The following is a 57671-nucleotide window of genomic DNA, read 5'->3' on the forward strand; positions in this document are numbered from 1 at the left end:
AACCCAAATGGGAGAAGAACTCGCTAAATTCAAAGTCAGTGAAATAAAATTCTCAAAAGGTATAACCTTGGTAGAGTAGTGAAATTGCTTCGTGAAGTATTATCCTTAAGTATTAAGGTATAATTTGATAGAAAATTTGATCTTCTTTATTTAAGTTTACTTAGATGAAATAAGATAGATTTTTTAGAATCCAATTTTTTGTTTCTTGCTTATTATTTCATCTACTATGTATTCGGGTCTACCTTTTATTTCGTCAAAGATGTTTGCTATATATTTACCTATTACTCCTAGGGTTAAGAGTTGAACACCACCTAAAAATATTATTGTTATCATAGTTGAAGCCCAGCCGGAAATTGTTTGGGATGGATTGATTAATTTTGAAAGTATTACGTATGTGCCTAAGAAGAGTCCTAGGATTGTTGTGATAAATCCCAAAGATGTTACCATTTTGAGAGGTTTGTCTGAGAAATAGAATATTCCAGTTAATGCGAATTTTATCATTTTTTTCAAAGGATATTTTGTTACACCTGCGAATCTTGGATTTCTGTCGTAATAGATAGGTACTTGTTTAAATCCCATCCAGCTTATCAGTCCTCTTATATATTTATCTCTTTCTTTGAGTTTTCTGAATTCTTCTATGACTTTTTTATCTATTAGCCTAAAGTCTCCTGTATCAAGAGGGAATTTTATATCTGACATTGTATTCAGCAAACGGTAGAAGAGTTTAGCTGTAAATTTCTTAAAAAATCCTTCACCTTTTCTTTCTTTTCTTACTCCATAAACTACATTTGCTTCTTGCTCTTTGTGTATTTTTATCATTTCAGGTATTAGTTGTGGAGGATCTTGTAAATCTGCATCGATTATTACTGCGACATCGCCTGATGAGTGTTTTATTCCAGCAGATACTGCAGGTTGGTGACCAAAATTTCTGGAGAATGATATAACAACAACTTTATCATCTTTGTCTGATATTGATCTTAAGATGTCTAAGGTTTTGTCTTTACTACCATCATTAACAAAGATTATTTCATAGTCGTACTTGTTGTCAATCATTACTTTTTTAATCTCTTCGTATGTTTTTTCTATTACTTCTTCTTCGTTATAACAGGGAACTATAACTGATACTTTCATAGTTGAATATTATTTAAATACCAAAATTTTTATTACAACTAAACCGAAAATCAGATTGTGAATTATCATACTTGTTATGCAAGAACGAGGTTGTAACAGTAATATTATTCAAACTCATGTTATTATAGATTGACTAGATTTAAAGATAAAGTTTTCTTGAATTTCAAGGAGAAAATTTTTATACTTTTTAAAAGCGACAAGAATAAAATATGAAGGCAAGTATTTCGTTTCCTAAGGGTATAGATCCTATTGTTTTGTCAGGTGTTAATGATGTTAACATTAAGATTATAGAAAGTAACTTCAAAGTCAAAGTATATTTAACTGACAATTCTTTCGTAGTTATTGGTGATGAAGAAAGTGTGAAAACAGTTAGGAAAGTTATAAACTCTATGATTGATATTGTTAGTAACGATAAGATTGTTTCCGACGATGATATGAATATAATAATAAGGCAATACAAGCATCAAGATCCATCAAAAGAAATAGACCTTGATAATTTGATGCTAAAAGGTATTATAGTCTCAAGAAAGCAAAGGGTTATAAGACCTAAGACTCAAGGCCAATCTGAGTACATAAGAGCAATAGAGCAAAACGATATAGTGTTTGGTATAGGTCCTGCTGGTACGGGTAAGACTTATTTGGCTACTGCTATGGCACTTAATTACTTGTATAGAAATCTAGTTTCAAGAATAATTTTGACAAGACCTGCGGTAGAAGCAGGTGAAAATTTAGGGTTTTTACCGGGTAATCTTGAAGAAAAAGTTAATCCTTACTTGAGACCTTTATATGATTCTCTATTTGATATGTTAGGCCCAGAAGAGTATTTTACACTTATGGAAAAGAATGTAGTTGAGATAGCACCGCTTGCATTTATGCGCGGTAGGACATTAAACAATTCGTTCATTATCCTTGATGAAGCACAAAATACTACTAAAGAACAAATGAAAATGTTTCTAACTAGATTGGGTTTCGGCTCAAAGATGGTTATAACGGGTGATATAACTCAGAGTGACTTACCAAAGAATAAACAATCTGGTTTGGTACATGCTAAGAAACTGTTTGATAAAGTAGAAGGTATAAAAATAGTATATCTTTCAAAAGAAGATGTAATAAGACATGATTTAGTTAAAATGATAATAGAGCTTTACGAAAATGATGAAGATGAGAATGAGAAATAGTATGCAGGATGTAATAACAATAGATGGTCCTGTGGGGGTTGGTAAAAGTACTGTTGCTAAAGCTTTAGCAAGAAAGTTGGGGTATACATACTTGGATACCGGAGCTATGTATAGAGCGTTTTCATTGAAATTATTAAGAAATGGTATTTCTACTGATGATATAGAAGGAATTCTACAGCTTATAAACTCAACTTTTATAGATTTTGATGGAGAAAAAGTGTTTTTAGATGGGGAAGATGTTTCTTCCTTGATAAGAAGTAAGGAAGTTGAAAAAATAGTTTCAAAAGTTGCATCAATTTCTCAAGTTAGGAAATTTATAGTCAGTCTTCAAAGAAATATGTCAAAAAAAGGTAAAGTGGTAATGGAAGGTAGAGATTGTGGAACAGTTGTAGCTCCAGATGCCAGATACAAATTTTACCTTGATGCATCTTTGGAAGAAAGAGCAAGTAGGAGGCTTAGAGATGAAAAGTATTCTAATAGAAATGTATCAATTGAAGATGTAAAGAGAGAAATAGAGTTAAGAGATAGAATTGATAGTACTAGAGAAGATTCACCTCTTAGAGTTCCTGATGGAGCGATTGTAATAAATACAGATAATATGTCTATTGAAGAAGTTGTTGCTGAGTTGGTAAAATACATAGATAAGTTTTAAATATCCACTAAATTTTTTGAATGTAGAATTTTATCAATCTTAAAGCCTTTTAAACGTAAGTAAGTTTGTTGTTAAATCTTAAGGTTTTACTATGCAAAATTGATATTTTGTTGAAGTTAATTTTCGAATCAAATATGGAGTTTTTTTGTGGTTTGAGCTTTGGATCTTGATTTAATCTTGCCTTTTATTTTGTTAATGGGCGTAGATTTTCGAATGAAGAATTGTAGCATTTTTTGAAAAAACTTAAGTCAAACATAGATGGTAAACACAGAGTTTAGTGAGTGTTATTTTTTGTTGGTATTATAATTGGCAATGATTTTGACATTTATGGGAATCCATCCATAGAATAAGAAACTATGGAAAAAAAGTTGAAGATATACACAAAAATTGGTGATAGTGGAGAAACATATACTCTTGGTGGAGTTAAGTTAGGCAAGGATCACATAAAAATAGATGTGTATGGTGATATTGATGAACTTACTTCTTGGATAGGTGTTATATTGTCGCATATTGATGTTATACAGCGTAATGATGAGAGAGTAAGAATATCGGAATTTCTGAGACTATTACAAAATAGATTGTTTGATACTGGAACGCTTGTGATGGGTGGTAATATTGAAGAACTTGACATTTGGACTGCCGAGCTTGAAAAAGAGATAGACTATATTGAAGACAAATTAAAACCTATAAAAAGTTTTATACTACCAGGTGGGTCAAAAGTTGCTTCTTTTGTTCATATAGCAAGGTGTGTTTGCAGAAGAGTAGAGAGAAAAGTTGTCTCTCTTTCAAAGAGCTACGAAATAGACAAAAATGCTATTAAGTACTTAAATAGACTGTCAGATTACTTTTTTGTTTTAGCAAGGTACCTGAATTACTTGTTAGGTGTTGAGGATATAAAGAGGGAAGAATCAATATACATAAAAAAGAAAATGAAAATAAAGCCAAAGCACTAGTATGTTTAAGAAAATTCCATAGATTTTGGTTAGATTATGGAAGATTTGTATTTTGGAAACGTAGTAGGAATTGATTTAGCGGGTAGTCCGAATAGAAGAACGGGTGTTGCTTATTTTGATAGTATTTTAAGAGTTTATGTTGTTTATTCTGATGAAGAGATATTGAATGTAACAAGAGATTTCGAGTTTGTTTTCGTAGATTCTCCGCTTTCCATACCTGCTGGTAGAGATAATCTGAATGAGAACAATGGTATTCATTTTAGGGAGTGTGATAGAAAATTGAGAGACTTAGGAATAAAGTTTTTCCCTGTTACTCTTGGTCCTATGAGGATACTTACGGAGAGGGGTATTGGTATAAAGAATAAACTTGAGAGTATGGGTAAAATGGTTTTTGAGACATTTCCTGGTGCAGTTTACGATAGATTTGGTGTTGGGAGAAAGAATAAAGTTGAGATAATTAAGTTTTATCAAAGGATTGGTTTTGATGTAGATGATAGTTGCTCACAAGATGAACTTGATGCAGTTGCTTGTCTTTTGGTTGGTATTTACTATCTTCAGGGTAAAGCGAAAATCTTGGAAGGGGTAGATGGATCAATAGTTATAATATGACTGAAGAACTAGACTTTCGGATTGGTTAGGTGTATTCTGCATTTATTTTTACATATTCGTAGGTTAGATCCGTTGTATATAGGGTAAACTCTTCTTTACCGCTGTTTAGGTTAACGGAAATGGTTATGTTTTTGCTTTTTAGGATGTCGTTATTTGGGTATCCTATGTAATTCCCTTTGTCGAATATTAGTTTGCCATTTACCGAGACTGAGAGTTTGTCAGGTACTATTTTAGTTTTTGCTGAGCCTATTGATGCTATTATTCTACCCCAATTAGGATTCTCACCGAAAAACATTGTCTTAACTAAAAGTGAATTTCCTATTTTTCTTGCTATTTCTTCGGCAGCAGATTTTTTTGATGCATTTAGTACTTCTATTTTTATTACCTTTGTTATTCCTTCGCCATCTTCTACTATCATTAGAGCGATACTATTCATGACCTCTTTTAGATATTCCAGGAAAATTTTGTATTTTTCGTCTTTTTGGGTTATTGAAAACTCAGAGAGACCACTGGCTAGTATAAAAACAGTGTCGTTTGTGCTCATATCTCCATCGACGGATATTCTGTTGAAAGTTTCTTCGGTTGTTGTTTCAAGTGCTTCTTGAAGTAATTCCTTTGATATTTTTACATCAGTGGTTATGAAACATAGCATAGTAGCCATGGAAGGGTTAATCATTCCACTCCCTTTACCTATTGCTCCTATTTTGAAGGTTTCCAATCCTGATATATGTTGTATTGCTATTTCTTTTACTCTTGTGTCTGTTGTCATAATGCCTTCTCCTGCCGATGTTGAAGAACTTTCTTGTTTTATTTTATCACAAGCTTTGTTTATACCGTATTCAACTATATCCATAGGTAAGGTTTTACCTATGATTCCAGTTGATGCTACTAATATCGAATTTTCTTTGAATCCCATTCTCATTTCCACGATTTCTGCCATTCTTTTGGCGTCTTGTAATCCTTTTTCACCAGTTAAGCAATTTGCGTTTCCGCTATTTGCTACGATTCCTCTTATTCCTGTGGGATTCTTCTTTAGGATTTCCATACTCAGAATTACGGGTGCTGCTTTGAATGTGTTTGTTGTAAATACTCCACCAGCAGTGCATTCAACGTCAGATAGAATTAATGATATATCTTTTTTACCAGATAACTTTATTCCACCTGCTATTCCAATTGCTCTGAAACCCTTTGGGGCTATTACTCCCCCTGATATTCTTTTCATAGACCACCTCCTATCTAAACAAGTATAAAATTACTTTTTGAAGTTATCAAATTGAAAATACCGACAGATAACTTCTAAAATTTTCAAAGTCTCGGAGGTAATATGAAGATTATTCTTGTTAAGGATGTTAAAGGTGTTGGTAAATTAGGAGAGATAAAGGAAGTAGCAGATGGGTATGCTAGAAATTATCTCATAAGAAATGGTTTTGCTCTTGAAGCTACGGATGGAAATGTAAACTTTGTAAAATCTCAGATTAAGTCCCTCGAGAAAAAAAACCAGAGGAAACTTGATACGGCAAAGGAGATCAAGGAAGCTTTAGAGAATATTAGAGTTAACATAAAAGCCAAAGCTGGAGAAAACGGTAGATTATTTGGTTCCATAACCTCTGAAGACATTGTTTCTGCTCTTAAGGAACAACATAACATTGAACTCGATAAGAAATTAATAGAGATTGAAGAACCTATAAAACTTATAGGTGATTATGTTGTAGATGTTAAATTAGGTATGAATATTATTGCTAAACTTAGAGTTTCTGTGGTAGAGGAGAAATGATGGAAAGGAAAATACCGCGTACAATGTCAACTCAACATCCTGATAATGCAAATATACCTTTTTTTTCAAACAATTCAGTTTTATATGGTGATGATGAAATAAAAGAAGCATACTATGCTTTTTCGTATTTAGGCGTAGATGAAGTAATGTGGGATGTTGAAGGTAAAGAAACGGATGAGTTTGTTATAAGGAAACTTCTTTCAGATTACTCAGATTTCTTCAAACAAAACGTTATAGGTAGAGATGTTTTCATAACCCTTAGAGTTCCAAACCCTAATTATGAAAAAGCAGAAGGGAAGTTATTAATAGAAACTCTTGAGAGTATACCTAGGTCTTACGATACGGCGCAAGTGTTCTATAAGCAACCTGAGTTTGTGCCTATATTTGAGGTTATAGTTCCAATGGCAGATATTGAAACGGTAAATAGAGTTTATTACTATTACAAGAACATAGTGGTAGGAAAAGAGGATAAACAATTTTGTGATACTTCTCCTGAACTTAGACTCAAGGATTGGATTGGTGAATTCTTGCCTAAGAGAATAAATGTTATACCTCTATTTGAGGATATAAATGAAATACTATTTTGTGATGTAACCGTTAAGAAATTCATTCAGGATAAAATTGATGATATAGAGTATCAGAGAGTTTTTATAGCTAGATCTGATCCTGCGATGAATGATTCTTCGTTGAGTGTTGTTATTGCTATAAAGCTTGCCCTAGAAAAACTGTATGAATTGCAACAAAGTATCAGAGTACCAATTTATCCTATACTTGGTTGTGGTACGGCACCTTTTAGAGGTAATTTTTCTCCTAAGACTTATAGATTCGTTATGGATAATTATCCTAGTGTTGCTACATTTACAATACAATCTGCTTTTAAGTATGACTACCCTATAAAGGATGTTCAAAGAGCTATCGAAAACATAAACCTAACTCCAACTAAATCTCCTGATTATTTGAGTAGTAAGGATAGACTTCTTAGTATAATGAAGAAAGTTTCAGAATCATATAAACGACAGTTAATTGAAGTAGCACCTATAGTTAATAATCTTGCTGTGTTTGTACCTAGAAGAAGAGCTAGAAAAATGCATGTTGGTTTATTTGGATATTCGAGACAGATTGATGAAGGTATAACTTTACCTAGAGTAATATCGTTTTGCGCTGTACTGTATTCCTTAGGACTTCCACCTGATATACTCGGATTGAGTGCTTTGACACAAGATGATATGAAGTACGTTGAAATGGTGTTTCCGAGGTTTAAAGAAAAAATGGCAGAAGTTTTGTCAATGTGGAATGAAGATGTTTTAGATATTCTACCTGCTTCTATAAGGTCTGAGATTAACGAAACTGTGAAAAGATTTTTCTCAAACAAGAATAAAGACCATGTTGAATTCTCAAGGGATTTGGTAAAGAGGATAAAAGAAAACAAGTTTGATACTAAGATAACAGATTTAATAGTTGCTTCAGCTAAGGTGAGAAGTTTCTTAGGTTAGAAGTTTTTCGTTTATTAATACTGTGGTAAGTTTTGAAGTTTTTGCATATTAACTTGTAGATTTGACTGTTTCATTTTTAGTGATAATATTGTTTTTGTTTAAGTTGTGGATTGATTTTTTTTCTATGTATTTTTAATATAGTTTTAGTTTATTTGAGATTTGCGGGGAGTTGAGTTTATCTCAAAATTGAGATTTAATTTGATTGTTTGTGTGTTGATAAAGTATATTTTTTGATTGAGGTTTTTGGTATCATGAATATACTTGCAAAAATTTTTGGCTCGAAGCACGAGAGAGATATTAAGAAGATAAAACCTATTGTTGAAGAAGTTTCTAAACTTGAGAAAGAATATGATCAGCTGTCAAATAAAGAGCTAATTAAAATAGCATCCAACTTGAGGGATAAGGTTAAGAAGCAAGGGAAGGTTGAAAACGAAGATTTTATAGTAGGAGCAGCACTTGTTAGGGAATCTGCTAAACGTACTCTTGGAATGAGGCATTTTGGTGTACAGGTAATAGGTGGAACGGTTTTGTTTCAAGGTAAAATAGCTGAGATGAAAACGGGAGAAGGTAAAACATTAGTTGCGACTATACCTTTGTTTGTTGAGTCTTTGACGGGTAATAATGTTCAGTTGGTTACAGTTAATGATTATCTTGCTAGAAGAGATGCTGAGTGGATGGGGCCTATATATCTATTTTTAGGTGCTACTGTTGGAGTTATAAATCCAAACGATAAAAGTTATGTTATTAATTGGTTGGATTCGGAAAAGGTTAGATATGCCATTGAAAATGATTTAAGGGCTTGGCCTAAAGGGTATTTTACAGATGATATAATACAAGAAGATAAATTAAACAAAGAGGCATTAGATTACTATAAAGTCAAATTAGTTGATGCTACCAAAAAAGAGGCTTATAGATGTGATATAACTTATGGTACTAACAATGAGTTTGGTTTTGATTATTTGAGAGATAATATGGTTTACAGACTTGAGGATAAAGTCCAGAGAGGGCATTATTATGCCATAGTTGATGAGGTAGATTCTATTCTTATAGATGAAGCCAGAACGCCGCTTATTATTTCTGGTCCTTCTTTTGAAAACACTGAAATATACCTAAAAGCAGATAACGTTGCTAGAAAACTTAGACCTGCTAAAGTTGATGAGAAAAACAAACCTATCCCTGATACGGGAGACTTTGTAATTGAAGAGAAGGAGAAAAACGCCTACTTAACCGAAGAAGGAATGAAAAAAGTTGAAGAGATATTGGGTATGCCCGGACTTTTTAGTGCTGTTGATACCAAAAGTTTGATGTTGATACATGCTATAAATCAAGCAATAAGAGCTCATTATCTTTTTAAACGAGATGTTGATTACTCTGTTGTTTCAGGTGAAATTGTGATAATAGATGAATTTACAGGGCGATATATGTACGGTAGAAGGTGGAGTGACGGATTACACCAGGCTATTGAGGCTAAAGAAAAAGTGCCTATAAAACAAGAGTTTAGAACTCTAGCAACAATTACATTCCAAAACTATTTCAGAATGTACAAGAAACTTGCTGGTATGACAGGAACTGCAGAAACTGAAGCTGAAGAGTTTTGGAAGATATATAACCTTGATGTCGTTGTTATTCCTACTCACAAACCAATGATAAGAGTAGATGCTAATGATAAAATATTTGCTACTGAGAAAGAAAAGTTTGAGGCAGTTGTTAAAGAAATAAAAGAATTGCATAGAAAAGGAGTACCTGTATTGGTTGGAACTATATCTGTTGAGAAATCTGAAATTCTTTCAAAAATGTTACATAAAGAAAGAATACCTCACAATGTTTTAAATGCTAAAAATCATGAAAAAGAAGCAAAGATAATTGCTGAAGCTGGCAAGAAATTTGCGGTTACAGTAGCAACTAATATGGCTGGTAGAGGAGTTGATATAAAATTAGGTGAAGGAGTTAGAGAACTAGGAGGATTACATGTTATTGGTACTGAAAGACATGAATCTAGAAGAATTGATAATCAGTTACGAGGTAGATCAGGAAGACAAGGTGATCCTGGTTTCTCAAGATTTTATGTATCTTTTGAAGATGAGCTTTTGAGGCTTTTTGGAACAGATAGATTGAAAAGACTTATGAGTATGATGAAGTGGGAGTACGGCCAGGAACTTGAACATCCATGGTTGACTTCTGCTATTGAAAACGCTCAGAAACGTGTTGAGAGATTTAATTTTGAAATAAGAAGATATCTCTTGGAATATGACAATGTCTTGAATGAACAGAGAAATCTAATCTATTCATTAAGAGATAAAATACTCTCCCTTAGTGATATTGAAAAAGTTGCAAAGAAAATGATATCGGACTTCTTCTTTGACAAAGAAGAGGAAGCTAAAGCAAGTGGTTTGTATTTTGGAATTGGAGATATGGTGTATATTATCCAAAATGTGTTTTTATTTGATGTTTCCGAGGAGGAGATAAATAAGGAGATAGGTAATTTGGTTAAGAATGAAGAAAAATACGATAGACTTGCTGAGATTTTGTATAATGCTATAAGTTTAAGATCAGGAGAGGGATTGCCTACGCAAGTTTTTCTTGAAGGTGTAAAGTTTATACTACTTAACATAATAGATTCAAAATGGTTAGATCATTTAAATAAAATAGAAGAGCTAAGAGAAGGTATATCTTTAAGGTCATATGGAGAAAGAAATCCTCTTGTTGAATTCAAATTAGATGCGTATGAGGTTTTTCACAATACGATGAAAGAGATAAGATCTGAATTTTGCAGATTACTGTCTAGGATGAGGATATCATCTAGGACTAGTGATGAGATGGGATTGATACAGCTTGATAAAATTAACCTTAAACACGAAGAAGTAGGACAGTTTGAGGCTAAAAGTCCATTTGCTTCTGCTTTGGGAATGGATAGACAATCCGAGAGTATAAAGTCAATTAAAAGACCTGGTCCAAATGATTTATGCTGGTGTGGAAGTGGTAAGAAATACAAAAAATGCCACATGGATGAAGATGTACGCAAAGATTTGGAAGCCTCAGGGATGATTTACATAAATAGACAAAAGTGAGATTAATGGAAGTATGTTTCTGTAATTGAGTTTGAAAATGAGAAATATAGATGTGTAATTATTAGAATTCTGAACAAAGAATCTATGATTGATTATATAAGGGGTGTTGTTGTTGAAATAGATGAAAGTAGAATAATACTTGAAGTTAATGGTATTGGTTATTCTATTTTTTTTCCTTTCAGAGAATTGTCTAGTATTCAAAAGAACGAAGAGTATAGAGTGTATGTTTATAAACATATTTGCGAAAATGGAGAAGAGTTGTATGGTTTTCTTGACAGAGATAGTAGGAAAGTTTTCTTAGCGCTTATGGATGTTAATAGTGTGGGACCTAGGCTTGCTTTTAGGATAATATCGAGTTTGTCTCCTCAAGATATTGTTAGGGCGGTTATTAGTGGTGGTGTTGATAGTTTAACTTCAATTAAAGGAGTAAGTGAAAAAACCGCAGAGAGAATTATAAGTGAACTTAAAAACGCTATTCATAAGTTAGGTATAAAGGTTGAAGGTGAAGAATCAAACTTTGATGATCTTGTGAAAGCATTAAGGAGTTTAGGATACAATCAGAATGAAATTCTGACGGCAATAAACAAAGCAAAACAAATCAACCCTAAATTGCTGTCACTTGATATTTCTTTGGCTTTGCAAATATGCCTACAAGTAATGCGAAAGTAAATTCTCTTTGTTATTCAGGTAATTTGAAATAGGATTTCTTTGAATTTATTATAGAGATTATGAAAAATAAGAGCATTCTTGAGGTTGTCTTTGAAGAGAAGGTAGTAGTTTATGCTATGTTACCATTTCTTATATCGTTTTCTTTTTTTGGTATTATAACTGAGGTCGTTAAGAAATTAAGTAGTTTTCAATCTCCTTTTTTTTATTGGTATCCTATTTATTTTGTGTTTATAATACCGTTTTCTATATACACTAACTCATCAATGTTTGCTGGTGGTAAATTTATAAGGAGTATATTTGAGACACTTTTTGAGATTTTGCTTCTACTGGTTTTTAACTTTATTTTTCTTAAGGGATTCAGTTTTGAGAGAAACATAGGAATGTTTTTGGATATAAATTTTGGGATTTCTGTTTTGTTTTGGATGATGTTAAGAATTTACAATGGACATATCGTTAGGATATTAAACTTTCCATATGAAGTTTTGACTATTACTGCAAACTCTTTGGCTATGAACTCAAATATTGAGGAAGTATTTGAGGAGAAATTTTTTGAAAAAAAAAGTGTAAAAAATGCTATTAAGTCTCTTTTTGCTACATTAATTATTTCAGTTTTCATTCTTTCAATAAGTCTTATACTATCCAAGAGTAATATTATAACAATTTCTTATGTTGTTGTTTTTGTTCTAGCATCAGCAGTTCTTATTATTAATATTTCAAAGGTATTTTTAGTTGAAGATGCTTTTGTAAAGAAGATCCAGATTAACAATATAGACTTCATGAATTTTATTACGAAATTTTCTTTTGTTTCAATTATAGTGGTTATTATTTCTTCTATAGTGTTATCGTTTAATGTTTACCTTGTTGTTAGTAATATTTCGGCCGTTATTAACAGTTTTGTAAGTAAAAGTTTGAGAGATGTAATTAATAACGAACAACACATAAACGAAGAGGAAATTAGAAAAATACGAGAGAGGCTTATGAGTGAGAGTATAACAAATGAATTGAGTGTCCAGACTAATGTAAGATCAGTGCAGACTGGTAGAAACATAGGTTGGGGGTTATTTCTGTTTCTATTACAAATTTTGTTTTTTGGATTGTCTTTGATTATTGTTATAGGATTTATACTCAAAAAGTTGTTTGGAGTTAAAGATATACCTATATTGAGTTTTTTCGTCAAGGTTTATGAGATTTTTGTATATTTTGTTGGTAAGATATTTGATGGAATTCGTAGACTTTTTTTACTTTTATTTTACAGAAAGAGAAAGTATTATATTCCAGAGCAGCTAGAGGAAGAGTTGCTTAAAGTTATGCAAGTTCAGAGAAATGAGATTTCAGAAGAAAAAGTAGAAGAGATAAAAACCATAGTGAGAATTTTTATAGATATGCTTTCGTATACTTCTTATGTATTACCATATCGCAGGTCTATGGGTGTTGAAGAATACTGTGATAGCCTAAAGAATTTTTTACCAGAATTTTCAAAGCATTTGGAGTTTATCTCTGAAATTGTAAATGAAAGTAGGTACAGTAATCATTTGTTACCCCCTTCTTCTGTTGAAGAGTTCAAGAAAAAAGTAGATGAGATTATATCAAAGATTAGGATTAGAATTAAGGTTGTTGAAGATTTTAGAGGTGCATGAGAATAGTTTAATTTCGCTTTAGTAAAGGTAGGTTTTTTGACAAACATGTACTATTCCTTTCATACTTTTGACAATAAGGTGAAATGTTGAAGAAAGTAGGTAATGTAAGGATAAAATCAATCCCTATTAGGATTGCTATAATACTTTCAATATTTATTTTGTTTTCAAATTTGTCTACGAATTATATAAATTTAACTCTAAACAATATTGAGATAGTAAGTCAGTCAAAAAAAATCTTAGCTAATGATCTTAGAAACATATACAATTATGCGAATAATCAATACGATTTGTACGAATACACTGGCAGTTTTGAGAAAGCATATTCTAATATAGTTTTAAGGAGTATGAATACATTTGAAAAGCAAAAATCTGTTTGTATAGGTATCTCTAATGGTGTGGTGTTGTTTGCTGCTTCAAAGTTTGAGATAACGAATATAAGAGGTATTAGTTTGAGTGGTAATGATGGTACTATAAGTTTTGAGATAAATGGTAATAGGTATTTTGGATTTTACAAATATAGTCCAAAATTTGATGCTTATATAATAAGGGCCGAAGATGAAAGTGAATTTTATGATGAGTCAAGGAGGATATTTCTAAATATATCTCTAATAGTGATAGCTTTAACAGTTATACTTTTCATATTTGGATTAGTTGTTGTGTTTTATGTGCTAAGCTATATAAGCAAGATAACCAATTCAATACTCGATATGCTCAAGAAGCAAGAACTTGGTATTATAGATGTTGGTAAATCTGATAATAATGATATAACATTCTTAGCGGTTGCTTTCAATTCATTATCATATTTGATAAATACCTTGCTTGAGATTTTTAAGAAGTTTGTTAATAGAGATGTAGTAATTAAAGTTTATCAAGAAAAGGAAGTTAGACTTGAAGGACACACAAAAGAGTTATCGATATTGTTTTCAGATATAAGAAATTTCACTTTTATGACAGAAACTTTAGGAAACAACATAATAAACCTTCTTAATCTACACTATAGTAGTACTATTTCAAGAATAGTACACAATAATGGATCTGTTATATCGATAATAGGAGATGCACTATTGGTTGCGTATGGTCTCATAAGTGAAAGAACGAAATCTTACGATGCTATAAAATCTGCGTATGATATCCAGAGAGCAGCGAAAGTAATTAGAGATGATATGGTTAGAATGAGAAATGATATCATATCAACCAAAGGTTATTTAACAGATGAAGAAGATAAGTTGTTTAGAGCTATTATGATAGAAGTTGGAGTAGGTATTGATGGTGGGGAAGTTTTTTATGGTAATGTTGGTTCATACGAGAGGATGACTAATACTGTTATTGGAGATAGTGTTAATTCGTCATCTAGACTTGAAGGTCTTACAAAGTTTTATAAGCTCCCTGTGATTGTCTCAGAGTATGTTAAAAACGATACAGAGAGTATGCCTTACTATAGAGGAGATATAATATTCTTTGAGATAGATACCGTGGTTGTGAAAGGTAAAAAAGAGCCTAGAAGAATATATCTTCCTGTATTCAGGGAAGACTTAACAGAGGATATTGAAAAAAACTTTGAGTTATTTAGCAAAGGCCTTAAATTATACTATGAAGGTAATTGGAAAGAAGCAAATATTCTGTTTAATTCTGTTAAGCTTCCGTTTATTGATGTGTTTATTGATAGAACAAAAGGTAATCCACCTTCTAACTGGAGTGGTGTATGGGAGATGAAAGAAAAATAAGTGATCCTAAAGAAATAGTTAACCGAATGCTCAGTAATAACATAAGATCAAGAGGAGTGGGTGATGCTAGATACAACTTGGAGAAAGAATTTGAAAAGACTAAGAGTAACAAGAGTTATATAATACCTGTGTTAATCATATCTTTTTCAATACTATTTGCTGTTATTTATTTGATTACGGGCAATATCTCAGAATTATCTTATGATATGACGGTAGGACAGAAAGAGCTTAAGGAAATATCTGCAGAGGATATAGTTAATAGGTATTATGATGTACTGTTATCTATTGAGAGTTTGAACAGTGAAGTTTCGAAACTCAAGATATTTAGAGAAATTGAAGTTAAAAGAGAAGTAGCAGTTTTGAGTAATAGTATCTCAATAACTCTTTTTAGAACTGATGTTCCTGAAAATGTGAAAAGTAAATTGATTCAAGATACCGTTTTGGAATTTTATTCAAAAGTTGAAGATATAAGTAACAGATACTCAAATCTGATATACCAGAAGCAAACAAATATACAGTTTTTGAAGAGCTCTTTGAAAGAGCTTAAGTCAAAACTATCTCTTTTACCTCAAGATGTACTTTCTTCATATAAGAGGGTAGTTGGTATAGAAATTGATAAAACTAGGAAGTATTATGAAAATGTTGTAAGGTCTCTCATTTCAAAGTATCAGGATTATTTATCATATCAGGAAAGGTATGTATATGACCTTACTGAGACATTGATATTGAGATATAACCCAGTGATTACAAATCCTAGAATAATAAGTGTTCTCGATGAAGTTGAGTCTAGTAGATATAATCCAAGAATTATTTACAGTTTGCCGCTGATTGATAGTGAGCTTTCTAACTATGCTTTAGATATAGTTAACAAGACTATGAATATGAGGATTCTTTTTGAAGAAATATCAAAAATACCGTTTACTAATTCACTACCTAAATTGTTCGAAAAGCAAGAGGATTTGTTTGATGATTTACTGAATCTTTATCATAGTTTGATAAGGAGGTATCTTGAATACTTTATAAAGGCCAATACCGCTTTACTTCTTAAAGCTAATAGTCTCGAGTATTTCGTAAGGACGCTCGTAAAAAATACCAAGGGCATTGATGGATTGGTTGTAGATAATAGAGATCCTTCAAATATAACCGTTGCGTTAAAAGAAGATTATTCTAACGATTCATACAATTTTTCTCTTTACCGTCAGGGTAGGTTTATAGGTTACGGAACTCTAGTTCTAGTGACTAATAGGTACATCGTAAAAGATTTTACTTTTGTAACAAACGAAAAAATATTGCTTATGGATGGGGTTGTAATAACTAAGTAATTTTGAGATACTGTAAGAATTTTGTAGATTATTCCTAGAAATTTTGTTGATACTTTGGAATTTTTTTAGATTATATATTTAGAGAGTTTTGTATGATAAATTTGAATTAGTTTGGTGTTTATTATTAAATTTAATACTCAAAATATGAAAAAGTATAAGATACTTAAAAAAACCAGATTAGGGCAGATTATTGAAGAAAAAGATGAGGAAAGTACAGTAGGGCTTACTAAGACTGAAATTGTAAAGATTTTTCCTGATGGACTTGAGTTGGAATCTGGTGCTTTATTACCTGGTCCTATTGAGGTTGCGTACGAAACCTATGGTACTCTGAATGAAAACAGAGATAATGTTATATTAGTATGTCATGCTTTATCAGGTTCTGCTCATTCAGCTGGGTATATGAGAGAGATAGAAAATGGTGTTTTGGATGGTAATACTGAAGGATGGTGGGAGGATGTTATAGGACCTAACAAAGGTATAGATACTAAGAAGTATTTTGTTATTTCTTCAAATTTTCTGGGTAGTTGTTATGGTACTACAGGTCCTGCTTCAATAAATCCAAAAACTGGAGAAATATATGGTCTTTCATTTCCTGTTATAACTATTGGTGATATGGTTAAGGTTCAAAGGGAACTGTTGAGATATTTAGGAATAGATAAAGTTGTTTCTGTGGTTGGTGGTTCAATGGGAGGTATGCAAGCTTTAGAGTGGTCTTTGATGTATCCTGAGATCGTTGAAAGTGCTATTGTTATAGCAGCGACTGCTAATTGTTCTGCTCAAAATATAGCATTTGACGCAGTAGGGAGAAATGCTATAATGTCTGATCCTAATTGGGCTCAGGGAGATTATTACAAAAAGAACACTTTTCCTTCAAAAGGCTTAAGTATAGCAAGAATGATAGGTCACATAACTTATCTCAGTGGTGAGTCGATGGATGTAAAGTTTGGTAGAAAATTTATAAACGATAAAACGTACGATGTAGATGAGTTTGATTTTGAAGTTGAAAGTTATCTAGGGTATCAGGGTGAAAAGTTTGTAAAAAGATTTGATGCAAATTCTTATCTTTACATAACCAAGGCTATGGATTACTTTGATCTACCTCAGAAGTATGGTGATGGGGATCTAAAAAAAGCATTTAGAAGAGCAACTTCGAGATATTTGTTTATATCGTTTTCGTCTGATTGGCTTTTTCCACCACAAGAGTCTATTGAGATGGTTTCTGCTCTTATATCTCTAAATAAAGATGTGTCTTACGTAAACATAGAGTCAATACATGGGCATGACTCATTTTTGGTTGATACAGAATTTGAAAGCAAAGTTATAAAAGCTTTTATTGATTCTGTTTATGAGAAGAAAGAGTTAGAGAGATAGTATGAGAAGGGATTTGGAAATAATATCTGAAATAATATCTTCGGGGGCAAGAGTGTTGGATTTGGGGTGCGGAAATGGAGAGTTACTACTGTATCTTAAGAATAAGAAGTCAATATATGGTTTAGGAGTTGAAATTGATGCAGAGGAAGTTAGAGAATGTTTATCTAAGGGGCTTAATGTTATACAGTATGATATAAATAGAGGATTAAATTTTATAGGTGATGATGCTTTTGATTATGTGGTTTTGAGTAAAACAATACAACAGCTTAAATCTCCAGGCAAACTTCTAGAAGAAGTGTTGAGAATATCTAGGAACGCTATTATAAGTTTTCCAAATTTTGGTAACATTAAAGTTAGAACTTATCTACTGTTTAGAGGACAGATGCCAGTTACATCTGAACTACCATATTCTTGGTTTGATACCCCAAATATTCATCTTTTTACTCTCAAAGATTTTGTTAATCTATGTAGGATAAAAGGAGTAAAAATTGAAAAAATAATACCTATAACAAAATTTGGATGTAAAAGTATGATAATTAATTTACTTCCTAATCTTCTTGCTGAAGAAGTGATAGTAGTTGTTAGGAAGTAGATGGTATTTGGATATTTTAGATTTAAAGCAATTTCTTGGAAAATTTTGCAATGAATGTAATTTGACTTTTTGTTGTATAGGATGTTATAATTAACGTCACATTTCTAAGGTGTAGTTATGGCTAAGAAAGAGGTAAAAGCTATTGTAAAACTTCAGATACCTTCTGGTGAAGCAACACCAGCTCCTCCTGTTGGTCCTGCTCTAGGTCAGCATGGTGTCCCTATTATGGATTTTGTTAAAAAATTCAATGAAGCTACTGCTTCTCAAAAGGGTTTAATAGTTCCTGTTGTTATAACTGTTTATACTGATAGAACTTATGAGTTTGTTGTTAAAACCCCACCAACTTCAATTTTGATAAAGAAAGAACTTGGTATAGAAAAAGGGTCCTCTGCTCCTAATGTTCAGAAAGTTGGTAAACTTACTAAGGAACAGATAAGAAAAATTGCTCAGATAAAGTTACCTGATACAAATGCTGATAGTATCGAATCTGTTGAAAAAATGGTTATAGGTACTGCTAGGAATATGGGTATAGAGGTCGAAGTGTAAGGAGGGAATTATGTCTAGGAGTAAGAGATATTCTCAAAATGTTACCTTGGTTGATAAAGAAAAGTTTTATAGTCTTGATGAAGCTCTTGATTTAGTATTTAAGACAGCAAATGCTAAGTTTGATGAAAGTATAGATGTTGCCATAAAGACAGGTCTTAAGCAAGGTCAATCTGTGAGAGGTAGCGTTTCTTTGCCTCATGGAACTGGTAAGCAGGTTAAAGTGTTGGTCTTTGCTAAGGGTGATAAAGCTAAAGAGGCTAAGGAATCTGGAGCTGACTATGTTGGTGCAGAAGATCTTATAGAAAAAATACTAAAAGAGCAATGGGTAGATTATGATGTTGTTATAGCAACTCCAGATATAATGAAAGAAGTTTCCAAGTTAGGGCCTATACTTGGTAGGAAAAAACTTATGCCAAACCCTAAAGTTGGTACTGTAACTTTTGATATTGCTAAAGCGGTTCAAGAGTTTAAGAAAGGTAAACTTGAATTTAGAACTGATAAGACAGGGAATATTCATGTTTCTGTTGGTAAGAAAAGTATGGGTAAAGATAAAATTAAGGATAATATTCTATCTCTAATTAGAGAGGTTAATAGATATAGGCCATCTGATTATAAAGGCGAGTTTATAAAAAATGTAAGTATTTCTTCGACTATGGGGCCTGGAGTTAAGTTAAACAGGACGCAGGTTATACAAGAGGCTAATAAGATATCTGTTTAGTAGGAGGAAGGTATGCCTAGTAAAAGAAATTTAGAGTTGTATGCTGAAATAAAAGATCTTAATTCAAAATATGGTAGTAATCTTATATTCGTTGATTTTACGGGAATGAATGTTGAGAGTATAACTAATTTTAGGAGAGAGATAAAGAAGAGAAGTGGTTATTATAAGGTTGTGAAGAACACAGTAGCTTATAAGTTTTTCAAAAATGATATGGGTATAGATATTCCCCTTGTAGGGGTTAATGGTATTGTGTTTGCTGATGATGTGGCTTTTTTTGACATTCTTAAGTATATCGTTAAGTTAGAAAAAGATAATCCTGTAAAGGTGAAGAGTTCTCTCTTTGAAAAGATGTTTTACAGTAGAGAGCAAACGATAGAGCTTTCTAAGTTGCCATCTAAGAATGAACTAATAGGTTATGTTGTAGGTGCTGTAAGTGGAGGGGTCTCTTCGTTTGTCTATACGTTAAATAACATAGTTCAGAGTTTTGTTTTTGTCCTCAAGGCTATTGAGGATAAAAAGAAATAGATTTTCTTATATTCATTAAGGAGGTATTTTATGGCTAGTAAGTTATCTGTTGAAGATTTGGTTGAAGCTATATCAAACATGACTGTAATGGAACTCGTTGAGCTCAGGAAAGCACTAGAAGATAAATTTGGAGTTAGTGCTGCTATGCCTGTTGTTGCTGCTGGGATTGCACCAGCTGCTCAATCTACTGCCAGCGCAGAACCAGAAGAGAAAACTAACTTTGATATATTTATCAAGGAAGTTGGTGATGCTAAATTACAAGTTATCAAAGTTGTCAAAGATATAACAGGTCTAAGCTTAAAGGATGCTAAAGATATTGTTGAGAGTAATGGACAAAAACCAGTAAAACAAGGTGTACCAAAAGATGAGGCAGAGAAGATAAAGAAAGCAATCGAAGAAGCAGGAGCAGTTGTTGAGCTTAAGTAATGTAAGAGGGCATTATTGTCCTCTGTTTTTTTCTCATATTGTTGATGTGTTTAAATTTGATTTACATTTCTTTTTTAAATATTTCCGTTTAGAGGTGTTTTATGAAGTTTCAGAAAAAGTTTTTTGGTAAAGTAAAATTATCCTACGATGTTCCCTATCTTTTGGAGTTGCAAAAAAAATCTTATGATTTTTTTCTGCAAGCTGATATCCCTCATGAAATGAGACAAAATAAAGGACTAATGAAATTGTTTAAAAGCTTTTTCCCTGTTAAAGTTGGTGATGTAGAGTTTGATGTAGTATCATATCGAATTGATAAACCTCTACATACTCCTGAGGAGTGTATAAAGAAGAATTTAACTTATTCTGCTCCTATAAGAGTTACTTTTAGGATATATAACTATAGGACAAAAGAAGTTATTGAGAAAAAGGATTCATACATAGGTGATATTCCACTCATGACTGATAGGGCAACTTTTATAATAAATGGTGTTGAGAGAGTTATAGTAAGCCAGATAATAAAATCATCAGGAATAATTTTTAGTAATAGGAAGGGGGAATTGTCTTGTAAAATTGTTCCTGAAAGAGGAATGTGGTTAGAGTTTGGTATATCTCTTAAGAAGGAGTTGATGTATTTTAGTATTGATAATAAGAAGAAAATGTTGCTTACATACTTTTTGAGAGCTATTGGAATGAGCACAAAGGATATAATAGGGAACTTTTTTGAGTATGATGAGATAGATTTTTCAAAGAATCCGAACTTAGTTTCAAAATATTTTTATCTTTACGATGATATAAAGGATGAAGATGGTAATATCCTGTTTTTAGCTGGTACTAGAGTTGGTAGAGTTAGTAAAACACAACTACAAGTGAAGGATACTCATACAGTTGACATAGATACATTTTTAAATGTTGTGTCAACTTTGAAGAACAAAAATATTAGAGTTATTTCTGAAGAAAGTATAAAAAATTCGCAACCTCTTTTTAATACTTTGAGGAGAGAACTTGAAACTGTATCAGATTATGGTTTAGAGGATACTTCTAAAGATAATTCTAATGCTACGAGAGAAGAGAGACTTCTTGAGAGAGCAATAACTAAAATATCAGATCAGATTAGGTCTATAAACTACCTTAGTAATGTTACGAAAGATACTGTCATGAGAGAGATTCAGAGACAGCTTTACGATGTTAAAAACTTTGATTTGGGTGAAGTAGGAAGATATAAACTACTTATAAGGTTATATAGGGATGCTTCGGAGGAAAAGAAACAAATTGTTAAAAATTATCTCTCCTTGATTCAGGAAGATATAGTAAGGGCTATAAAGACTTTACTTCACATATTTTCTAGTAATGAAATAGTTGATGATATAGATCATCTTAGTAATAGAAGGATAAAAGCAGTTGGTGAGCTTGTTTATCAACAACTTATTCCTACCTTTGCCAAGCTTCAGAAGATAGTAGAGGATAAGTTGAGTATTGATGATAAGGGTGATTCAGCGGTTCAGGCTATAATAATGTCAAAACCATTTATGGCACCTCTTAACGAGTTTTTTGGTACGAACCAATTGTCCCACTTTATGGATCAAATAAATCCTCTTTCTGAACTTACTAATAAGAGGAGAGTATCTGCTTTAGGTCCAGGTGGTTTTACAAGAGAAAGAGCAGGTTTTGAAGTTAGAGATATACATTACTCTCATTATGGAAGGCTTTGTCCTATTGAGACACCAGAAGGTCAAAATATAGGTCTAATACTATCATTAGCTACTTATGCCAAGGTGAATGAATATGGGTTTATTGAGACGCCATACAGAGTTGTTGAAAATGGCAAGATTACGGAAACAGTGAAATACTTAAATCCAATAGATGAAGAGGATTATTACATATGTAATTCTACTGAACCAATTGATGAGAATGGTTTTCTTGTTAATCAGGAAGTTCAAGTCAGGTACAGAGGAAAGTTTATTAAAGTACCTAGAGAGAAAGTTCAATTTATGGATGTTTCTCCTAAGCAAATATTTAGTGTGTCTACTTCGTTGATACCGTTTTTGGAACATGATGATGCTAATAGAGCTCTTATGGGATCTAATATGCAACGACAAGCTGTACCTCTTATAAAACCTCAAGCACCTATAGTTGGAACTGGTATGGAAGAAGTTGTTGCTAAGCAAGTTGGTTATGGTGTTGTAGCTAATAAGTCAGGTGTTGTTAAGAAAGTTTCGTCGACATACATAATAGTACAGAATGATGATGGTACTGAGACAAGGTACGATCTTATGAAGTTTACTAGTACAAATAATAATACGTGTTACAATCAGAGACCTATTGTTGATAAGGGGCAACGAGTAGAGAAAGGTCAAGTTATAGCAGATGGCCCTGCTATGGACAAAGGAGAGTTATCATTGGGTGCTAATCTATTGATAGCTTACATGCCTTGGTATGGGTATAATTACGAAGATGCTATAACTATAAGCGATAGACTCGTTAAGGAGGATATTTTAACATCTATTCATATATATGATTATGAAGTATCTGTTAGGAGTACTAAATTTGGTGACGAAGAGATAACAAGAGAGATACCTGGTGTCGGAGAAGATAGAGTTTCTCATCTTGATGAAGATGGTATAGTTAGAATAGGATCTTATGTAAAATCAGGAGATATTCTAGTTGGTAAGATTACACCTAAAAGTGAAGAAGTGGATAGTCCTGAGTTTAAACTAATTAAAGTTATATTCGGTGAGAGATCAAGAGAGGTAAAAGATTCATCTTTGAGGGTACCTCACGGTGAAGGAGGTATCGTTATAGGTGTTGACAGATTTTCAAAGAAAAATAAGGATGAGCTTCCAATAGGTGTCAAGGAACTTGTAAAGATTTATATTGCTCAGAAGAGAAAGATAAAGGTTGGTGATAAGTTGTCAGGAAGGCATGGTAATAAAGGAGTTATTGCTAGAATAGCTCCTATGGAAGATATGCCTATGTTACCTGACGGTACTCCAGTTGATATAATACTAAATCCTCTAGGTGTGCCTTCCAGAATGAATTTGGGACAGCTTTTTGAAACTATGTTGGGATGGGCTGGTATAAGGCTTGGTACTCATTATAGAATACCTGTTTTTGAAGGTCCTGATTATGAAGAAGTTAAAGCTGAAATGAGAAGAGCTGGGTTACCGGAAACTTCTAAGGTTAGATTAAGAGATGGTAGAACTGGTGAGTACTTTGAGTCTGAAGTTATGGTAGGTTATCATTATGTTATGAAATTAGTTCATATGGTGGATGATAAAATACACGCAAGATCTATAGGTCCTTATGCCTTAATAACACAACAGCCTTTGGGTGGAAAAGCTCAGTTTGGTGGACAGAGACTTGGTGAAATGGAAGTTTGGGCTTTGGAAGCTTATGGTGCTTCAACTTTACTTCATGAAATGCTTACTGTTAAATCTGATGATATTGAAGGAAGAGTTAAAGCTTATGATGGTATAACAAAAGGTAAATATGTTTCTCAATATAATGTTCCAGAGTCGTTTAAAGTACTTATAAACGAAATGAGAGGATTGTTACTTGATCTCGAGGTTTTTGATAGAGATGGTAATTATGTTTATATCTTCCCTAAAGATAGACATGTTCATGCTACAAAAAGTAAAAGGGGCTAGCTCCCCTATAAATTTTAGGAGGATTTTATGAGTATAAGTCTTTCTAAGAAACCAGGAGAATTTGACATAAGAAATGTAAAGAAAATAAGAGTTACTATATTTTCTCCTGAAATTGTCAGAGCATACTCTTATGGAGAAGTTAAGAAACCAGAGACTATAAATTACAGAACTCTCAAACCAGAAAGAGATGGTCTTTTCTGTGAAAGAATATTTGGACCTACTCAAGATTACAAATGTCATTGTGGTAAATTTTCTTCTAAGAGATATAAAGGAATAGTTTGTGATAGATGTGGAGTTGAAGTTACAGAGTCTAAAGTTAGAAGAGAAAGAATGGGACATATTGAGTTAGTTGCTCCTGTTGTACATATTTGGTTTTATAAAATAACTCCAAGTAGGATAGGTTTAATATTGGGGCTTAACTCCACATCTGAGCTTGTAAATGTAATATATCATGATAGTTATTTAGTTATTGATCCTGGTGATGTACCTGAGTTGAAGAGATTTCAGATAATATCGGATTCGGATTATGAAAAATACTCAGAAAAATATAGAGGACGTTTTGTTGCTGAGACTGGAGCAGAAGCTATAAAACAGGCTTTGGAGATTATTGATCTTGAAGCTGTTGAGAAACAATTGAGAAGAGAAGTTGAAGAGTCTGGAGAGAAAGCAGATCCTAAGATTGTTAAACGACTTGATATTATAACAAGCCTCATAAAGTCAGGTATAAAACCTGAATGGATGGTTATAGAGGCGTTACCTGTTATACCACCAGAACTTAGACCTATGGTACTATTAGATGGTGGAAGGTTTGCTGCTTCAGATTTGAATGAACTCTATAGAAAAATAATAAATAGGAATAACAGATTGAAAAAAATAATAAGCTTAAGTGCCCCTGAGATAATAATAAAAAGCGAAAAGAGATTGTTGCAGGATTCAGTTGATGCTATTATAGATAATAGTAGAAAGAAAAACCCAGTTAAAACACCTTCCAATAAGGTGATGAGATCTTTAGCAGCATTGCTCAAAGGAAAACAAGGGAGATTCAGACAAAATCTCTTGGGTAAGAGAGTTGATTATTCAGGTAGATCTGTTATAGTTGTTGATCCAAAGCTTAAACTATGGCAATGTGGAATACCTAGAAAAATGGCTGTTGAACTTTTTAAGCCGTTTGTTATGAAAGAACTTATTTCTAGAAAATATGCTTTTAACATAAAACAGGCTAAGAATATTGCTGAGACATATAATGATCCTAGAGTACATGAGTGTTTAGAGGCAGTTGTTAGTAAGCATCCTGTGCTTCTTAATAGAGCTCCTACTTTACATAGATTAAGTATAGAAGCTTTTGAGCCCGTACTTGTTGAAGATACAGCTATTCATCTTCATCCTCTTGTGTGTCATCCGTACAATGCTGATTTTGATGGTGACCAGATGGCTGTACATGTGCCGCTTTCACCGGAAGCTCAAGTTGAAGCGTGGGTTCTTATGTTGTCGGCTAGAAACTTGTTAAAGCCAGCAACTGGTGAACCTATAATGTTCCCAACACAAGATATGGTTTTAGGAATGTATTATCTTACTAAATCGCTTAGTAAGGAGCAGGAAAAAAAGAAAATTTTTGGTTCGTTTAGTGAAGTTAGATACCTTTGGGAGATTAATAAAATTTCTACTTACGAAAACATAATTTTTGTCTACAAAGGAGAAAAGATAGAAACCACTGTTGGTAGAGTTATATTCAACTCACTTTTACCAGATAAGCTAAGATTTGTCAATAAGAACCTAACTAACAAAGATTTAAACAATTTGGTTAAGGATTGTTATATGCAATGTGGTAGATGGGAAACTGTTAAGTTACTAGAAAACATGAAAGAAATCGGTTATTACTACGCTACTAAAAGAGCATCGACTATATCTTTAGAAGATATAAAAATTCCGCCACGAAAGCATGAACTTATATCAAAAGCTGAAATGGAAGAGTATAAAGTTAATGAAGATTTTGCTAAGGAACTCATAAATGCTGATGAAAGGTTTAATAAGATAATTAGCATATGGTCTCATGTTGGGGATAAGCTTAAGAAAGAGGTTGAAAGTACCCTTAGAGAAGATCAAGATGGTTTTAATCCTGTTTATGCTATGATGACTTCTGGTGCAAGAGGTAACAGAGAACAGGTTAAACAGCTTGCAGGTATGAGAGGTCTTATGTCTAAACCTTCAGGTGAAATCATAGAGTTGCCTATTAAATCAAACTTCAAGGAAGGATTAGGTCTTTGGGAATACTTTATTTCAGCTCATGGTGGTAGAAAAGGACTTGCTGATACTGCTTTGAAGACTTCTGAAGCTGGTTATTTAACTAGAAAACTTGTTGATATAGCACACTCTGTTGTTATAACTGATGAAGATTGTGGGACTGCTAAAGGTATTGTGGTTTCTGAAGATGAAGAAGGTGGTAGAGAGAGTATGATAGAGAGACTTATAGGGAAAACTTCTCTTTTTGATGTTCATGATCCTCAGACTGGTGAGATAATAGTGAAAGCAAACGAAATAATAGATTTTGATAAAGCTAAAATGATCGATAAATCAGGAATCTCGAGAGTTATGATAAGGCATGTTTTAACTTGTGAATCTGAAAGGGGTATTTGTGCAAAATGTTATGGATGGGATCTTGCACATAACAAACCTGTTAATATAGGAGAGGCTGTTGGTATTATTGCGGCACAATCAATAGGTGAGCCTGGAACTCAGCTTACTATGAGAACTTTCCATACAGGTGGTATAGCATCTGCAATAGTTGAAAAGAGCTGGATTGATTTTAGTGTGCCTGTTTTCGTTAATGATATATCAAATTGTTTTGTTATTAACTCTGATAATGAAAAGGTTACAACGAGAAAAGGTAATATATCCGTCTACAAAATACTATCGAAGATTTCTGATAAGTCTCAATCTTCATACCATGTATACGATGTTAGTGATTTCAAAAATATAAACATCAAAGAAGGTGAGTTTAGGGATTTTGAAGAGGGGGATGTTATTGGTGTTTTTAAAGATGGTTCAGAACTTAAAGCTTGGGAGTACATGAAGGTTGGTATATCGAATGATAAAGTTTTTATATGTGAAGCAGATGAAACTCTTGTGAAGATACCTATTGGTTCTGTTATATTGGTTAATGAGGGGGATATAGTTGAAAGTAATGTACCTATAGTTAGATTTGATCCTTATAACGAGCCTATAATATCGGAAAAAGAAGGTGTGGTTACCATAGAAGAAGATACAACAAAACCTTCATCTCAGAGAGATAAAATTCTAAAGATAATTGATGATTGGGGTAATGTTATCTCTGTGGATTATGTTCCAGCGGATGCTGAAATTAGAGTGAAGACAGGTGATAGAGTTAAAGTTGGAGAGATACTTGCTAAGAGGAGTAGATCAAAGAGAAGGACTTACGATATTGTTTCTGGTTTACCTAGAGTTACGAACTTATTTGAAGCTAGAGGTGTTAAAAATCAAAGTGTACTTGCTAAGATATCAGGTATCGTGAGTATCGAGATAGATAAAGGTAAAGTAGTAGTTGTTGTTGAAGATCAGTTCGGTAATAGGGTTAGACATAAAATACCTTCTGGAAGATATTTGTACGTTAGAAATGGAGACTATGTCAAGGTTGGAGAGGAGTTGTGTGATGGAGAAAAATCTCTACAAGGTATGTTACAGGTTTTAGGTGTTGAAGAGGTGTCCAAATATTTGTTAAACAAGATTCAGAGCATATACAGGGATCAGGGTGTGAAAATTGATGACAAGCATATTGGTGTGGTAATAAGACAAATGGTTAGAAAAGTTAGAATAGTTGAACCAGGAGATACTAGATTTATAATGGGGCAAGTTGTCAGTGCTGGTGAATTTGAAAAAGTTAATAATGAGATAATATCACAAGGTGGAGTACCTGCAAAGGGTAAAATAATCATACTAGGTATATCTAGAGCTGCGCTTACTAGTGAAAGCTTTTTATCAGCAGCATCATTCCAAGAGACGCATAAGGTTCTGACTGAGGCGGCAATAAAGGGTGCTGAGGATTACCTAGTTGGACTTAAGGAAAACTTAATAGTTGGAAGGCCTGTCCCCGTTGGTACTGGAGCTTCGTACTATGAAAATATTGACTTCAAGAGAAAAGAAGATGAAGATGAAAAGATAATAATTGATTTCTTAGGAGAAGGAGTTGCTTAATGTCAAGAGAGATAAGACTTCTTCTTTTTTTAGTTATATGGTTGGGAATAGTATTTGCTTTTACATTACTATTCCCGCCGCTACCACAACAAAATAAACAAATAAATAAAAACACCAATCAATTGATTTTAAGTAGTGAAACTAGATTAGTTAAATATAAAACTAACCCCTATAGTTATGTTATTAAGATGAGCAACATTACTCTAACTTTAAATGAGAAAGGTGTAGATAGTATATACTTTTCGTATGAAGGAAGAGATTATGAACTTAGTCTATCTAACAAGATATTTCCTCAACTATCGTTACTAGTTGATAGTGTTATTTTATATACAAATCAGGTTATAGATGTCATCGAGTTTAGCAGAGATGGTGTTTCGGAAGTTAACATAAATGGTAATAGATTCTTAATTTCTAGGAAATTTGCTCCTGTTTCAGATAACATCCTAGAGTTAGAAGTGAGAGTGAAGAATCAGCAGAGTAAACCTGTTGTATTTGAAGGAATTTCTCTGGTCTTTAGCGGTCCTCTTGGTCCAGATACTTCGGATGAACACTTTGCTTATATGAATTTGAGAACTGGATATATAGAGAAAGGAACGACTAATTTTATTGATACTCTAACAACATCAATATTTACTGGTACGGAAAGATATAGTATTAAGGGGCATGAGAGTGTTTTAGGAATATGGATGGAAAATAGATATACTGTTGTTGGTGTTGTACCTTTGAATGGTGAGTATAGAGCAGAATTTATTAGTAAGGAAACTAAGTATGGATATAACAAGTTGATGTCTTTGAGACTTACTAGTCGTATTTTGAGTCCTAATGCTGAAGAAAAATATAGATTTAGAATTTTGCTTGGTCCGAGAAAGAATGAGGTTTTGGAGACTTTTGGGATTGGTTTTACTGCTCTTGAAGATGGTGGTATTCTTAAGCCTATATATGATTTTCTTAAGTTTCTGATTAAGCTATTCTATAATCTAACTGGCAGCTGGGGAGCTGCTGTAATACTTATATCAATAGCCATTAAAATACTTCTAGAGCCTTTGAGCATAAAGTCTGCTGTGTCGATGAAAAGATTACAACTTATAGCACCTAAGATAAAGGAAATACAAGAAAAATATAAAGATGATCCTAGAAAAATGAATGCTGAGATAGCAGAGCTTTATAGAATATATGGTGCTAATCCAGCATCTGGTTGTTTGCCCCTTTTGTTGCAGATACCTATATTTATAGCACTTTATAATGTCCTATCTGGATTTATTGAACTAAAGGGGCAAAGTCTTCTTTGGATAAAAGATCTTACTAAACCAGATACTGTCCTTTACATAAAGGAACTTGAAGGATTTTTTATTCTACCTGCTTCAATAAATCTTCTACCTATAATAATGACTGCTATTTCATTGTTCCAAACTTATATTACATCATCAAAAGCTCAAACTCAGCAAACAGCAGTTATGTGGATAATACCAATAGTTTTTATGTTTATATTCTGGAATTTGCCTTCAGCACTTGTTTTATATTGGACTATACAAACAGCTCTTAGCGTTGTAGAACAGTACTTGATAAATAGGATTGTTAAGTACTAACTATATATTTTGTCTTTCTAGAGAATAAATTCTTACGAGAGCATCGATTATTAGATGCAGGTTGTGTTAATGTATGTTTACATGCTTTTGTGATTTCATGTAGTTTAAGGTATGTTTATTTTTTTAACGAAAATTTACTATAATATTTATGGAGATGCGGATGAGGGAGATTATTGTTTTGATTGCTGCTATTGTGTTTCTATTTTCTTGTAGTGTGACACCGAATGTGAATAATGAAAATGTAAAGTTTAGCATTTATGTTTCAAAAACAGGTGATGATAGTAATAGTGGTAATTCTAATAAACCTTATTTTTCTATACATAAGGCTCTTGAGAAAGCCTATGATATTTTGTCTAAAACTAATGGATCTGTTGAGATACTAATAGAAGATGGTGTTTACATTGTTGGAGATGGTTTAGGTAGTTTAGGTACTATTTTTATAACAAACTATAAGATATCTCTTATTGGTGGATGGAATTCTGATTTTTCCAGTGTGATAGGTATTTCTTTTATTGATCTTACTAATACAACTAAGCAAGCTCTTGTAATAAGAAATGTAAATGGAGCTGTTTTTAAGAACTTAGGCATTATTAATGGAAAAGCATATTCTTCTTTTGGAGGTGGTGTCTCAGTAAAAGATTCATTAAATGTTATGTTTACAAATGTAATAGTGAGTAATAATACATCTGCTTTGGGTGGTGGTATTTTTCTTGAAAATGTTAAGAATAGCCGATTTTTCATAGATGTTGTGTATAACACTTCATTTAGTATAGGTGGTGGTGTTTTATTAACTAATTCTCATAATAACGAGTTCAATTTTCTTGTATTTGCTAACTTTTCGGGTTCTTTAGGTGGTGGTGTTTTGTTGTATAACTCTTCGAATAATAGGCTAGAAGGTATAATAACTAATAATGTATCGGTATTTGGAGCTGGTTTAGCTTTAGTTGGTTCTAGGACTTCAGATAATAATATAAAGGGATTTATATCTAGAAATAATGCCTCATCGGGTGGTGGTGGAATATATATTTCTAATACAGGTGGTAACAATATCTCTGCTGCAATAATTAGAAATTCTTCTCCTTTAGGTGGTGGAATATATGTAACACAAATTCAAGGACTTGTCGTTATATCAGAAAGTCTGATAACAGAGACGTATTCAGTAGGTCCTAAGAGAAGTGTCATATATATATCTAATTCAACTTCTAATTTGCCATTGATTTTGGATAAGTGTCAAATTGGGGGGGTTACTTCTGGGATTCCTATTTATGGAATATATGAAGATGGTGTTGATATATCGGGGCATACTATAATAAGAAGTATTTTCTATACAAATACATTACAAGACATATATGTTGATCCCGATGGGAATATACCTATTAGCGGTATATCTACATTGAATATTACTCTATCTAGTAGTCATGACGCTTTTACTTTAGACAATATAGTCTCAAATTACTAGACAAAGTCAAAAAATGTTTGAATGACTAAATTAGTCTTTTGGAGCTTAAAATTTAGCAGAATTATTGTTTTTATTGATGTTGAAATGTGTTTGGACTTATGATTAAAATACTACTAGAATACTGGACTATTCACAGGGGAGGTAGGGGCTAACCTATCTGAGAACCTTGCTGTAATGCTGCAAGGGACCCTTTGAACCTGATCCAGGTAATACTGGCGTAGGGAGGTTTTTATGACACAAATGAATTTTGCTAGGAGTAATGTTATTACTGAAGCAATGAAAATTGCTGCTCAGAAAGAGAATGTTTCTCCTGAGATTGTAAGAAGTGAAGTTGCTAGAGGAAGAGCAGTTATTCCGGCTAATGTTGTACATTTGAACTTAGGTTTAAGTCCGATTGTTATTGGTAAGCGATTCAGAACAAAGATTAACGCAAACATAGGTTCCTCAGCAGTTATACCGAGTATTGATGAAGAGATTAGGAAACTAGATTATGTACTTAAGTATGGAGCAGATACTGTGATGGATTTATCAACAGGTGGTAATTTAGATGAGATTCGTGTTGCTCTGATAAAGAGATCTTTAATACCTTTGGGTACTGTTCCTATATATCAAGCTCTTGCAGAGAGAAAGCTAGTTGAGGATATAACGGAGGATGATATAATATCTGTTATTGAACTTCAAGCCCAGCAAGGTGTTGATTATATGACATTACATGCTGGAATACTCAAAGAATTCTTACCGCTTACTAAAAATAGGGTAACAGGTATTGTTAGTAGAGGTGGTTCTATAATTGCGCAATGGATGACCATAAAGAATAAACAGAATCCCATATATGAAAACTTTGATAAGATATTAGATATATGTGAGAAATATGATGTTACCATTAGTCTAGGAGATGCTCTAAGGCCTGGTTGTATAGAGGATGCTACAGATGAAGCTCAGTTAGCTGAACTTAAGGTGCTCGGAGATCTTACAAGGAAAGCTTGGTCTAGGGGAGTTCAGGTTATGGTTGAGGGACCTGGACATGTGCCGCTTCATCAAGTTGAGTTTAACATTAAGATACAGCAAGAATGGTGTGATGAAGCTCCTTTTTATGTTTTGGGACCTCTTGTTACTGATGTTGCTCCAGGCTATGATCATATAGCGTCTGCGATAGGTGCTGCATTAGCAGGATGGTATGGAGCTTCACTTTTGTGTTATATAACTCCAAAAGAACATCTTGGTTTACCAAATCTTGAAGATGTCAAACAGGGAATAATAGCATATAGAATTGCTGCTCACGCTGCCGATATAGCGAAAGGTATTCCTAAAGCAAAAGAATGGGATTTGGAGCTTTCTAAAGCAAGATTTAGATTTGATTGGATTAAGCAGTTTGAGTTGGCTATAGATCCAGAAACTGCTAGAAAATACCATGATGAATCTTTGCCAGATGATCCTTATAAGAGAGCTAAATTTTGCTCAATGTGTGGACCTGGTTTTTGCTCTATGCGTATAACACAGGATATGTTGGAAGAAATGGAGAAACAAACCAAAGAAACTATTTCTTAATGAAAATGTTTTGAAGATAGGTTTTTTGTTATTTCTAAATATTTTGATCCCTTATAATATTTTAAGGTAATGTATTCAAGCTTTTAATATGTTTTAATGTGATGAAGTTTTATTGTCAAGTTGTAGATTGTCAGTAATATGGTTTATTTCTTAGAATTAATGAAGAAAAAATGTTGAATTATTCCGAACTATATTAATATGGTTTTTTACTTTTTTAGCAGAAGTGCTTATTATAATAGTATGGCTAAGAGTTTTCTTACTTTTTTCTTGATAGTATTCTTTATTTTTATTACACCTTTAGTGTGTTTTTCTCAGTCTACCAAGAAGAAGGTAGGTGTTAGTGAGTTTTTTGGTACAGGAATGAATACAGATGAAATGATTGATAAACTTGTTGAAGTTGAAAGTCAGAAAGGTGAAAAATATCAGCAAGAAATCAGTAATCAGACAATCAGGAAAGCAATATTAAACTTTGTAGAGTACAATCTTAGAGAACTGAGAGATACTGCTAAATCTATTTATGATTACAGATCCCCTTTTCAGAGCAGAATAGGATTGTCAAGTGATGAAAGTATTGTGCAAATTTTACCAAACAGGGGTGCTGATATAGGGGAAAATGAAATACGTGTTGAAAAAATAGCAAAGTCTGATGTTTTTGTTTCGGATATTTTGCCAATAGGAACTGAACTAAGGCCGTTTAAGATTACTATTTCTGTCTTTGATAAACAAGTGAATGTTGAATTTCAGGGTGGGAAGCTTCAAGACCTTGCAAAAGTTATAAATGAAAAAGCTAAAGATATAGTTTCTGCTTTTGTGATAAAAGTTGATAATGATAATGAAGTTTTGAGGATAGAAGGTAAGAAAACGGGTAAAAATGGAAAAGTATTTATAACTGGAGAACTATCAGAACTAGTTAGAATTGGACTTCTGACGAGAGAAAAAGCAATAACCCAAGAAGTAAAAGAACTTGATATACTTAGGCTTTTTACAACATCTCCTTCTCTCACTTTAAAGGATAGGGAAGAGTTTTCGAGAGATATGAAGTATAGTGTATCAAAAGATACAATTCTTGAAATTTCTAATTCGTTTGTTTTTCAACCCATACCAAAACCTAAAGAAGTTGATATTAGACTTATGGAAAGTGTAAAAGTTAGTAATGTTGAAGTTAAAGGTGGTACTCCTATAACTACTTTCGATATATTCAAAGAGTATATTACAAACGATAATTTGTTTGTAATTCTACACTTTTCTGATGGTACGAAGTTGGATTTGAGATTTGATAGTTATGTTTCTTCTATTAATCTATCTGTTTATCAAGGTAAAGAAGTAGAAAAAGTAACATTGAGAAATGGTAATGACTTTGCTAGAGTAAACTTCTATAGACTTTTGCTTAGGGACAAGCTTGAGGATAAGAAGATACTTTCCGAGTATGAGCCAAAAAACTATATAACTAGAGCAGAAAATGCAGTTTTGTATTTAGATGGTGTTAGGATTGAAAGAGAAGATAATGATATTAAGGATGTGATAAATGGTATCATAAGGATTAATGGTGAAGATAAGAATAGGGTAGTAAAAACTAAAGTTGATTATGATTACAAGATTATAACAAACACCATTTCAAATCTTATAGAGAAGTATAATAATATTATGATGTATTTGAGTAAAATAACAAAACCGATAGTTGATAGGAGACAACTTTATGAAAAACCTGATGAAGAGAAAGAAGAAGGAGCATTTGCTACTGATATGGAAATGAATAGGCTCAAGGATAGACTTAGGATGTTTGCTATGCAACCCTACCAGACGAGAAATACAAATATTAAACTGCTTTACCATATAGGTATTTATACAAAAGATATATCTACAAAGCTAGATTTTGGTTCGGATCTCTGGGAGTATGTAAGAAAGGGGATACTTACATTTGATGTTGAAAAGTTTAATATGAAAATTGCAGAAGATATTATGGCTGTTAATGATGTGTTCGGTTATGATACTAATGGGGATAAGATAGTTGATGCTGGGTTTGCTTACAACCTTGTTGCTATGTCTGATGAGTATACTAAGGTGGGAGGTATTTTGGCTAATAAGAAAAAACAAATTGATAATGTTATAAAGTCCAACAGAGAAATGTATGCTAAGTTTCAAGACAAACTTGAAGATTATAGAGTATCTCTTGAAAAGAAGTTTGGTAAACTTCAGCAGGTTCTTAGGGAAAGTAAGTCAAAGCAAGATTGGTTTAACAATCAGGTTAAAGCTATGGAAGGTGACAGAAAATAGGCTAATTTGGAGTAATTCTTGTTTATTATTATTTGAGGGTATTTGTTGTTTTACATTTTTTAGCTACTTTTTTACACTAACTGCTATATAGTTTCCGTAGTTATCGTGCGATATTATGAATCCTTTTTCAGATATTAGTTTACTACCGGTTGTTTTTATATTCATTTTTTCTGCTATTTTTTGGATTTTCTCAGGTTGCCCTAGATCTTTCATTATCCACCATTCAATTAGTATTGAAACTCTTTCAAAAACTGTTATGTCGTCAGTTTTTACTAATATGTCCATTAATTTCTTGTTTGGTGCTATTATGTATCCCTTTTCAGAGACTAGTTTTGAAATACTTGTCTTTCCTAGTAGATAGTAAAAATATAGAGAGAAGCTTTCAGATCCATAAAGTCTCTTTGATATTCTAGAAAAACTATCAATGCCAGGGGTATAATCTACCTTGATTAGAGATGGAATGTTATTTATGTCGTTTTTAGGTAGTATTACTTTTTCTGTTTTGTTTATTGGTTTTACTTCGGAGATTTTCTTAATCGTCTCTTCTAGTTCTAATATCTTTTTTTTGAGTTCTTCATTTTCTTTTCTCAATTTGAATATTTCATCGTTAATATTTTGATTCTGTAACTTAGGTGTCTGTTGTTCTAATTGTATTTGAGGTATGTATTCTACTGTTGTTGATGTGTTTATGACTTGCCCTGTTTCTAAAAATCCTTCTACTCTTATCAGGTTTATACCATTTTCAAGTTGAATGTTGGTAATTAAAAATGTTTGAGGATTCTCGACAAGGATTACGGGTATTCCTTGTCTGTATATTATTGCTGTTTTGAATTTGCCTTTAAACTCGATGGTTGTACTTAAAGTTTGGCTAAAAGTTTGTTTTGGAATGTCTTTTATTAGTATTTCTGATGGAACTGAAGAGAATACTACATCGAAATCTTTTGTGCTTGAATTTCCTGCTTTGTCGTATGCTACTACTTTTAAGGTTTTTACATTTCTGTTTGGTATTGAGAAGGATATATCCTTACCATCTTTTAACTCTGTTTCTGTTAAATTTGATATAGTTTCGGAAAAAATAATTTTGTCTATGAATGGGTCTTGAACTTTTATATTAAATCTATCATTTTTTTCGACTATTTTTGTTCCATCTTCAGAAATAATTTTAGGTTGAGTAGTGTCAACTATTACTGATAGGTTATTTGTTGAGTAATTGTTGAAACTATCTCTATATACAAATGTTATATTGTTGCTACCTTCGATAAGTGGAATAGAAATTAGGATTCTATTTTGGTTCTTATCAAAAGATGTTGCTTCTTTTCTTCCGTTTATTATTGCTTCTATGCTTTCTACGTCGGATGATATTGCTCTTCCGGTTATATCTATTTTTCTCTGGTTATGGAAGAGTGGTACAGGAGAAAATGATATCGATGGAGGCTTACTTCTAATTACTATTATGTCTTTTATTGTTTCTTTTGTGTCTTCTGAAACATAGTCAATGTTTAGTATATAAGTGTCATCAATTAAGTTTGTGGTGTTAAATGTTATGGTGATATTGTCTTGTGACTTGTTTATAGAAGGAGTTATGTTGAATATTTTCCCTAGGTTTAACGAAACCAGTGACACTGAAATAGTGGATATAGAGTTTAATTTGTAACCATGTAGAGATGCCTGTATATTATTTTTACCTATATAACTTATGTTTTGTATTTTAAGGAATGGTTTTTGGTATTCTAATACTGCAAATGTACCTGTTTTGTTATCGAATCCTATGAATATCATGTTATTCAGGATAGATATGGTACTTGCTATAGGTTTTCTTAGGATCTCATTTCGAGCTAATTCGTATTTATCTGTTTCTGTGTCAAACGTTACTAATCCATCGTATGTTGCCATGACTAATGTTTTGCCTATTATATCCATTGAGAAAACAGCAGAATTATATCCTAATCTTCTCAATTGTTCTAATCGCTTGTTAAATACCATTAGGCCTAGTGAAGTTCCTAAATATATGTTGTCTCCAAAACAAACAATTGACATTATACTCTTTGATAATGTTGGATAATCCGATGATGAGTATCCTGAGTAAGTGTACAATACGTAATCAAAAATTGATATTCCTTCAGAAGATGCTACTACTTTATCAAATGATTGAAACCTTATATCTTTTATGAAGTTATCAACAAGCCCATTTACAGCTGAAATTGGTGTGTTGTTCAGGAAATTTTTACTATAATCGTAAGTATATATTCCCCAAGATCTCGTTCCTATGTAAAGGTTTTTGTTATCTGTATATAGAGATGTTATGTTTGGATCTTTAAGACCTTTTTGTTGGTTTATTTCATTAACTACAGAAAATTTTTCGTTTAATATTAATACTCCTTTTGTTGTTCCGATAAAAACATACGATGAGGAAGATGCTAGCGATGTTATAACACTGTCTGTTAGAAGGTTTTCTATACCTTTTATTTCTGTAAGTTTTTTCGAGTTTATATCAAAGTAGAATAATTTTTTGGGAGTTGAGAATAAAAAGCCATTTCCAAAAGGTGTTGAGAATTTTATAAAATCGTTTATCTGGGATATAAAATATTCTTTCATCTGAGAGTTTAGAGTGTTTGGATAGAAGAATAGAAGTATTACGATAATACAAAACAGACTTATGTTTGGTAAAATAAGGTTTTTTATATTGTGTAGAATGTTTTTTCGCATATATTAAATATAATAATTTGTATCTTTTGGAGTCATAACTTTTTAGTAAATTTCGGATGTTAATAATACTAGAAGGTAATAGGGGTTTTCTTTGTATTACAAGAAAGAGTAATGTAAATTTAGTTAGGATATATTTATGAGTTATTGAAGCTGTGGTCTACATTGATACTACGTCTTGAATTGCTCCTGATATTGTTATGTAGCTTGATACTAGTATAAGTATCAATATAACTGCTATTATGATATATGGGCTTAGTAATATTAGTATTGCTGTTGATTTTGCTATTTGAAATATTCTTGATATCCCTACTATGAGATAATACAATTTGAAGATAAAGACTCCTAATGCTACAATTCCTAATATCCAATTTGCGATGAATGATAGAGGGAAGATTATTATGATAGCTAAATCAATTATACCAACTGAAAACAGAAACCAAAAGACCTTTGGTGTATCAATTAATGGTTTCTTGCCTATAGATAGTGAAAAACCTATTATAAACACTGTATATATAAGTGCAAGTAATATGAATATAGTTCCTGCTAGAATGCTGGTATCAATTCTGTTTGACGACTGGAATACCAGAGCAAAAAAGGAAAATACTATACCTATTACTCCGAGTTTTTCTATCTCGACTCTATCTTCAGAAATGTTATTAATTGTTTCCTGAGGATTTGTAAAGTATTCAATTATGTTGTATAGCGTATTTTTAATCATTTTATCCTCCTAATGTATAATGTACATTATTCTAGGATATTCATAATTTATGATGTTTAATTTATACAAGCTTGACATTATTAAATCTCTTAATAGATTTCTTCTTTTAGGCATTTTGACATAGTTTATGGTAGTTTCTCCTGTTAATTCTTTTAATTTTTCTTCAACAGTGTTTTCATCGCCTACGGCGTCTATAAGTTTATAATTTAAGGCATCCTCTTCTATTATTATTCTTCCATCTGCTACCTTTAGAAGTTCTTGTTTTTTAAGTTTATCACCCCTGTATTTAAGGATTACTTCAATGAATCTGTTGTAGTAAACATCGATAATTCGTTGTATAATTTTTTTCTCATCTTCTGATATATCTCTATACGGAGATAATATATCTTTATATTGGCCGCTTTTGAATGTATATGGTTTTACCCCTATTTTGTCGAGTAAACCTTTGATGTTAAGAGACTGTGAGATGACTCCTATACTTCCAGTTATGGTACCTCTGGATGCTATTATGAAATCAGCGGGTACTGAAATATAGTATCCACCCGAAGCAGCTAGTTCTTTCATATAGACTACTATTTTTTTACCTTTACTTTTTGCATAATCTAGAGCAGATACTATAGTTTCTGCTCCACTTACAGTACCACCTGGACTTGTTATATCAATTCTTATGGCTTTTATATTTGGAGCATCTGCTAGTTTTTTTATGTCTTCAGATATTCTTTGTGCACTTACAAAGTCTTGTGTAAGTTCTTCTTCATCTGTTATTATTGCTCCCTTTACTTCGACTAATCCTACATTTCCAACTATCGCGGAAACACCGACTGTTAAAACATTGCTTTTTCTAGATTCAAGTGAGATTAAGACAATTCCAATTATAATGTTCACAATCAATAACATAGCGATTACTACTATTACTATGTCTTTTATCTTCTCAGACATAGAATCCTCCTAAACTTGCAAGAATATTATCCACCGATATTATATAGACTTTCAAGCTAAGATTAGTAGAAAATAATTAATCGTTTTTTTGGTTTATCCTTATACCTAAGGCTTCAAGCTTTCTGTATAGATAAGTTCTGTCAAGTTGTGTTAATTCAGATAGTTTGGATATGTTATTGTTCGACTTTTCTAGCATTTTTGTAAAGTAAATCTTTTCAAACATTTCTTTAGCTTCTTTGTAAGGTAATGAAAGATCAAAATCAAATAATTCCTTTTCATTCAGAAGTTCAGGAGTATATTTTTTTACATCATCATATGTTATAGAATCGTTATTTGAAACGATTACAAGCCTTTCTACTATATTTCTTAGCTCTCTTACATTCCCTGGCCAATTGTAGTTTGTTAATATTTTTATAACGCTTTCATCAAAATTTAAAACTTTTCTTTTGTATGTTTTTGAAAACTCGTTTAAGTAGTAACTGGCTATTGGTAGTATATCTTCTTTTCTTTCTCTAAGGGGGGGGATGTATATGGGAATTACATTTATTCTGTAAAATAAATCTTCTCTAAATTGGCCATTTGTTACCATTGCTTTCAAATCCTTATTAGTAGAACATATTAGCCTTATATCTACGGATATATCTTTATTGCTTCCTAGCCTTTGTATTACTCTTTCCTGTAATACTCTTAATAGTTTAGGTTGTAAATGAAGTGGAAGATCACCAATTTCGTCAAGGAATAGAGTTCCTTTATCTGCCATTTCTATTTTACCTTTTCTTGAAGATACTGCACCTGTGAATGCCCCTTTTTCGTATCCAAATAGCTCACTTTCTAGCAGAGTGTCAGGTATAGCGGCGCAGTTTATTGCTATGAATTGTTCGTTTTTTCTTGGACTTTTGTAATGTATAAGTCTTGCTACTATTTCTTTACCTACACCATTTTCACCTGTTATTAAAACTGTTGATGAATTATCTCTTATTTTCTCGATAGTTTCAAGTATATTCTTAATAGTGTCAGAGTTTCCTATTAATTTGTAATTTTTCCAGATAGAGCTTTTTTCAAGTTCTAGTTCTCTGAATCTGATAGCATTTTTTACTGTGCTTATCAGTTTTTCAATTGATAATGGTTTTTCAACAAAATCAAACGCACCTAATTTCATACATTCAACAGTTGCTGATATAGTACCGTGTCCTGAAATTATAATGACTGGTATCATTGGAAACTGTTTTACAATCTCTTTGAGTATATCGATACCACTTTTGTTTGGCATCAATAGGTCTAGTATTATGGTATCTACATCTTCGGTATTCAGTATATTTATGACTTTGAGTTCATCATTAAGTGTTATTACACTAAATCCATAGTCCTCTAATACATCTTTTATAGTTTTTGTTATATTTATTTCGTCGTCAACTACTAAAATTTTTCTCATACTCTATGAGTTTTTACTTTGAGTTCTCTTTTAAAAATTCTTCTAGTTCCTTTAATTTTCTTGCTGCTCCTACAAAGTCTCCATTTCCAGTTAATCGTTTATATTCGTCGAGGTATTGCAATGCTCTTAATATCACTATTCTAGATACTCCTGTTTTTTCTTGTATTTGTGATGCTGCTTTTTCTATTGAATTTATATCAATTTTCTGTCCTGAGAATAGTTTTGATATTGCTTTTGAGATAGTTTCATCCCAAACTATTCTTTCACCCTCAGACATAGCAACTCGTCTAAATTCTGGTATTTTGGCTTCTTCTGCTTGAAGATATATTGGTTCGTAATATAGTAACGAGCTCTCGATTGGCAGTATCATCATGTTACCTCTAAGTACTTGTGATCCTTGTTGGTTCCATAGAGTAATTTGAGCTGAAATCTCAGGATCTTGGCTTATTCTAGCTTCAATCTGTAATGGGCCAAACACTAGTCTATCTTTTGGCATCCTAAATACTACTATTCTACCGTAGTTTGCATAATCTGATTCTACAGCCATCCAAGCTACTAAGTTGTCTTTATCTTTAGGAGTAAAAGGTATGACTAGTAAAAACTTAAGCTCTTTTTCGTTTGGTAGTCTTGTTACTATGTAGTAGGGGTCTACTTCTATGTTATTGCCAAACTTGACTTCTTTGGCTAAGTTCCAGACGTCCTCTTGATTAAAGAATATCTCTGGATCCTTCATGTGATATATTCTATAAATCTTGCTTTGTATCTTTAGTAATCTTTCAGGGTATCTGATGTGTTTTCTTAGATCTTCATCCATTTGGTGTAGTTCCTTGAATTGTATATTAAACATATTCTTGAATACATTTATTACAGGTTCGGTTGGATCAACTGTATAGTATTCAACGTTACCATTATATGCATCAACAACTACTTTAATTGCATTCCTTATATAGTTGATGTTTCCAGTATATTTTGAGTATGGAAACATGTCTGAAACTGTGTATCCATCTATTATCCAGTATAACTTTCCTTTTGATACGACTATGTATGGGTCATTTTCATAAACTATGAAAGGTATAATCTTGTCAACTCTTTCTAAGACATTTCTGTTTATTAATATTCTAGTCTCATTGTTTATGTACTCAGAAAACAAGATTTTTATGTCTTCATTTAAGTAGAGAGCAAATAGTATTTTTTTCCAGAAGTTATCAATTTTTATACCCGCAGTTCCTTTATATCTTGTGTATACATTTTCATCAGTTTCTCCAGCAGATGAAGGGTAATCAAATTCGTCTATTCCAGCATTTACAAAAACATAATGATCGGTTAATTCTCCAAAGTATATTCTTGGTTCTTCGACAGCTATTTCAGGGTATGATGATATGGGGGGTATATCTTTGACAAAAAGTTTAGGCATACCGTTAGGTAGTATTTCGTTGACAGGACTTACAACGACACCTATACCATGGGTATATCTAAAATGAACATTTATCCAACTTTTTGAATTTTCTGGTAACGACTCAATATCTAGCTCTCTTGCTGATATCATAACCTGTCTAAGAGAGTTACCTAGGTAATATCTGTCAACATCTATGTCATTGAACTTGTAGTAGAACCTTATTGTTTGTATTTGTTTATACGCATCTCCTAATGGTTTCCAATCCCATAGACGGAGATTTTGGATGATATCGCTATTTCTTGATAGTACATCTGGTGTTAGTGGTTTGTTATCAAAAAAAACTTCATTTACTTTATCTAAGCCATAAGCTACAAGTGTAGAATTTATATTGTTTTTTATGAATTCCTTTTGTTTGTCTAGTTCTGAAGGTTTTACTATGAACACTTCTATCACCGAAGGATATATTGAGTACATGCCTATAGCCAGTATTATAGATGCACTTGATACTATTAATATTTTTCTAATTTGGTTACTGAAAAGGAATAATATTGATATAACTGAAACGACAATAAATATATAACCTATTATTCTTATAACAGGCAAGACAGCATATATTTCTTTGTATCCAGGACCACTAAAAAGTCCATTGTCTACAAATAGAAGATGATAAGGTGTTATGAACGATATTCTTATACCTAAAACTAAAAACCATATTATTAGGACGAGTATAGAGTAAGTAAAAATGTTTCTTGCTAGTTTATTAGGCATTCTGCCAGATAGTAGAGTAAAAATGAAACTTGTTCCTTGAAATCCTTCCTGAAACCTCAAGTAAATGTAGAGTATAAAAAGCATAAAAACTGATACTAGGAATAGAAACCACTGTATATTGTTGAAGACAGCGTTTATAAAAGGAAGTGAAAACATGTAGAATTCTGCTGGCATACCAAAGATTGGGTCTGTGTAGTTTAGTGTTGATACTTTACTAAAAAATTTTGCTATATCCATCCAGTCGTTAGTTGCTGCTACGTATCCGAAATATCCAGATACAACAATAAGAATAAGCCAAACTATTACCGTTGAAAATTTCTGAACTGCTTTCATTAGCTCAAATTCAATAACTTTGATAAGTCCTATTGGGAATCTTGGAAAGAATATTTTTATAGGTATATATACGAATAGTAAGAAACCTACCAGGACTAATCCAAATGTTACTAAGAATATTACAACTTTGTATTGTATTATACCCCAGAATACATTAAAGTATCCTACTTCAGAGAACCAAAGAATATCAACTATAAACTTCACGATTTCATCAAGTACTAAGACAAATATTATGCCTAATATACCAATTACAACACCTGTCCAGATATGTTTGAATAGCACATTTCTTGTTCTAATGTAGGATATTAGTGCTTGAACGATGAGTGGAATGAAGAATATAAGAAGCATTATTGCTTTTATCATTTTCTGTCCTCCTTGGAGTATTATAAAGATAATCAATGTGTTTATATTTTTTCAAACTGTCTGTATAGAACTTTGAAGGAAGTGGAGGGTGATGATTAGTTTGTAACAGCGTAGTTAATTAAAGTGTAAAAACGGTACAAGTTAACTTTTTCATTATCTATAAGTATAGGTTCAGTTACAAGATTAGCAAAGAGTAAGCTAATAAGTGTGAAAAGTATAATAATATCTTGCAATAAAAATTGTTTAGGAATAGAGGGGTAGGAAGATATCGATTTGGTTACTGTTAATTTTTGAGGTTTACTTTGTGTTTTAGTTTGAAAGTAATTCTTAGTTTTATTAAAATTCTACTTACCTTTTTAGGGGTACTTATGGGACGAGTTATATACAAAGTAGGTAAAGTTGTAAGTGATAAGATGGATAAAACAAGAGTAGTTGTGTATGAATATTATAGAATGCATCCTGTTTATAGAAAGTTTGTTAAGAAGAGGACAAAATATTATGTTCACGACGAAAAAAATGAGAGTAAAGTTGGAGATGTTGTCAAAATAAGGTTTACAAGGCCTTTAAGTAAGTTAAAAAGGTGGGTCCTTGTTGATATTATTGAGAAAGCTGAAAAAACAGAGGATGTTAACGTCTAGGAGGTAGTTATGGTGCAACTTACTACTTATCTTAATGTTGCTGATAATACAGGTGCTAAAGAAATAATGTGTGTAAAAGTTTTGCCAGGTAACAAGAAGTATGCTACAGTTGGTGATGTTATAGTTGCGAGTGTAAAAAAAGCTCTTCCAAATGGAATGGTTAAGAAGGGTGATGTCGTTAAAGCAGTTGTTGTTAGGGTTAAGAAGGAAATAAGAAGGCCTGATGGTTCTTATGTGAGGTTTGATGATAATGCTGCGGTAATAATAGATAATATGGGAATGCCGAAAGGTACTCGTGTTTTTGGGCCTGTTGCCAGAGAGCTTAGGTACAAGAATTTTACTAAGATTCTTTCTCTTGCTCCTGAAGTTGTTTAGGGGGAATAATTATGCCAAAGAAAACTGTTAAGACTAAATTGAAAAAGGGTGATGTAGTTGTAGTAATAGCAGGAAAAGATAAGGGTAAGGTTGGAGAGATAATTGATTTTGATGGTGATAGAGTTTATGTAAGGGGTGTTAATATCATAAAGAAAACTCAGAGGAAAACAAAAGATAATCCAAAAGGTGGTATAATTGCTACGGAGGGATCTATACATATATCAAATGTTATGATATACAACAAAAAACTGGGAAAGGGTGATAGGATTGGTATTAAGTATGTTAATGGTAAAAAAGTTAGAGTATTCAAAAAAACGGGTGATTATGTAGACAAAGTATAGTGGGGGTAGAGTATGGCTAAGAAAAAATCTATGGTTGAGGTAGGAGAAGGTGTTAATATAAAGTCTTTTACTCCAAAAACGAAAGAGCTGTACGAAAAAGAAGTTGTTAAGAAACTTATTGATGAGTTTGGGTATAAATCAGTCATGGCTGTTCCGAAGTTGGAGAAAATAGTTATTAATGTAGGTTGGGGTGAGGCTGTTGCTGATCCTGATTCTCTTGATGTTGTAATGGATGAACTTACACTGATGACAGGTCAAAAAGCAGTTAAGACTTATGCTAAGAAATCTATTTCTAACTTCAAAATCAGAAAAGGAATGCCGATAGGTGCTAAAGTAACTCTTAGAAAAACACTTATGTATAACTTTCTGGATGTACTTATAAATATTGCTTTGCCTAGAACTAAAGACTTTAATGGGGTTAGTACCAAAGGGTTTGATGGTAGAGGAAACTTTTCTTTCTCGATAAAGGAGCAAGTTGTCTTTCCATCTATTAAGTATGACATGATAAAACAAATTCATGGGTTGGATATAACAATAGTTACCACTGCAAAAACTGATGTTGAAGCATACAAGCTTCTTAAATATTTAGGTTTTCCTTTTAAAGAGAAGGATTAGGAGGTTATATGGCTAAGAAATCACTTATAGTAAAACAACAAAGAGAACCAAAATTTAAGGTTAGAAAGTACAATAGATGTAAAGTTTGTGGTAGAGTTAGAGGATATATAAGAGATTATGGACTTTGTAGGATGTGTTTTAGAGAATTTGCTCATAGAGGTTTTTTACCTGGTATCAGAAAAGCATCTTGGTAGGAGGATGTTATGGGGCTTATAGCAAACACAATAAGTGACTCGTTGAATAGGATAAAAAATGCTAATAGAGTTGGTCATCAATATGTATTTGTGAAGAAATCGAAATTTCTAGCTAATATTCTTAAAGTGATGAAGGAGAATGGTTATATAGGAGACTTCGTGGAAGATAGCGAAAAGAGATATTTTTATAAAGTTGAGCTTAAGTACTATAATGGTAAACCAGTTATAAAGGATATAAAAATACTGAGTAATCCTTCAAGGAGGCTTTATTTAGGATATAGAGATATGAAACCGTATAAAAACAATCTTGGTATTACTATAGTTTCGACTCCTAGAGGTGTTATGACTAGTGTTGAAGCTAAAAACCTTAAAGTTGGTGGTATGTTGATATGTTCAATTTGGTAGGAGGCTTTATATGTCTAGGATAGGTAAAAAACCAATTCCAATACCTAGTGATGTTGATGTTGTTTTGGAAAATAATGTTATATCTGTTAAAGGTAAGCTTGGTGAGATTAAAATGAAATTGAATCCAGTTATTGACGTGAAAATAGAGAATAATAATGTTGTGGTTTCACCAAAGTCTGAGACTAAATTTGCTAAAGCTATGTGGGGAACTACAAGAGCACTTATAAATAACATGATAATAGGAGTATCAAAAGGATTTTCAAAAACGTTGCAACTAGTTGGTGTAGGATACAGAGCTAGAATGGAAGGAAACAAGCTTATATTGAATGTCGGTTACTCACATCCTGTTGAATTTGTACCACCTCAAGGTATAAAGTTTAATGTTGAAGATCAGGTTAAAATAACAGTTAGTGGATATGATAAGCAACTTGTTGGACAAGTTGCTGCTAACATAAGAGCCATAAGAAAACCAGAGCCTTACAAAGGTAAAGGTATAAGGTATGAAAATGAAGTTATAGTCCTTAAAGAAGGCAAGAAATCTAAGTAGGAGGTTGGACTATGATTAACAAAGTTGCTGTGAAAAATGAGAGAAGAGAAAGAAGAAAAAAAAGAGTAAGAAAATCAATATTTGGTCTTCCTAGTAGGCCTAGGGTGTCAATTTACAAATCAAATAAGTACATTTATGCGCAGGCAATAGATGATATAAACGGTAGAACTATAGTAAGTGTGTCATCTATTTCGAGGGAGTTTGACAAAAAGTTGGGAGATACTGTTGAAGATGCTAAGATTTTAGGAGATTTGATGGCTAAGAAATTGCTTGAGAAAGGAATCGATAAGATCGTCTTTGATAGGAATTTCTACAAGTATCATGGTGTTGTTAAGACTTTTGCTGATGCTATGAGAGAAGGTGGAATTAAGTTTTAGGAGGTTAGTATGGCTGAAGGTAAGGAGCTAAAAGAAAAAGTTTTGATGGTAAGAAGAGTTGCTAAAGTTGTTGAAGGTGGTAAGAGGTTGCACTTTAACGCTTTAGTTGCTGTTGGTGATGGAGAGTCTATGGTTGGAATAGGTTACTCTAAAGCGAATGAGCTCATAGATGCTGTGAGAAAAGCTATAAATAAAGCAAAGAAAAACATGTTTAAGGTTAAGTTTCAGAAGAAACAGAGGACAATTCCTCACGAAGTAGAGATATCATACAAATCTTGTAAACTTGTAATGAAACCAGCTGCACCTGGAACGGGTGTTATTGCTGAAACTAATTTGAGAAGTATCCTAGAACTTGCTGGTTATCATGATGTAATAACTAAGATAATAGGGTCTACAAATCCTGTCCTAGTATCAAAGATTGCAGTAATGGCTTTAAACTCTCTAGAATCTCCAGAAGAGGTTGCTAAAAGAAGAGGAATAACAGTTTCTAAGATGTTTAGTATTTTCAAAACTAATAGTTCAAATTCTTAACAAAGGTTATCCAAAGCCGCCTACTGGAAGGATAACCTTTGTAAAAAGGCGGGGTATAAATACCAGTATTACTAAAGGAGGAGTTTTTGTGTATGCCTACTTTGAAAAGACCTAAATATGTTAAAAAACCAACAAGAAAGGGAATAGGTATAGGTTCTGGTATAGGTAAAACCTCAGGTAGGGGAGGTAAAGGGCAAACTGTTAGAGGTAGAGGTAAGGTTGCTCCTTACTTTGAGGGAGGACAAACACCTTTGCATAGAAGACTTCCTAAAAGAGGTTTTAATTCAACTTTTAAAATTGAGTACGATATAGTAAATGTTGAGAAGTTAAACGTATTTTCTGATGGAGATGAGGTTAATATTGAAACCCTTAAACAGAAAGGGCTTGTTAAAGGTAAAAATCCTGTAAAAATATTAGGTAATGGTGAACTAAAAGTCAAGAAATTAGTAGTAAAAGTAAATAAAGTTTCTGCTTCTGCGAGAGAAAAATTAACTAGAAATCAGTGTTCTATACAGCTTATAGACTAAAGGTAAAGTTTGACTAAGGTTTGGTTATATATTGTATTGTTTCCGAAATGCTTCGTTGTAAGAAAGTAAGTTAGTTTGGTGGTATATTTTTTGGTAATGTGTAATCTGTCTTTTGTAAGAGTTGTAAAGTACAGTGCTTGAAAAGCGTTGACGTCTAAGTTTATTAGTTCGTTTTAGTTTTTTTGTTAACATCTTATCTTTTTTTACGAAAATTCTTTTAGGAGATTTTATGGTAAGAGGTATATATACCAGTGCTTCCGGAATGATAGCTCAGCTTGAGAACTTGAATACTATAGCGAATAATTTGGCAAATTCTAATACTACTTCCTACAAAAAGGAAGTTTCTTTGTTTAAAGCGTTTCCTGAAATGTTGGCAAGGAGAGTTAATGATAATGGAGTTGTGACATTTCCTTTAGGGTCTTACGATAGAGCACCAATAATTGGTAAGTTTGGTACTGGCGTTGAAGTTAATGAAATTCAAACAATATTCGAGCAAGGATCTTTAAAACAGACGGAGAATCCTTTTGATCTTGCTATTGAAGGTGATGGATTTTTTGTTGTTGAGACACCTGAAGGATTAAGACTTACTAGAAATGGTACTTTTAAAATAAGTGATGATAATTATCTAGTGACGAAGGAAGGATTTAAAGTTATGGGTGAAAATGGTTATATAAGAATTAAGATTGGCAACTTTAAGGTTGACAAACAAGGTAATATTCTGATAGATCCTACTCACGATCCTGCTATACTCGACGAATTTGTAGCTACAGATAGAAGTGATATTAAAGATCAAGAGATTGTTGATAGAATAATGCTAGTTAATGTTCAATTTCCTAGATATCTCAAAAAGGAAGGACATTCTTATTACGCAACTACTGAGCTTTCAGGAGATATGGAGATATTGCAAGGGGAAAAGAGACCTAAAGTACATCAAGGATTTCTAGAGATGGCAAATGTCAATCCTGTTGTTGAGATGGTAAGGATGATTTCAGCTGAAAGAAGTTACGAGGCAAACTCAAGAGTTATCCAGACAAACGATACTCTGCTTGGAAGAACTGTGAATGAAGTAGGTAAGGGATTATCAACTTAATCAAGTTAAATATATAAGTATATAAGTACTTACTAATCTCAAATGATATGAATGCTAGTAGTATTCCAAATAAAACATCTGTTAAGTAGTGTACTCCTAAGTAAATTCTTGAAAATCCTATTAGTATTGCTATGGAAAGTATAAACAAAGATATTTCAAAGAAAAAGTTGTTTACCACAAAAAATGTTACAAAAGCTCCTGCTGTATGTCCTGAAGGAAACGAATATCTATCAGGTGGTATTATGAGTCTTTTTACAGTTGTTCTATGTTTTATATATGGTCTTTTTCTAGTTATTATATTTTTTATTATTTTTTGAAAGATTACCTGTATTATAAGTGCGGTACTTAAAAATATTCCTATCTCAATATTCCAAAATATTCCTATCAGTATAGCAATTAAAGTGAGAAACCACCAATCACTTAGCCTGGAAATATTTTTTAGTAGAAAAGTTAAGTATTTGTTTCTTACTTTCATGATTTTGGATATAATCCAAAGGTCAAACTTTAGAACTGTTGAGAATTTATTAGATATGGCTGCTTTAATTTTTTTTATTCTTTCCATGTATAAGTTACTCTTTAAAAGCTTTTATAGCATCTTCAACGGAATCGTAATACGAGAAAAGGTTTTCAAGTTCAACAAGCTTAAGGATCTTTCTTATCTGCTGATCAACATTTGACAGTTTTACTCCACCTTTGTTTGCTGTTGTCCTTCTAAGAGAAGATATCAAAACTCTTATACCGCTACTAGATAAATGCTGTACCTTTTGAAAGTCAAATATCACTTTATTTATATTGGTGTTAAATATTTCACTCATTTGTTTTTCAAGTTCTAAAGCGGCTTGAACGTCGATTCTTCCTTCTAGGTATACGATTACTATGTCTCCGGATTTTTCAACCTTGTACATAAAAGTACCTCTAAGTTAATAGAGTATAATTTACAGTAAAATTCTTTTTCAACTTTATTGATTGTAGTTTAAATGGTGTATAATGCTTACGTATAATATTCTTGATAGAGATGTTTTTTAGAATACTATTCTTCTAAATATTTCATAATATCTTTTCAAAGTTTCCTCTACAATGTTTTTTGGAAGTATAGGTGCTGGATAAGTTTTGTTCCAGTTAAGTGTCTTAAGGTAGTCTCTGACAAACTGTTTATCATAGCTTTCTTGGTGTTTACCTTCTTGGTATGTATCTTTATTCCAGAATCTTGATGAGTCTGGCGTTAGTACTTCATCAACTAATACAATTTTGTTTTGGTTATCGAAGCCAAATTCAAATTTTGTGTCGCAAAGTATAATACCTTTGCTTTCAAGATAATTTGAAGCGATTTTGAAGATTTCTAAACTTTTTGATTGAATATCGTCGATAATGTCTCCAACTATTTTTCTTGCTTCTTCGATATTTATATTTATATCGTGACCTATGTCAGATTTAGTTGATGGAGTGAATATCGGTTTTGGTAATTTTGAAGATATTTTAAGTCCTTTTGGTAATTCAATGCCACATATTGAACCTGTTTTTGTATATTCTTCGTATCCAGAACCTGCAAGATATCCCCTTATTATACATTCGATCTGATAAACTTTCATCTTTTTTACGAGCATGCTTCTGTATTTTAACATTTCAGCGTAGGGTTTACAGACAGATGGATATTCTTCTGGTATGATACTAACAACGTGATTTGGTATAACTTTATCAAATTTTCTAAACCAAAAATATGATAGCATGTTCAGTATCATTCCTTTGTATGGGATTGGTGTTGGAAGGATAACATCAAATGCTGATATTCTATCTGTTGACACAATTAGTAAGTAATCACCTACTTCGTATATATCTCTAACCTTACCTCTTTTAACTAGTTTCATACCATCAAAGTCTGAGAAGTAGAATATATTGTAATCATTGATGTTTTTGATTTTGTCTGATAAGAATTCGTTGAATTCAAAAAGTATTTTTTCCATAGTTTACTCCAATACTATTCCTTTTGGGTAAGAGCCCAATATCTTTAATAATGATGCGTTTTTTTCAACTTCTGTAAGTAATTTCTGTATTTTGTGATCTTGAGTGTGTCCTTCGAAGTCAATGAAAAATAAGTAATCCCAGAGTTTTATTCTTGAAGGTCTTGATTCGATTTTCGTCATGTTTACATTCATATCTTTGAAAGGTTTGATGAGATCAAATAGTGCTCCAGGTTTATCATTTATATAGCATAATATAGTAGTTTTGTCATCTCCTGTCATATTTACACTTTCTTCGCCTATTATCCAGAATCTTGTTGTGTTCATAGGATCGTCTTCGATATTTTTTGCAAGTATTTTTAGGTTGTATTTTTTTGAGAGAATTTCGTTTCCTATTGCTCCTGATTGAGGTTTTGTTGATGCTATCTTTGTTGCCTCTGATGTGCTACTTGTTTCGATTATTTCTACGTTACTTAAATTATTTTCTATCCATTCTTTACATTGCCCCAATGCTTGAGGATGTGAGTACAGTGTTTTTATTTTTGATATATTGTCTTCCTTTGAAAGAAGTGAGTGGTGTACTCTTAAGAAAATCTCGCCCATTATTTTAAGATGAGAATCAACGAAGTTATCAAGAGTTTGAGCAACTACCCCATTATAAGAATTTTCTATTGGTACTACACCTACATTAGCCTTACCTTTTGAGACTTCTCTAAAGATATCTGAAATGTTTTTAGCGTAAATCTTCTCAACATCATAACCAAATCTTCTTGTTACTGCTATTTCAGAGAATGTTCCTTCAGGGCCAAGCAGTGCAATACTAATTCTTTCTTGGATATTTCTGGTCATTGACATTATTAGTAAAAAAATGTCTTCTATATAGTCATATGGAAGTCCCATTTCTTGGGATTTGAATTTTATTTTATCTATAATTTCGTTTTCTCTATTAGGGTCATATATATTCAAACCGTTTTTCTTTTTTTCTTCTCCTATCCTTACTGCTATTTCAACTCTTCTCTTTATTAGTGATAGTATTTCGTCATCGATTTTTTCTATGTTTTTTCTGAGTTCTTCAATGTTTTTCATCCTAAACCTCCGGGGATATTTCGAGCATCTTTTCCATTGTTTTTATAATTGATTCCCTTTCGTTTGGTATTCCTAGGTATTTTAGGTATTCATCTGCTCTTTTGTTCCTTTTTTCACTAACACCTATTTCTACTAGATTTTCTGGTATAAAGTTATATGAAAGTTCATTAGCGGTTGATATTACAACTATATCTTTTCTTATTTCTTCGGGTGCGTCAAACGGGTTATCATGATAAAGTATTATATCTGAGATAAACTGTGGTAAGTTCCAATAATTTGCTAGCATGTTACCTATAGTATTGTGAGAGATTCCTATTACTTCCTCTTCACTTTGGGATATGGTTTTGTTGTAAAAGAGAAAATTTTTCAGGAATTGTACTTTGTATTCCTTGGTTATACTACTCAATATTATTTTTCCTATATCGTGCAATAATCCTCCTACAAAGTATTTTTCTGGGTCACTAAGTCTGAGTTTTTTAGCTATTACCCTTGCTCCACCCGCAGTAAGTAGTGAGTGTTCCCAGAGTCCTTTGATTGAAGAAAACCAATATCCTGAGACGTCAACATTCATAATTGATTTTATTGATATTGCTAAAGCGATACTCCTTATTGTGTTAAGCCCTAACACTATTATTGCTTCTCTGACAGTTGTTATACTTCTTGGAAAACCATAGTATGCAGAGTTTGCCATCTTGAGTACTTTTGCTACGAGTAGAGGTTCTTTCTCGAGAGTTTCTTCTATCTCTCTGATGCTTGCTTCAGGATCTTCAAGTTTTTTGAGTAGTGTGCTAACTATAAAGGGTAAAGGTGGTGTACTTTCTATTATTTTATTCCACCTGAGAAGTTGTTCTTCATCCATAATTAGAATGATATTTATACTAACTTTCTGAATTCAAATATGTGAAATTTAATTTGATGGGATATACGATTGAGTTTTTGTTGTTTCAAGCATTGTCTTTTGGCTAAAGCTTGAAAAGTAGAAGAGTTTTTTATAGATTTAAAAACTATTAAAGAATTTGAGATGAGAGTGTGATTATGATAGAGAGAAGAAAAAGTAGAAGGGTAAGAGTTGGAGATAAGTATATAGGTGGGGATGCTCCAGTAACAGTTCAAACAATGCCAACAAGTAAGACAACAAACATAAAGGAAACTGTCGATATAATAAAGAAATGTGAAGAGGCTGGTGTTGATATTGTAAGACTTGGAATGCCTGATATAGAGTCTGCAAGAGCAATAAAAGAAATAAAAAAACATGTGAAAGTTCCTATAGTTGCTGATATACATTTTGATTATAAGATAGCACTTGAAGCTATTAAGAGTGGAGCGGATAAAATAAGACTTAATCCAGGAAACATAAAAGAGAAATGGAAAGTTGAAGAAGTAGTTAGAGCTTGTAAGGATAATGGAATACCGATAAGAATAGGTGTAAATGCTGGTTCAATAGATAGAACAAAGTATCCAAAACCTACAGCCGAAGCTCTTGTTGATTCTGCATTTCGACATGTTAGAATACTCGAAGATTTGGGGTTTTATGATATAGTTATATCTGTAAAGCATAATGATGTAATAACTATGGTTGAGGCGTATAGACTAATTGCCAAGCAATGTGATTATCCTTTACATTTGGGTGTAACGGAAGCAGGTACAGAATTTAGATCAACTATAAAGAGTACTATAGGAATAGGTACACTTCTCATGGAAGGTATAGGAGATACTATAAGAGTTTCGCTAACAGGTGATTCTGCAAAAGAAGTTGAGATAGGTATAGCAATACTACAACAGTTTGGATATAAACCAACTTATGTTGATGTTGTTTCTTGCCCTTTGTGTGCAAGAGCGGATGTTAATATAATTGAATTGACTAATAAATTTGAAGAAAAAGTTAAAAATCTAAGAAAAAAGGTTAAGGTTGCTATAATGGGGTGTGTTGTTAATGGGCCGGGGGAATCAATGGATGCAGATATAGGTGTTTCGTGTGGCAAGAGTGGATCTGTTGCATACAAAAATGGGAAAATTTACAAACGTCTTAATAACGATGAGATACTGGACTTTTTACTTGAGGAAGTAAACAAATTTAATCCTACTCACTAAAAAGTATTTGTCTTCGAATAATCTATTGACTTATATAAATGTTAATTTTACGGCTTTTTTGAGCTTGGAGGTTTTGTTTGTGTTTATATTTTAGTCTTGGTTAACGAAAAGAATTTGTTTAGATGTGTTCTTTTACCTGTAGTAACGTCATTAAAGCCATTACATATATATCTTCAACGGAGCAACCTCTTGATAAATCATTTACAGGCTTGCTAAGTCCTACCAAAACAGGGCCGTATGCTTTCATTTTTCCTATTCTTTGTGCTATTTTATAGCCTATATTACCTGCATCAAGGTTGGGGAATATGAATGTATTTGCTTTGCCTGCAACTTCCGAGTTGGGGCATTTGATATTAGCAACAGTTGAAGATATCGCGGCATCAAATTGCATTTCTCCATCAAACTTAAAGTCAACATTTTTCTCTTTTAGTATTTTAACTGCTTGTCTTACTTTATCGACGGAGGGGCCTGCTCCACTACCATATGTTGAATAAGAGAGTAGAGCAACCATGGGGTCAGAGTTTAGAAAGAATTTTGCTGCGTTTGCTGCATTGATAGTTATATCTACTAGTTGTTCTGGTGTTGGATCAACAACAAGGGCACAATCTGAAAATACCATTCTACCCCCATCGCCTATACTTTCATCAGGAGAAACCATGATAAAGAAACTTGATACTGTTTTTATACCTTTTTTGGGTTGAACTATCCATATACCTGCTCTTATAACATCAGAAGTAGGGCTTAAGCTACCTGAAATCATGCCATCAACTATACCTTTTCTAACCATCATTGCACCAAAAGCATTAACATTGCTTGTTATGTACTTATTGCAGTCATTTCTTGAAACTCCTTTATGTTCTCTTAGTTTATAGAATTCATCAGAAAAATCTTCAATCCATTCTGATTGTTTCCAATCAATTATCTCAAACCTTGAAACATCAACTCCAATCTCCTCTCCTATTTTACTAATTTCATCTGGATTTCCAAGTAAGATTATCCTTAGATTGAATTTCTCTCTTGTTAGCATGTCAACAGCTTTTATTACTCTGGTATCGTTAGCTTCAGGAAAAACAAGACTTCCTTCCATTCCTTCAAGCTTAGATCTTATTTCATCAACAAAATCAATCATAACCTCCTCCGAGAAATGAATAGTTTTGAAAAGGAATTTTAAATAATGCTCTTAAAGCCTCTCAATATGCCAAAAATAATTCTTGCTCAAGATTGTAATACTATTTTAGACCTAGTTCTTTCATTCTTCTCAATAGGTTATTAGGGAGTATTCCTAGAGAATAGGCAGTTTTTGAAATGCTATTTTTATTCTTATCGAGATGATATTTGATATAAATCTTTTCAAATTCTTCTCTTGCTACATTAGGTGGTAGTGGATTTGATAAGATTAACATTATTTTCTCTTGTTTCTTGTTATCTGTGAATGTACTTAGTACTTTTTCAACATCTTCTTTGGTTATTACTTCCTTCTCTGATAATACAACTAGTCTTTGGATGATATTTTTGAGTTCTCTTATATTTCCGGGATAATTATAGTCTTCTAGCATTTTTAGTGCTTCTTCTGATAAAATTTTGAGAGGTAAACCTTCTTTTTGGTTTGTTTCGTTTAGAAAGAATTCTGCTAAGAGTCTTATATCTTCTTTCCTTTCTCTGAGAGGTGGTAGGTGTATTGTAATTACGTTTATCCTATATAGCAAGTCATCTCTGAAGGTTTTGTTTTCAACCATGTTTTCAAGATTTTTGTTTGTGGCTGATAGAATTCTTACATCAACTTTTATAGTTTCTCTACCACCTATTTTTGTAATTTCTCCATATTCTATTGCTCTTAAAAGTTTTGCTTGATGATCTAGAGATAAATCTCCTATTTCATCTAGAAATAGGGTCCCCTCGTTTGCTATTTCAAATTTACCTTTTTTGCTTTGATAGGCACCTGTGAATGATCCTTTTTCATGTCCAAACAATTCAGATTCAAAAAGTTCTGATGGTATAGCAGAGCAGTTTATTTTCACAAATTCCTTATCTCTCCTTTTACTTAAATTATGAATTAGAGATGCTATTCTTTCTTTTCCTGTTCCTGATTCTCCCAGTATCAAGACAGGAAAACTAGTAGTAGCTGATTTTTCAACAAGTTTAATGATGTTTTTCATTTTGGGACTTTGGGTGATTATGTTTTCACTTATAAGTTTTGTGTCTAACAGTTTTTTTAGTCTTAGATTTTCAAGTGCGTTTTTAATGGATACTTTTAGTCTGGTTGGAGATATAGGTTTCTCTATAAAATCAAATGCACCTAATTTAATACTATCTACTATGTTGTCTATTTCAGAGTGTGCTGATATTACTATTACTTGAGACTTTATTCCATTTTCTTTGACGAATTTTATTATCTCTTTACCATCTTTGTTTCCTAACTTTAGATCAACTAGTATAACGTCTGGTAATATATCTTGTATTAGTGAGGTTTTAAGTTCTTTGGATATTTTAACTTCAAACTCATCTTGGAGGATGTTTTTTATAGATATTAACACTTCTGGTTCGTCATCTATAACTAGAATTCGGTACTTATGTTCCATACGTGTGATAAATATAAACAATATCGTTAGAAAAGAGTAACTTATTGAAACGTGTTGAATTAAATTATAACTGTCTTGAAAGAAATTTCTGCTATCAATAATACTTATGCATGTTTTTTTGAGGTAAATCTATGAAAGTTTTTTTGTCAAATCATAACTACTACAAATCTCCACTTGTAACTGAAACTGAAGATAGGACAATTCTTGAACTTTATAAGGCTATTTTTTCTTCGAGCGATCAGATTAAGGAGATACATAACGTAAGAAAAAAAGTTAAGGATAATAAGTTTTTTCAGAAACTTTTGTTTCTTCTTACGGGTATTCAGTTTGATGAGGAGCTATCTGAGGCTTTGTGGAATGAAATAGAAAAGTATCATAAGGATATGGTTTCATCGATAGGTAGAAATATTCATATAAGTGCTACTGTTGTTGACTATATGTTTAGAGTTAAAAATTACTTGAGGAATCCATCTGTTGTTGATCTCGTGTTAACAGAAAAGATAAAGAATAGTGTTCTTCAAGATTTCATAACGGGGCTTTATAGGGGGTCGTAC

Annotated in this window: 50 protein-coding genes and 1 riboswitch (1 of these 51 running past the window's edge); of the genes, 36 read left to right on the forward strand and 14 right to left on the reverse strand. The window is 32.4% G+C overall.

Going from position 1 to position 57671, the window contains the following annotated elements; all coding sequences use genetic code 11:
* Positions 1 to 183: 183 nt before the first annotated feature.
* Positions 184 to 1131, reverse strand: a complete 948-nt coding sequence (locus N2712_05905) for a glycosyltransferase family 2 protein (protein ID MCX8029511.1) — start codon at positions 1129 to 1131, stop codon at positions 184 to 186.
* Positions 1132 to 1340: 209 nt separating this feature from the next.
* Here N2712_05905 and N2712_05910 point away from each other — a divergent pair, with 209 nt between their 5' ends.
* The 4 genes from N2712_05910 (at position 1341) to N2712_05925 (ending at position 4523) form a co-directional block, all read left to right on the forward strand.
* Complete coding sequence (locus tag N2712_05910) at positions 1341 to 2309, forward strand: PhoH family protein (GenBank protein ID MCX8029512.1); 969 nt, start codon at positions 1341 to 1343, stop codon at positions 2307 to 2309.
* Position 2310: 1 nt separating this feature from the next.
* Positions 2311 to 2961: a (d)CMP kinase gene (gene cmk, locus N2712_05915; GenBank protein ID MCX8029513.1), complete on the forward strand. Its 651-nt coding sequence runs from the start codon at positions 2311 to 2313 to the stop codon at positions 2959 to 2961.
* 356 nt (positions 2962 to 3317) lie between these two features.
* Complete coding sequence (locus tag N2712_05920) at positions 3318 to 3914, forward strand: cob(I)yrinic acid a,c-diamide adenosyltransferase (GenBank protein MCX8029514.1); 597 nt, start codon at positions 3318 to 3320, stop codon at positions 3912 to 3914.
* A 36-nt stretch (positions 3915 to 3950) separates the two neighbouring features.
* A complete protein-coding gene (locus tag N2712_05925) occupies positions 3951 to 4523 on the forward strand; it encodes a DUF429 domain-containing protein (GenBank protein MCX8029515.1) in 573 nt (190 codons plus the stop codon).
* Positions 4524 to 4548: 25 nt separating this feature from the next.
* Here the strand turns inward: N2712_05925 and argJ are convergent, their stop codons facing one another.
* Positions 4549 to 5745 (reverse strand): bifunctional glutamate N-acetyltransferase/amino-acid acetyltransferase ArgJ, encoded by a 1197-nt coding sequence (argJ, locus tag N2712_05930; protein MCX8029516.1) that lies wholly within the window; start codon positions 5743 to 5745, stop codon positions 4549 to 4551.
* A 102-nt stretch (positions 5746 to 5847) separates the two neighbouring features.
* Here argJ and rplI point away from each other — a divergent pair, with 102 nt between their 5' ends.
* From rplI to fliD, 19 genes are all read left to right on the forward strand, one after another.
* Complete coding sequence (gene rplI, locus N2712_05935; protein MCX8029517.1) at positions 5848 to 6297, forward strand: 50S ribosomal protein L9; 450 nt, start codon at positions 5848 to 5850, stop codon at positions 6295 to 6297.
* Positions 6297 to 7790: a phosphoenolpyruvate carboxylase gene (ppcA, locus tag N2712_05940; protein ID MCX8029518.1), complete on the forward strand. Its 1494-nt coding sequence runs from the start codon at positions 6297 to 6299 to the stop codon at positions 7788 to 7790. The genes rplI and ppcA overlap by 1 nt, the downstream gene beginning before the upstream one ends.
* A gap of 251 nt (positions 7791 to 8041) precedes the next feature.
* The gene (secA, locus tag N2712_05945) at positions 8042 to 10858 is read left to right on the forward strand and encodes a preprotein translocase subunit SecA (GenBank protein MCX8029519.1); all 2817 of its coding nucleotides are present in this window, start codon (positions 8042 to 8044) and stop codon (positions 10856 to 10858) included.
* An 84-nt stretch (positions 10859 to 10942) separates the two neighbouring features.
* On the forward strand, positions 10943 to 11527 hold the full coding sequence (ruvA, locus tag N2712_05950) for a Holliday junction branch migration protein RuvA (GenBank protein MCX8029520.1): 585 nt from the start codon (positions 10943 to 10945) through the stop codon (positions 11525 to 11527).
* A 59-nt stretch (positions 11528 to 11586) separates the two neighbouring features.
* Positions 11587 to 13164: a hypothetical protein gene (locus N2712_05955; protein MCX8029521.1), complete on the forward strand. Its 1578-nt coding sequence runs from the start codon at positions 11587 to 11589 to the stop codon at positions 13162 to 13164.
* An 83-nt stretch (positions 13165 to 13247) separates the two neighbouring features.
* Positions 13248 to 14888 carry an adenylate/guanylate cyclase domain-containing protein gene (locus N2712_05960; protein MCX8029522.1) on the forward strand — a complete coding sequence of 547 codons (1641 nt, stop codon included), beginning with the start codon at positions 13248 to 13250 and terminating at the stop codon, positions 14886 to 14888.
* Positions 14867 to 16210 (forward strand): hypothetical protein, encoded by a 1344-nt coding sequence (locus N2712_05965; GenBank protein ID MCX8029523.1) that lies wholly within the window; start codon positions 14867 to 14869, stop codon positions 16208 to 16210. Before N2712_05960 ends, N2712_05965 begins: the two co-directional genes overlap by 22 nt.
* Before the next feature lie 144 nt (positions 16211 to 16354).
* Positions 16355 to 17581 (forward strand): homoserine O-acetyltransferase, encoded by a 1227-nt coding sequence (locus N2712_05970; protein ID MCX8029524.1) that lies wholly within the window; start codon positions 16355 to 16357, stop codon positions 17579 to 17581.
* Position 17582: 1 nt separating this feature from the next.
* Entirely contained in the window at positions 17583 to 18173 is a 591-nt protein-coding gene (metW, locus tag N2712_05975; GenBank protein ID MCX8029525.1) for a methionine biosynthesis protein MetW, read from the forward strand.
* A 117-nt stretch (positions 18174 to 18290) separates the two neighbouring features.
* Entirely contained in the window at positions 18291 to 18719 is a 429-nt protein-coding gene (gene rplK, locus N2712_05980; protein ID MCX8029526.1) for a 50S ribosomal protein L11, read from the forward strand.
* Positions 18720 to 18726: 7 nt separating this feature from the next.
* A complete protein-coding gene (gene rplA, locus N2712_05985) occupies positions 18727 to 19437 on the forward strand; it encodes a 50S ribosomal protein L1 (protein MCX8029527.1) in 711 nt (236 codons plus the stop codon).
* A gap of 12 nt (positions 19438 to 19449) precedes the next feature.
* Positions 19450 to 19962, forward strand: a complete 513-nt coding sequence (rplJ, locus tag N2712_05990) for a 50S ribosomal protein L10 (GenBank protein ID MCX8029528.1) — start codon at positions 19450 to 19452, stop codon at positions 19960 to 19962.
* Positions 19963 to 19992: 30 nt separating this feature from the next.
* Positions 19993 to 20388: a 50S ribosomal protein L7/L12 gene (gene rplL, locus N2712_05995; GenBank protein ID MCX8029529.1), complete on the forward strand. Its 396-nt coding sequence runs from the start codon at positions 19993 to 19995 to the stop codon at positions 20386 to 20388.
* 101 nt (positions 20389 to 20489) lie between these two features.
* Positions 20490 to 24032: a DNA-directed RNA polymerase subunit beta gene (gene rpoB, locus N2712_06000; GenBank protein ID MCX8029530.1), complete on the forward strand. Its 3543-nt coding sequence runs from the start codon at positions 20490 to 20492 to the stop codon at positions 24030 to 24032.
* 27 nt (positions 24033 to 24059) lie between these two features.
* Positions 24060 to 28241 (forward strand): DNA-directed RNA polymerase subunit beta', encoded by a 4182-nt coding sequence (rpoC, locus tag N2712_06005; GenBank protein ID MCX8029531.1) that lies wholly within the window; start codon positions 24060 to 24062, stop codon positions 28239 to 28241.
* Positions 28241 to 29827, forward strand: a complete 1587-nt coding sequence (gene yidC / locus N2712_06010) for a membrane protein insertase YidC (protein MCX8029532.1) — start codon at positions 28241 to 28243, stop codon at positions 29825 to 29827. Before rpoC ends, yidC begins: the two co-directional genes overlap by 1 nt.
* A 160-nt stretch (positions 29828 to 29987) precedes the next feature.
* Entirely contained in the window at positions 29988 to 31286 is a 1299-nt protein-coding gene (locus tag N2712_06015; GenBank protein MCX8029533.1) for a hypothetical protein, read from the forward strand.
* Between the two features lie 124 nt (positions 31287 to 31410).
* A riboswitch (TPP riboswitch) is annotated at positions 31411 to 31528 on the forward strand.
* Positions 31518 to 32834 carry a phosphomethylpyrimidine synthase ThiC gene (thiC, locus tag N2712_06020; GenBank protein MCX8029534.1) on the forward strand — a complete coding sequence of 439 codons (1317 nt, stop codon included), beginning with the start codon at positions 31518 to 31520 and terminating at the stop codon, positions 32832 to 32834. (Overlaps the previous riboswitch by 11 nt.)
* A 198-nt stretch (positions 32835 to 33032) precedes the next feature.
* On the forward strand, positions 33033 to 35108 hold the full coding sequence (fliD, locus tag N2712_06025; GenBank protein MCX8029535.1) for a flagellar filament capping protein FliD: 2076 nt from the start codon (positions 33033 to 33035) through the stop codon (positions 35106 to 35108).
* Positions 35109 to 35171: 63 nt separating this feature from the next.
* Here fliD and N2712_06030 read toward each other — a convergent pair whose 3' ends face one another.
* From N2712_06030 to N2712_06050, 5 genes are all read right to left on the reverse strand, one after another.
* Positions 35172 to 37814, reverse strand: coding sequence for a hypothetical protein (locus N2712_06030; protein ID MCX8029536.1), 2643 nt, complete (start codon positions 37812 to 37814; stop codon positions 35172 to 35174).
* A gap of 157 nt (positions 37815 to 37971) precedes the next feature.
* Positions 37972 to 38532, reverse strand: a complete 561-nt coding sequence (locus tag N2712_06035; GenBank protein ID MCX8029537.1) for a hypothetical protein — start codon at positions 38530 to 38532, stop codon at positions 37972 to 37974.
* 9 nt (positions 38533 to 38541) lie between these two features.
* On the reverse strand, positions 38542 to 39471 hold the full coding sequence (gene sppA, locus N2712_06040; GenBank protein ID MCX8029538.1) for a signal peptide peptidase SppA: 930 nt from the start codon (positions 39469 to 39471) through the stop codon (positions 38542 to 38544).
* Positions 39472 to 39547: 76 nt separating this feature from the next.
* Positions 39548 to 40903, reverse strand: coding sequence for a sigma-54 dependent transcriptional regulator (locus tag N2712_06045; GenBank protein ID MCX8029539.1), 1356 nt, complete (start codon positions 40901 to 40903; stop codon positions 39548 to 39550).
* A 13-nt stretch (positions 40904 to 40916) separates the two neighbouring features.
* Entirely contained in the window at positions 40917 to 43763 is a 2847-nt protein-coding gene (locus N2712_06050; GenBank protein MCX8029540.1) for a UPF0182 family protein, read from the reverse strand.
* Positions 43764 to 44131: 368 nt separating this feature from the next.
* On the opposite strand from N2712_06050, the gene rpsQ reads away from it, so the two are divergent.
* The 11 genes from rpsQ (at position 44132) to flgF (ending at position 49403) form a co-directional block, all read left to right on the forward strand.
* On the forward strand, positions 44132 to 44401 hold the full coding sequence (gene rpsQ / locus N2712_06055) for a 30S ribosomal protein S17 (GenBank protein MCX8029541.1): 270 nt from the start codon (positions 44132 to 44134) through the stop codon (positions 44399 to 44401).
* A 9-nt stretch (positions 44402 to 44410) separates the two neighbouring features.
* Positions 44411 to 44776 carry a 50S ribosomal protein L14 gene (gene rplN, locus N2712_06060; protein ID MCX8029542.1) on the forward strand — a complete coding sequence of 122 codons (366 nt, stop codon included), beginning with the start codon at positions 44411 to 44413 and terminating at the stop codon, positions 44774 to 44776.
* An 11-nt stretch (positions 44777 to 44787) separates the two neighbouring features.
* Positions 44788 to 45117, forward strand: a complete 330-nt coding sequence (rplX, locus tag N2712_06065) for a 50S ribosomal protein L24 (GenBank protein ID MCX8029543.1) — start codon at positions 44788 to 44790, stop codon at positions 45115 to 45117.
* Positions 45118 to 45147: 30 nt separating this feature from the next.
* Positions 45148 to 45732: a 50S ribosomal protein L5 gene (gene rplE / locus N2712_06070; GenBank protein ID MCX8029544.1), complete on the forward strand. Its 585-nt coding sequence runs from the start codon at positions 45148 to 45150 to the stop codon at positions 45730 to 45732.
* Between the two features lie 8 nt (positions 45733 to 45740).
* On the forward strand, positions 45741 to 45926 hold the full coding sequence (locus N2712_06075; GenBank protein MCX8029545.1) for a type Z 30S ribosomal protein S14: 186 nt from the start codon (positions 45741 to 45743) through the stop codon (positions 45924 to 45926).
* Positions 45927 to 45935: 9 nt separating this feature from the next.
* A complete protein-coding gene (rpsH, locus tag N2712_06080) occupies positions 45936 to 46331 on the forward strand; it encodes a 30S ribosomal protein S8 (protein ID MCX8029546.1) in 396 nt (131 codons plus the stop codon).
* 10 nt (positions 46332 to 46341) lie between these two features.
* Positions 46342 to 46878, forward strand: coding sequence for a 50S ribosomal protein L6 (gene rplF, locus N2712_06085; protein ID MCX8029547.1), 537 nt, complete (start codon positions 46342 to 46344; stop codon positions 46876 to 46878).
* Positions 46879 to 46889: 11 nt separating this feature from the next.
* Complete coding sequence (rplR, locus tag N2712_06090; GenBank protein ID MCX8029548.1) at positions 46890 to 47255, forward strand: 50S ribosomal protein L18; 366 nt, start codon at positions 46890 to 46892, stop codon at positions 47253 to 47255.
* 9 nt (positions 47256 to 47264) lie between these two features.
* Positions 47265 to 47786, forward strand: a complete 522-nt coding sequence (rpsE, locus tag N2712_06095) for a 30S ribosomal protein S5 (protein MCX8029549.1) — start codon at positions 47265 to 47267, stop codon at positions 47784 to 47786.
* Positions 47787 to 47878: 92 nt separating this feature from the next.
* Positions 47879 to 48313, forward strand: coding sequence for a 50S ribosomal protein L15 (gene rplO, locus N2712_06100; protein MCX8029550.1), 435 nt, complete (start codon positions 47879 to 47881; stop codon positions 48311 to 48313).
* Positions 48314 to 48542: 229 nt separating this feature from the next.
* The gene (flgF, locus tag N2712_06105) at positions 48543 to 49403 is read left to right on the forward strand and encodes a flagellar basal-body rod protein FlgF (GenBank protein MCX8029551.1); all 861 of its coding nucleotides are present in this window, start codon (positions 48543 to 48545) and stop codon (positions 49401 to 49403) included.
* Here flgF and N2712_06110 read toward each other — a convergent pair.
* The 5 genes from N2712_06110 to N2712_06130 form a co-directional block, all read right to left on the reverse strand.
* Positions 49336 to 49965 carry a phosphatase PAP2 family protein gene (locus N2712_06110; protein MCX8029552.1) on the reverse strand — a complete coding sequence of 210 codons (630 nt, stop codon included), beginning with the start codon at positions 49963 to 49965 and terminating at the stop codon, positions 49336 to 49338. The genes flgF and N2712_06110 overlap by 68 nt on opposite strands.
* 7 nt (positions 49966 to 49972) lie before the next feature.
* A complete protein-coding gene (locus N2712_06115; protein MCX8029553.1) occupies positions 49973 to 50308 on the reverse strand; it encodes an STAS domain-containing protein in 336 nt (111 codons plus the stop codon).
* Positions 50309 to 50425: 117 nt separating this feature from the next.
* Positions 50426 to 51364, reverse strand: a complete 939-nt coding sequence (locus N2712_06120) for a phosphoribosylaminoimidazolesuccinocarboxamide synthase (protein ID MCX8029554.1) — start codon at positions 51362 to 51364, stop codon at positions 50426 to 50428.
* 3 nt (positions 51365 to 51367) lie between these two features.
* A complete protein-coding gene (pheA, locus tag N2712_06125; GenBank protein MCX8029555.1) occupies positions 51368 to 52447 on the reverse strand; it encodes a prephenate dehydratase in 1080 nt (359 codons plus the stop codon).
* 1 nt (position 52448) lies between these two features.
* The gene (locus N2712_06130) at positions 52449 to 53306 is read right to left on the reverse strand and encodes an HDOD domain-containing protein (GenBank protein MCX8029556.1); all 858 of its coding nucleotides are present in this window, start codon (positions 53304 to 53306) and stop codon (positions 52449 to 52451) included.
* Positions 53307 to 53482: 176 nt separating this feature from the next.
* On the opposite strand from N2712_06130, the gene ispG reads away from it, so the two are divergent.
* Positions 53483 to 54538: a flavodoxin-dependent (E)-4-hydroxy-3-methylbut-2-enyl-diphosphate synthase gene (ispG, locus tag N2712_06135; protein ID MCX8029557.1), complete on the forward strand. Its 1056-nt coding sequence runs from the start codon at positions 53483 to 53485 to the stop codon at positions 54536 to 54538.
* A 118-nt stretch (positions 54539 to 54656) separates the two neighbouring features.
* Here the strand turns inward: ispG and pta are convergent, their stop codons facing one another.
* Positions 54657 to 55667, reverse strand: a complete 1011-nt coding sequence (gene pta, locus N2712_06140; GenBank protein ID MCX8029558.1) for a phosphate acetyltransferase — start codon at positions 55665 to 55667, stop codon at positions 54657 to 54659.
* Positions 55668 to 55767: 100 nt separating this feature from the next.
* A complete protein-coding gene (locus tag N2712_06145; GenBank protein ID MCX8029559.1) occupies positions 55768 to 57117 on the reverse strand; it encodes a sigma-54 dependent transcriptional regulator in 1350 nt (449 codons plus the stop codon).
* A 131-nt stretch (positions 57118 to 57248) separates the two neighbouring features.
* Here N2712_06145 and N2712_06150 point away from each other — a divergent pair, with 131 nt between their 5' ends.
* Positions 57249 to 57671, forward strand: partial view of a GGDEF domain-containing protein gene (locus N2712_06150; protein MCX8029560.1) — the 5' end (the start) only. It continues 450 nt past the right edge of the window; the window shows 423 of its 873 coding nt (coding positions 1-423); its start codon is at positions 57249 to 57251; its stop codon lies off the right edge, out of view.

This window comes from Brevinematales bacterium, assembly GCA_026415355.1.
GTDB lineage: Bacteria > Spirochaetota > Brevinematia > DTOW01 > DTOW01 > SKYB106.

Excerpts from the sequence above, each read along its gene's own strand:
- secA (MCX8029519.1), top strand. The coding sequence starts at position 8,042 with ATGAATATACTTGCAAAAATTTTTGGCTCGAAGCACGAGAGAGATATT.
- N2712_06120 (MCX8029554.1), bottom strand. The coding sequence starts at position 51,364 with ATGGAAAAAATACTTTTTGAATTCAACGAATTCTTATCAGACAAAATC.
- rplI (MCX8029517.1), top strand. The coding sequence starts at position 5,848 with ATGAAGATTATTCTTGTTAAGGATGTTAAAGGTGTTGGTAAATTAGGA.
- N2712_06050 (MCX8029540.1), bottom strand. The coding sequence starts at position 43,763 with ATGATAAAAGCAATAATGCTTCTTATATTCTTCATTCCACTCATCGTT.
- N2712_05960 (MCX8029522.1), top strand. The coding sequence starts at position 13,248 with ATGTTGAAGAAAGTAGGTAATGTAAGGATAAAATCAATCCCTATTAGG.
- N2712_06045 (MCX8029539.1), bottom strand. The coding sequence starts at position 40,903 with ATGAGAAAAATTTTAGTAGTTGACGACGAAATAAATATAACAAAAACT.
- pheA (MCX8029555.1), bottom strand. The coding sequence starts at position 52,447 with ATGAAAAACATTGAAGAACTCAGAAAAAACATAGAAAAAATCGATGAC.
- cmk (MCX8029513.1), top strand. The coding sequence starts at position 2,311 with ATGCAGGATGTAATAACAATAGATGGTCCTGTGGGGGTTGGTAAAAGT.
- N2712_05970 (MCX8029524.1), top strand. The coding sequence starts at position 16,355 with ATGAAAAAGTATAAGATACTTAAAAAAACCAGATTAGGGCAGATTATT.
- N2712_06130 (MCX8029556.1), bottom strand. The coding sequence starts at position 53,306 with ATGGATGAAGAACAACTTCTCAGGTGGAATAAAATAATAGAAAGTACA.
- argJ (MCX8029516.1), bottom strand. The coding sequence starts at position 5,745 with ATGAAAAGAATATCAGGGGGAGTAATAGCCCCAAAGGGTTTCAGAGCA.
- yidC (MCX8029532.1), top strand. The coding sequence starts at position 28,241 with ATGTCAAGAGAGATAAGACTTCTTCTTTTTTTAGTTATATGGTTGGGA.
- N2712_06115 (MCX8029553.1), bottom strand. The coding sequence starts at position 50,308 with ATGTACAAGGTTGAAAAATCCGGAGACATAGTAATCGTATACCTAGAA.
- N2712_06030 (MCX8029536.1), bottom strand. The coding sequence starts at position 37,814 with ATGCGAAAAAACATTCTACACAATATAAAAAACCTTATTTTACCAAAC.
- rplE (MCX8029544.1), top strand. The coding sequence starts at position 45,148 with ATGGTTGAGGTAGGAGAAGGTGTTAATATAAAGTCTTTTACTCCAAAA.
- ppcA (MCX8029518.1), top strand. The coding sequence starts at position 6,297 with ATGGAAAGGAAAATACCGCGTACAATGTCAACTCAACATCCTGATAAT.
- N2712_06015 (MCX8029533.1), top strand. The coding sequence starts at position 29,988 with ATGAGGGAGATTATTGTTTTGATTGCTGCTATTGTGTTTCTATTTTCT.
- ispG (MCX8029557.1), top strand. The coding sequence starts at position 53,483 with ATGATAGAGAGAAGAAAAAGTAGAAGGGTAAGAGTTGGAGATAAGTAT.
- rpoC (MCX8029531.1), top strand. The coding sequence starts at position 24,060 with ATGAGTATAAGTCTTTCTAAGAAACCAGGAGAATTTGACATAAGAAAT.
- rpsQ (MCX8029541.1), top strand. The coding sequence starts at position 44,132 with ATGGGACGAGTTATATACAAAGTAGGTAAAGTTGTAAGTGATAAGATG.
- flgF (MCX8029551.1), top strand. The coding sequence starts at position 48,543 with ATGGTAAGAGGTATATATACCAGTGCTTCCGGAATGATAGCTCAGCTT.
- metW (MCX8029525.1), top strand. The coding sequence starts at position 17,583 with ATGAGAAGGGATTTGGAAATAATATCTGAAATAATATCTTCGGGGGCA.
- N2712_05965 (MCX8029523.1), top strand. The coding sequence starts at position 14,867 with ATGGGAGATGAAAGAAAAATAAGTGATCCTAAAGAAATAGTTAACCGA.
- N2712_05925 (MCX8029515.1), top strand. The coding sequence starts at position 3,951 with ATGGAAGATTTGTATTTTGGAAACGTAGTAGGAATTGATTTAGCGGGT.
- N2712_05920 (MCX8029514.1), top strand. The coding sequence starts at position 3,318 with ATGGAAAAAAAGTTGAAGATATACACAAAAATTGGTGATAGTGGAGAA.
- rplK (MCX8029526.1), top strand. The coding sequence starts at position 18,291 with ATGGCTAAGAAAGAGGTAAAAGCTATTGTAAAACTTCAGATACCTTCT.
- N2712_06110 (MCX8029552.1), bottom strand. The coding sequence starts at position 49,965 with ATGGAAAGAATAAAAAAAATTAAAGCAGCCATATCTAATAAATTCTCA.
- rplF (MCX8029547.1), top strand. The coding sequence starts at position 46,342 with ATGTCTAGGATAGGTAAAAAACCAATTCCAATACCTAGTGATGTTGAT.
- N2712_06035 (MCX8029537.1), bottom strand. The coding sequence starts at position 38,532 with ATGATTAAAAATACGCTATACAACATAATTGAATACTTTACAAATCCT.
- fliD (MCX8029535.1), top strand. The coding sequence starts at position 33,033 with ATGGTTTTTTACTTTTTTAGCAGAAGTGCTTATTATAATAGTATGGCT.
- rpsE (MCX8029549.1), top strand. The coding sequence starts at position 47,265 with ATGGCTGAAGGTAAGGAGCTAAAAGAAAAAGTTTTGATGGTAAGAAGA.
- N2712_06075 (MCX8029545.1), top strand. The coding sequence starts at position 45,741 with ATGGCTAAGAAATCACTTATAGTAAAACAACAAAGAGAACCAAAATTT.
- rplR (MCX8029548.1), top strand. The coding sequence starts at position 46,890 with ATGATTAACAAAGTTGCTGTGAAAAATGAGAGAAGAGAAAGAAGAAAA.
- sppA (MCX8029538.1), bottom strand. The coding sequence starts at position 39,471 with ATGTCTGAGAAGATAAAAGACATAGTAATAGTAGTAATCGCTATGTTA.
- rplN (MCX8029542.1), top strand. The coding sequence starts at position 44,411 with ATGGTGCAACTTACTACTTATCTTAATGTTGCTGATAATACAGGTGCT.
- rpsH (MCX8029546.1), top strand. The coding sequence starts at position 45,936 with ATGGGGCTTATAGCAAACACAATAAGTGACTCGTTGAATAGGATAAAA.
- ruvA (MCX8029520.1), top strand. The coding sequence starts at position 10,943 with ATGATTGATTATATAAGGGGTGTTGTTGTTGAAATAGATGAAAGTAGA.
- N2712_05910 (MCX8029512.1), top strand. The coding sequence starts at position 1,341 with ATGAAGGCAAGTATTTCGTTTCCTAAGGGTATAGATCCTATTGTTTTG.
- N2712_05905 (MCX8029511.1), bottom strand. The coding sequence starts at position 1,131 with ATGAAAGTATCAGTTATAGTTCCCTGTTATAACGAAGAAGAAGTAATA.
- rplJ (MCX8029528.1), top strand. The coding sequence starts at position 19,450 with ATGCCTAGTAAAAGAAATTTAGAGTTGTATGCTGAAATAAAAGATCTT.
- rpoB (MCX8029530.1), top strand. The coding sequence starts at position 20,490 with ATGAAGTTTCAGAAAAAGTTTTTTGGTAAAGTAAAATTATCCTACGAT.
- thiC (MCX8029534.1), top strand. The coding sequence starts at position 31,518 with ATGACACAAATGAATTTTGCTAGGAGTAATGTTATTACTGAAGCAATG.
- N2712_06145 (MCX8029559.1), bottom strand. The coding sequence starts at position 57,117 with ATGGAACATAAGTACCGAATTCTAGTTATAGATGACGAACCAGAAGTG.
- rplX (MCX8029543.1), top strand. The coding sequence starts at position 44,788 with ATGCCAAAGAAAACTGTTAAGACTAAATTGAAAAAGGGTGATGTAGTT.
- N2712_05955 (MCX8029521.1), top strand. The coding sequence starts at position 11,587 with ATGAAAAATAAGAGCATTCTTGAGGTTGTCTTTGAAGAGAAGGTAGTA.
- pta (MCX8029558.1), bottom strand. The coding sequence starts at position 55,667 with ATGATTGATTTTGTTGATGAAATAAGATCTAAGCTTGAAGGAATGGAA.
- rplL (MCX8029529.1), top strand. The coding sequence starts at position 19,993 with ATGGCTAGTAAGTTATCTGTTGAAGATTTGGTTGAAGCTATATCAAAC.
- rplO (MCX8029550.1), top strand. The coding sequence starts at position 47,879 with ATGCCTACTTTGAAAAGACCTAAATATGTTAAAAAACCAACAAGAAAG.